The following is a 57,671-nucleotide window of genomic DNA, read 5'->3' on the forward strand; positions in this document are numbered from 1 at the left end:
ATCTTTACTTGAAACATCTATGGCTTTTGCGTATTCATATACTCTTACTTTAGCCATTCGTTCACCTCCAAATAAATTAATCGAGCAAGCTTATGAGCTTCTTAGCGAAGCCTTGGTCAGTGACAGCGACAACTACGCGAGATTCCTTCCCAATAGAACGTCCGAGAACGGAACGGTCTTCTACTTTTCTAACCGGAACATTATAAGATCTGCATTTGTCAGATACCTTTTTCTCTGTGTTCGATGAGGCATCTTCTGCAAGAAGAACCAGCTTTGCACGCGCATGTCTAATTTCTTTGATCACCAGATCTTCTCCTGACACGACTTTACGAGCTCGATTTGCTAGACCAAGCAAAGGATACCACTCAGATTCAGTCATTTGGTTTTTTCACCTTTTCAGCTAGTTCTAGTAATTCTTCAAATATGTGTTCGTCAATCTGTGTCTGAAATTGTTGCTGTAAACTACGTTTGTTCTTTGCCGCAAGAATGGTTTCTTTATCGAGAGAAAGGTAAGCTCCGCGCCCGTTCATTTTTCCGGTTGCGTCGACAGACACTTCACCTTCTTTAGAACGAACAACGCGGATCATCTCTTTCTTTGGTTTCATTTCTCCCGTCACGACGCATTTTCTAAGCGGGATTTTTTTTCGGCTTTTCACCTTTTATATCACCTCTTATTCGTCAGATTCCTCAACTACTGGTTCAGCCTCTAAGAAAAGAGATTCAGAGTCTTCAGTTCTTGGGAAAATACCGAGTTCCCTTGCATCTGTTTCGCTTTTAATGTCAATCTTCCAGCTAGTCAGCTTCGCTGCAAGACGCGCATTTTGTCCTCTTTTACCAATGGCTAATGATAGCTGATAATCAGGGACAATCACTGTTGTCGCCTTATCTTCTTCATTCACAATGACATCAAGTACTTTTGATGGACTCAAGGCATTGGCGACAAATTCTACAGGTTCATTGGACCAATGAACAATGTCAATTTTTTCGCCTTTTAGCTCATTGACAATTGCTTGTACACGCTGACCTTTTGGCCCAACACAAGAACCAACCGGATCCACATCCGGATCATCTGTACGAACAGATATTTTAGAACGATCCCCAGCTTCTCTAGCAACGGATTTAAGCTCTACAGTACCATCATAAATTTCTGGCACCTCAATTTCAAATAAACGCTTTAAAAGACCTGGATGTGTTCTCGACACATAAATTTGTGGTCCTTTTGTTGTTTTTTCTACTTTTGTAATGAACACTTTAATGCGATCATGTGGTTTGTAGTCCTCATTTGGCATTTGTTCGTTGACTGGAAGAAGAGCTTCGACTTTGCCAAGTGACACGTAAATGAATTTACTGTCAATTCGCTGAACAATTCCCGTCATAATGTCTTCCTCGCGATCGATGAACTCAGTGTAAATTACACCTCGCTCTGCTTCTCGCACTCGCTGCGTGACCACTTGTTTCGCTGTTTGAGCCGCAATGCGTCCGAAATCTTTTGGTGTGACTTCAATCTCAACGACGTCACCTACCATGTAATTCGGGTTGATGCTCATCGCATCATCTACAGAGATTTCAAGGCGAGAATCATACACTTCATCTACAACATCTTTTCTTGCAAATACGCGAATTGTTCCAGTTTCACGGTTTAAATCAACACGAACATTTTGCGCTTGGTTAAAATTACGTTTGTATGCAGAAATGAGTGCAGCTTCTATCGCTTCAATAATAATTTCTTTACTAATACCCTTCTCTTTCTCAAGAACAGTCAGGGCATCTAACAACTCACTACTCATTTTTATGGTTCCCCCTTATATCAATGAAAAGGTTAATTGAACGAAACTGCTAATCTTGCGTTCGCTATTTTTTCGTATGGAATATTGATCTTTTTCTTTCTTGTCTTAATCTTCACTGTCACTGTTGCAATCTCACCATCAAAGCTTGTAAGCTCACCTTCAAATGCTTTTTCACCATCAATTGGTTCGTATGTTTTCATGAAAACATTTTTTCCAAGTGCTTTTTCAAAATCAGCTTTTTTCTTTAATGGGCGCTCCGCTCCAGGAGAGGACACTTCAAGAAAGTAGTTTTGACTAATCGGATCTGCCTCATCAAGCTTTTCACTCAAGGCTTCGCTCACTTTGGCACACTCTTCGATATCGACGCCTTTGTCAGAGTCAATAAACACGCGAAGGAACCAGTTTTGACCCTCTTTGACAAATTCAACGTCAACGAGTTCAAGCTGTAAGCCATCTAAAATTGGCTGCACCATTTCGCTTACGACATCCACTACTTTTTTGCTCATTCTCTTCCTCCTTGTGAAATTTCGATAAACGCTCTTATCAATCATTCTGCATAAAAACCCTGCTTTATGTGAGCAGGGGGAGCAGAAAACGGATGAATATGTCGAGACAAAAATTGCCTGTTCAATACAAAAGAGCGGGTTTCCCCACTCTTGTCTCGGTAATCGTTAGCATTTCCATAAAAACTATACCATATCCAATTTTTTAATGCAAATGAAGTTCATCCTTATAATAGGTACTCTTTATCGATTACTTTTGCATGTTCACTACCGATTGATGCCTCTTCCTTCCCTTATATAATTGGATTTTAGATAACTCATTAAAACAAGAATTTGAATTTAATTTATTTGCTATAATTTTTATAACCTTATCCCCTAGCTAGCTTTATATATTTTTTATAGCCAACAAACGAAAGAATAAATCCTAACAGTGTATATCCTATAAGGACTACCGTTACTAAGATCAAATTCTCTCCCCCGGGTAACGTTGATACTGAATGCACTAAGCCTTGATGTGCCCAATACTACGGGAAGAGCATACCAATTATTTTTAAATAACTAGGTAATTGATCAAATGGCGTCCATAAACCACAAGCAACCGCTGTCCCTAAAGCTATCATGTTCGTCATCACTAAGCCTGTATTCTCAGTTTTAGCAAATGCGGCGATGGCTACTCCCCATGAAGTGACTTGCATTGATAATAGGACAACTACTAAGAAATACGAGCTGTATTGTGTTATTTCAATACCATATAAGTAAACACCCAAAATGGTTAACAACAAAACTTGAAATAAAATGATGACAAAAAACGGAACGCACTTTCCAAAAAAAAAAATTATGCGGCTGTAAGGGAGTACTTGCTAGCCTTGCCACAATTCCTTTCTCTCGATCTTTTACAAAGCTAATTACAATTGAAATAATAACAAATGTGGAAAAAAACACGCTCATTCCTGTAACCGATTGAGAAGCAACTAATGTTTTTTGTGCTTGTGAACTACCTGATGTAAATAATTCTATTAAAAGAATAATTGAAACAACTGGCAACAAAATGGTCCAGAACAACAAAGATCGATCTTTCACTTGTTGTAATATTTCTTAATGCTTGGGAAGTTCTATTTTTTACTGACGTTCTCCATTTTCAACATTTTGGAACTATTTCTTGAATAACCCATTATCCAAATAGGCACCAAATGATAAATAAATAATTGTTTGTTTACAATACTCTGTTTTATAGTTTGTAATTGTCTTGATATGAGATAAGTTCTCGAATATTTCTGAATGATCGTATTTTTTATTCGACATAAATAAACTCCTCTTCCACAAAGAACTCTGTAATAAAGAGTAAAGAATGAATTTTCAATTGGTCAATTATTTGGAAATATTTTTTGCGGATTCTCATCAAAAATCTACACATAACCATCTATTTCTTTTCAGGGGAATCAGCAACGAAACACGCCTCAATACTGATAAATGACTTTTGTCTCTTTATCTTTGTTAAAACCTTGATCAATAATCGGCTTCTTGTTAACATAATAAAATTATTGTATTTAAATAAAAAGAACGCCCCTTTGAGAGCGCTCTTCATTTAACACATTAAAATAAAGAAAGTTGGTTTTGATCAGGTAGTGCTTCCAAACATCCTTGACGATCCAAATATTCAAGAATGGTTTTCGACACTTTTCCGCGTTTTTGTAAATCTTCTTTTGAAAGGAACTCACCATCTTGACGTGCGCGTACAATATTTAACGCCACGTTTGTTCCGAGCCCAGGGATGGAGTTAAATGGCGGAATTAATCCGTCTCCATCAATGATAAACTCTGTTGCACTTGAGCGGTATAGATCTACTTTTTTGAAGTGATAGCCTCTTTCGCACATTTCAAGTGCAAGCTCTAGTACAGTTAAAAGGTTCTTTTCTTTCGTTGATGCATCTAAACCTTTTGAATGAATATCATCCATGACCGCTCGTATTGCATTCGATCCTTTTGTCATCGTTTCGATATCAAAGTCATCCGCACGAACGGTAAAGTAAGCCGCATAGTACAGTAGTGCATGATGCACCTTGAAGTAAGCAATCCGAACGGCCATTAATACATAAGCGGCCGCGTGGGCTTTAGGGAACATGTATTTGATCTTTTTACAAGAATCAATATACCAGTTTGGTACGTTATTATTCTTCATTTCTTCTTCCCATTCAGGAGGAAGCCCCTTCCCTTTGCGAACAGATTCCATGATTTTAAAGGCAAGTGACGGTTCTAAGCCTTGATAGATGAGATAGACCATAATATCGTCACGACAGCCAATCACTTCACTTAGTTTACACGTTTTATTATGAATGAGCTCTTGCGCGTTTCCTAGCCATACATCTGTACCATGTGATAAACCAGAGATCTGAACGAGCTCTGAGAAGGTTGTCGGTTTCGTATCCTCTAGCATTTGCCGAACAAATCTTGTCCCAAACTCTGGAATGCCGAGTGTGCCTGTTTTACATCCAATTTGCTCTTCTGTTACACCGAGAGACTCTGTTCCTTGGAAAATTTTCATAACTTCTGGGTCGTCTGTTGGAATGGTTTTTGGATCAATTCCACTTAAGTCCTGAAGCATACGAATGACTGTTGGATCATCGTGCCCAAGAATATCTAGCTTAAGCAGGTTGTCATGGATCGAATGGAAATCAAAATGTGTCGTTTTCCAATCTGCTCCTGTCGCATCTGCTGGATATTGAATCGGTGAGAAATCATAAATGTCCATATAATCCGGCACAACGATAATACCACCTGGATGCTGACCCGTTGTCCGTTTGACTCCTGTACAGCCTTGCACAAGCCGGTCTATTTCTGCGCCTCTCATATGAAGATTAAGATCCCCAGCGTAGCCTTTCACGTAACCATATGCCGTTTTTTCTGCCACGGTACCGATTGTGCCTGCGCGATATACGTATTCTTCACCGAACAGTTCTTTTGTATAGTTGTGCGCATGCGGTTGATATTCCCCTGAGAAGTTCAAATCAATATCAGGTACTTTGTCTCCTTTAAAACCTAAGAAGGTTTCAAACGGAATATCATGTCCATCTTTTTTATACGGCGCACCACATTCAGGACAGTTTTTATCAGGAAGATCAAAACCTGAACCAACAGACCCATCATTAAAGAACTCAGAGTGCTTACAGCTTGGACATACATAATGAGGTGCAAGTGGGTTCACTTCTGTAATCTCTGTTAATGTCGCAACAAGGGATGAACCGACAGATCCCCTTGAGCCAACAAGATACCCGTCATCAAGGGATTTCTTTACGAGCTTATGAGAGATTAAATAAATAACGGCAAAGCCATGGCCTATAATACTTTTTAATTCTTTCTCAATACGGTCTTCTACGATTTTCGGTAATTCATCTCCGTAGATGCTGCGTGCCATTTGATAGCTCATTTCCCGTATTTCTTCATCTGCACCTTCAATTTTTGGTGTATAAAGATCATCTTTGATTGGTTTAATACTTTCGACCATTTCAGATACTTTTTTCGTATTCGTTACGACGATCTCTTTCGCCTTTTCGTCCCCTAAGAAGGAGAACGCTTCTAGCATTTCATCGGTCGTTCTAAAATGAACTTTTGGCAGTTCATGACGGTTAAGCGGATTCGCACCACCCTGTGATGAAATTAAGATTTTACGATAAATTTTATCTTCTGGATGCAGGTAGTGCACATTCCCAGTCGCCACGACTAGTTTATTCAGCTTTTCACCAAGCTCCACAATATTTGTGATAATTTCTTTTAATGCACGTTCATCACGTACAAGCTCTAGCTGTAGTAAATGCTGATACACTTCTGGCGGATGAACCTCTAAATAATCATAAAATGCTGCAATGTCTTCAACCTCATCGGGTGACTTTTGCATCATTCCTTCAAAAACCTCACCCTTGTCACAAGCCGACCCAACGATTAAACCTTCTCTATATTTTTCAAGCTGTGAGCGTGGGATGCGCGGGACACGATAAAAATAATGAATATGAGAAAGTGAAACAAGCTTGAATAAATTCTTTAGGCCCGTCTCATTTTGCGCAATCAATGTCGCATGGTAAGGACGTGAGCGCTGGTAAGCATTGGACTGACCCATGTTTTCATTCAATTGATTATGGTAGGCAATCCCTTTTTCAGCCGCGTCTTTTAGCATCTTCAGCATCAGGTAGCCTGTCGCTTCTGCATCAAAAATCGCACGGTGATGCTGCGTGAGTTCAATATCAAACTTTTTACACAGCGTGTTCAGTCGGTGATTTTTAAATTCCGGGTAAAGGAATCGGCCGAGTTCCAGCGTATCAATCACAGGGTTTGAAGCTTTATCTGTTTTAAGCAGTCGTTTATACGCTGCATTTAAAAAGCCCATATCAAAGCTCGCATTGTGCGCGACTAGGATATCTTGCCCAATCCACTCCTTGAAATCCCGAACGACATCGACGACATCTGGTGCATCTCTGACCATATCATCGGTAATACCAGTTAATTCAATAGTCGTCGCTGATAGCGGATGATGGGGATTTGCAAATGCCTCAAAGCGATCAATGATTTCCCCGCCTTTTATTTTCACTCCTGCAAGCTCAATGATCGTATCATAAACAGCAGAAAGCCCGGTTGTCTCTACGTCAAATACGACAAACGTGGCATCCTCTAACAAGCGGTGCTCTGGGTTATATGCAATCGGAACCCCATCATCGACTAAGTTGATTTCAACCCCGTACATCATTTTGATACCATGCTTTTTACTTGCTGCATACGCATCTGGAAAGGATTGGACAACAGCATGATCAGTAAGGGCAATTGCTTCATGTCCCCATATTTTCGCTTGTTCAACAAGTCTGCCGATACCAGTGACAGCATCCATCTGACTCATTGGGGAATGTAAATGAAGCTCGACACGCTTTTCACCCTCAGGTGCTGTATCTTTTTTCAGCTGAGGCTTCATTTCATTGACGTCATTGGCGATCATGACAAGATCTCTGACAAATGTATCGTTTTGAATGCTTCCTCTTGCTTTGACCCACATGCCTTTTTTCAAGGATTTCATGAGCTGGGCATCTTCTTTTTCTCTTGCAAACATTTTGATCAAAATACTGTTTGTGTAATCCGTGATCTTAAAGATACAAAGCGTTCTACCGCTTTTCAGCTCTCGTGTTTCTGCATCAAACACATAGCCTTGAACGGTAATTCTTCTTTCCTCTTCCATAATACTATCAAGCGTTCGAATTTCTTCATTTTCTTTGATTTGATAGCCAATCATTAGAGGGCCAGACGGGGCTTCCTCTTGATCTTCACTTTCCTTCTTCTCCATCTCAGTGAGGGCTTGCATGGCTCTTTCTTGGTCTTCAGCGAGCTTTTGTTCTCTGAACTTCTGAATCTCTTGATTTGATACAAATATCTCTGTATCAAATTGCAGTTCTGGAAAACCAACTTGTTTAAATGCAGCCTGCAGCATTGGGCTGTACTTCTTCTTGATCGCCAAAGCCTCTGTTTCGCTTTTGGTTTTCATGATGATTTTATGTCCAGACAGCGCTGGTTGTTGCTGCTGAAGCAGACTAATGATTGGGGGAGAAATTCCTTGAAGTTCTTCGACACAATGTGACCAATACGATTGAACGAGATCCTCAGATATGTGCGGATCATGGACTTCAATCGTACAGGTGACTTGTGCAATATGAGAAAATGCATTTGTTAGCCTGCTCAGAAACATTGCATATACCTTATAAGGCAGAAGTGCCTTAAATTTAAAAAGGAAATGCCACGTTTTCGTCGCTTTATGCACCGTCAATTTGACAATCTCACCTTCTTCAAAGTAACGACTGAGGTCATCAGCAGTCATTTGAATCTGATTGAGTAATATATGAAATTGCCGCCGGGTGATCGGTAATTGTTCATCCAAGACAGGACCCTCCTTTTGTAAATCAGAAAGGTACCTCTTTTCTACAGGAGGTACCTTCATTTTTTTGTTCAAGTATGCATGCTGCGTTTTATACTTGGCGTATGAATGAAATCAGTTCATCAACGGATACTTCCTGTGATTCCCCTGATTTTCTAAACTTCACTTCGACAATCCCTTCTTCTGAACGTTTCCCGCAGCTAATGCGAATTGGCAGTCCAATTAAATCACTGTCTGTAAATTTCACTCCTGCACGCTCTCTGCGATCATCGAAAAGTACATCATAGCCCTCTTCTTTTAAGCGCTCGTACAATGTTTCAGCCAGTTCCTTTTGTGCATCGTTTTTCATATTCAATGCAAGTAGATGAAGATCATATGGCGCAACTGTTTCTGGCCAGATAATTCCTTTTTCATCATGATGCTGTTCAACAATAGCAGAAAGGGTTCTAGAGATGCCGATGCCATAGCAGCCCATGATCATTGGCTGCGCGCGTCCATTTTCATCGAGGTACGTTGCATCCATTGCCTCAGAATAACGCATGCCCAGTTTAAAAACTTGTCCTACTTCAATTCCTTTTGCAAACTGGATCGTGCCTTCTCCATCTGGAGAGACGTCCCCTTCTTGAATCAAGCGAAGATCTGTAAATTCTTTCACTGACACGTCACGTGCAGGGTTTACATTAACATAGTGAAAATCCGATTCGTTTGCACCTGCAACTGCATTTGTCATTCCTTTTACAGCGAGGTCTGCATAAATCTCTACTTCTGCCTCTAGCTTAACAGGTCCAACAAATCCAGGTTCTGTTCCAATGATTTCTAGTACTTCCTCGCGTGAAGCAAGCTCTACAAGCTGTGCTCCTACTAAGTTCTTTAATTTCACATCATTTACTTCGTGATCGCCTCTTGTGAGGACAAGAACATACGCATCGTCTACTTTAAATAAAACAGATTTGATACATGCAGAAGGAGCAACTTCTAAGAATGCAGCAACGTCCTGAATCGTTTTTACTTGCGGCGTGTGTACTTTTTCAAGTTCTTTGAAGGTCGCAGAGTTTGCTTCTTCTTGATACACTACCTCTGCCATTTCAATATTGGCTGCATAAGAAGAGGTATTAGAGTAAGCGATGGTATCCTCTCCTACTTCTGACAGCGCCATAAACTCATGTGTATCTTTTCCTCCCATTGCACCAGAATCTGCAATGACTGGTCTAAAATCAAGACCGACTTTTGAGAAAATATTGGAGTAAGCTGTAAACATTTTATTGTATGTGTCATCTAGGCTCTCTAATGAAGAATGGAATGAATAAGCGTCCTTCATAATAAATTCACGTCCACGTAATAACCCAAAGCGTGGTCTTTGTTCATCGCGGAATTTTGATTGAATTTGATAAAGTGTCAAAGGAAGCTTTTTATACGATTTCAATTCGCTGCGTACTAGTGATGTGATCACTTCTTCATGTGTTGGGCCAAGTGCGAACTCGCGGCCATGACGATCTTTCATACGCATAAGTTCTGGACCGTATGTATACCATCTTCCTGACTCTTGCCACATTTCTGCCTGTTGCATCACCGGCATTAACAGCTCAGCTGCCCCTGCCTTTTCCATTTCCTTGCGAACAATGGATTGAATATGCTGGATGACTTTATGAGCTAGCGGCAGATAATGATAGATACCGCTTGTATTTTGTCTAATGAATCCTGCTCTTACTAATAGCTGATGACTTTTTGCCTCTGCATCTGCTGGCACCTCTCGAAGAGTTGGAATGAAAGTCAGGGATTGTCTCATGTCGTTACACCTCATTTATGAAATAGGACTTCTCACAAAAACTCTTGTTTCCCATGATGAGAAACAAGAGACATTGGTTTTTATAAAAATAATCGCTGGATGTCATTCCACGTAACTACTAGCATTAAGAGCATGAGGAAGGCCACACCAATGAAGACAACAAGTGCCTCTTTCTCACGATTAATGGGTTTGCCGCGAATGGCTTCAACGAATAAGAAAAGTAAACGCCCTCCATCTAATGCAGGAATCGGTAATAAATTCACAATTCCTAGGTTGATACTGAGGAACGCAGCAAACTGCATTAATGTTAACACACCTTGCTTTGCTACTTCTCCTGTCATGTCATATATTCCGACAGGACCTGCAAGCATATCTAGTGAAAATTGTCCTGTGACAATCTTTTGCAAGTTCGTTAAGATCAGCCCTGCTGTTGATATGACAGTCGTTCCTGATGATGAAATGACTTTTAGAAATCCATTTTCCGTTGGCGGATAGGAACCAAAGCGGCCAATGGTTTTTCCATCTGCCTTCACAGCTTCTGGTACAACTTGAACAGTGCTTTCTTTACCGTCTCGGTCAATGATGACATTCATTTTTTTATCAGGATTCTTTTGAACCGTTTGGACAACGTCTGTCCAAGAATTCATTTTATCCCCGTTAATTGAAACGATTTGATCTCCCTGCATGAGTCCAGCTTGCGCCGCCCGGCCATCTTGCGTGAGCTTACCGAGTACAGGATCATCCACGGTTACACCTTGAATAAAACCTAAAGCCACTAAAATCACATATGCCAGAATAAAGTTCATAATCGGTCCAGCTGCAATGGCTTTAATACGCTGCCATACCGTTTTTGAACCAAATTGACGATTGTATGGCGCAATTTGAATTTCTTCACCATCTGCAATATAGAAGCTTGTTTGACTCACATTGTAGCCAGTCAGAATATCTTCATTTCCAGCTTCATATCCTGAGATTCTCATCGAATGATCTAAATCAATCTGTTCGACTTCGATCACAAGTGCATCAGGATATTTCTCTTTATCATTTAAAATGATTTTTTCTACTTCATTTTGCTCATTGAATAAGAGCCCCACTGTATGACCTGGTTTAATTTCAATGACCTCAGGGTCCTCTCCAGCCATTTTGACAAATCCACCGATTGGAAGAAGTCTAATGGTATAAACAGTTTCATTTCGTTTAAAGGAGAAAATCTTCGGCCCAAAACCAATTGCGAACTCGCGGCATAAAATGCCTGCGCGCTGCGCCATAATTAAATGGCCAAGCTCGTGGAAAAAAACGAGCGTTCCAAAAATAATAATAAACGCAATCACTGTATTCACGAACATACCACCTTATGCGAGGATTGATTGAACAAAGTCTCGTGTATCTTTGTCCACTTCATGGATATCTTGCAAACTAGGCTTTGAAATCACATGATGTCTGATCAGTGCCTTTTCAATCAATTCTTCAATTTGCAGAAACGTTACTTTGCCTTTTAGAAATGCATCAACGGCTATTTCATTTGCTGCATTAAGTGCAGTAGGCATTGTCCCTCCTATTTTACCTGATTCGTAAGCAAAATGTAAGCAGCGATACCTGTTAAAATCCGCTTTTTGGAAATTCAATTGTCCAATCTCCCAAAGGTTCAATGATTTTGCTTCTTTTAATGGCGCTCTGTCAGGGTAAGTGAGCGCATATTGAATCGGAACCCTCATGTCAGGTGTACCTAACTGAGCCATGACGCTTTTGTCATGGAATTCTACCATGGAATGGATGATGCTCTCTTTATGTAACAGCACATCAATTTGGTCATATGGTATATCAAACAGCCAATGCGCCTCAATCACCTCGAGCCCTTTATTCATCATGGTCGCTGAGTCAATGGTGATTTTCGCTCCCATGGACCAGTTCGGATGATTCAGCGCTTCTTCAACCGTTACACCTTCAAGTTCAGTTCGTCTCTTATCTCGGAAACTACCACCTGAAGCTGTCACGATTAATCGTTCAATGTTTTTAGCTTGTTCACCTTGCAAAGATTGAAAAATAGCGGAGTGTTCACTATCGACAGGAAGTAAAGGCACTTCATATTTTTTGGCGTACTCTTTTACTATATGACCAGCTGTCACAAGTGTTTCCTTATTTGCAAGTGCGATCGTCTTTTTTTGTTCAATAGCCTTTAATGTAGGGACAAGCCCAACACTTCCTACAAGTGCATTAACCACAACGTCCACTGCATCATAGGTCACTGCCTCAATGTTCGCTTCATCACCAGCAGCCATTTTGACATCGTATGCAAAAGAATGACCTTTTAAGATGCGATAAGTCTCTTCGTTTAGGCACCCGACGAATTCAGGTTGAAATTGTTCAATAATGGGAATGGCCTTGTCTACATTTCTGCCAAACGTCATGGCATTCAGCTTAAATTTGTCTGGGTGCTGCCTCATCACATCTAATGTTTGTTCTCCAATTGATCCAGTTGCGCCTAATAGCGAAATATATTTCAAATTGCCACTCCTTCTCTCGTTCAATTAGTTTCTATGAGGTTAGCTAGCAAACATGGCCAGCAGTAAATATAAAAACGGCAGAACGAATAAAAAGCTGTCAAACCTGTCCAAAATCCCGCCATGACCAGGGAGTATTGTTCCTGAATCCTTCACATGGTAATGACGCTTTAAAGCAGATTCCACAAGGTCGCCAAGCTGTCCAAAAATACTTAACAAAAGGGTAATAAACATAACAAGCAGATATGATGGCAAAAATCCTGTAACCGCCTGAAACACAAGTGACAGCACGACCGCTGTGACGATTCCACCGATAAATCCTTCTACTGTTTTGTTTGGGCTGATCTCTGGCCAAAGCTTTCGTTTCCCCATAGACTTCCCAATAAAATAGGCACCTGAGTCAGTGGACCAAATAATCACCGCTGCGAAGAAGATCGCACTCATGCCATATAAGCCTCTAATTTGAATAAAATAATAGAAACTAACGCCAATATATAATGTGGCTAATATAACAAAAGCAACCTCATCGAATGTGAAAGAGTTTTTGCTCAGAACTGTATAAGTTAAAAGGATTAAGACAGCGAATAAAGCAATCTGCATTTTTGATGCGTCTACGTTCGGGAAGAAGCTATTTTCTCCACCCATTAAAAACCAAAGCAATATTAAGCTGACAATACCAGGAAAGCTGAAAATAGAGATCTTTTTCATTCTAAGAAGCTCAAAAAGAGCGACACTTCCCATTAAATAAATCAGCAGGGTAAATGGCATTTGTCCATAAATCACTGCAAGCAAAAACATTGCAGCTGCCAAAACACCCGTCAAAATTCTTTGTTTCATCTGCACCACCCTCTAAATTCCACCGAACCTCCGGCCGCGGCGCTGGTACTCTCCGATAGCGCCTATGAAATGCTCATCAGAAAAGTCAGGCCAAAGCACATCCGTAAAGACAAACTCGCTATACGCAATTTGCCAAAGCATAAAGTTGCTTAATCTAATTTCTCCACTTGTGCGAATAAGCAAATCCGGATCTTGAAGAGATTCTGTCATTAAATAAGCTGAAAACATCTCTTCTGTGATGTCTACTGCCTTAAGCTTACCTTCTTTGACTTTTTCAGATATTTGTCTGCATGCTGAGACGATTTCTGTGCGCCCTCCATAGTTGAGCGCAAAGTTCAGAACGAGTCCGTCGTTATTCTCCGTACTCTTTATTGCGTTCTCTACCGCTTTTTTTGTATGTTGCGGGAGGCCTTCTGGATCACCTGTTAAACGCACACGGACATTTTCCTCTATGAGTTCAGGCAGGTAGATGTTTAAAAATTCTTCAGGAAGCTTCATTAAAAAATCTACTTCTAATTTTGGACGTTTCCAATTTTCCGTAGAGAAAGCATACAAAGTTAGCACTTTGACATTGAGCTCATTTGCAAGCTTTGTCATGCGCTTGACGACTTTCATTCCTTCATGATGTCCTGCTACCCGTGGAAGAGCACGTTTCTTCGCCCATCTTCCGTTCCCGTCCATGATAATGGCGATATGTTCAGGAATTTCTCCATTTATTATGTCTTCTTTTGTCAGGCTTTCTAAGTTGGAAGCTGCTATTTGCTGATTCTTCCAATTTTTGAGTATATTGAGCATGAGATTCCTCCATCACCCAAAAAGGTTGCGTTCCCGCTAATAATATAGTCATCAACAGTATTAACAAAAAAACCCCCTGTAAACATGAAGAGGGGCTTTCACTATTATCTATTGTACATAGTTTTTTCTTAAACTTCCATGATTTCTTTTTCTTTATCTTTCGTCACGTCATCAATTTTAGCGACATATTCATCTGTCAATTTTTGAACATCCTCTGTAGATGATCTTAATTCATCTTCAGTGATCTCCCCATTTTTCTCAAGCTTTTTCAAATCATCGTTTGCATCACGACGAACGTTACGAACAGCTACTTTTGATTCTTCTGAGTACTTTCTCACAACTTTTACAAGCTCTTTACGTCTTTCTTCAGTAAGTGCAGGGATCGCAATGCGGATCACATTTCCGTCACTTGTTGGCGTGATGCCTAGATCTGACTTTTGGATTGCTTTTTCGATATCACCGATCGCTGTTTTATCGTAAGGTGTGATAATAAGCATACGTGCTTCAGGCACTGTGATCGACGCAATTTGGTTGAGTGGTGTTTGTGCACCGTAATAATCAACTGTCACTTTATCTAGTAGTGAAGCATTTGCCCTGCCAGCGCGAACAGTTGCTAGTTCACGTCCGTATGATTGAACGGCTTTTTCCATTTTTTCTTTTGTTTGGTTCAACACTTCTTTTGACACGTTATTTCCCCCTCACGATCGTTCCGATTGATTCGCCACTTACGGCACGTTTAATATTTCCTTCCTCCATTATGGAGAATACGATTAAAGGAATGTCATTGTCCATACATAATGAGGACGCTGTAGAATCCATGACTGCAAGACCTTCTTTTAATACATCAAGATACGATAGCTTATCATATTTTACTGCATCCGCATCTGTACGTGGATCAGCACTATAGACTCCGTCTACATTATTTTTGGCCATTAAAATGACATCTGCTTCAATTTCTGCTGCACGAAGTGCTGCTGTTGTATCTGTAGAGAAATAAGGGTTACCAGTACCTGCAGCAAAAATCACGACTCGTTTCTTCTCCAGATGACGGATCGCTTTTCTTCTTATGTATGGCTCTGCAACCTGTCTCATTTCAATAGAGGTTTGTACTCTAGACTGAATCCCAAGCGTCTCTAGGCTGTCCTGTAATGCCAGCGAGTTCATCACTGTTGCAAGCATACCCATGTAGTCTGCTGTTGCTCTGTCCATTCCTAAGTCACTGCCTGTCTTACCGCGCCAAAGGTTTCCGCCACCTACGACGACTGCAACTTCAACATCAAGTTCTGCAATTTCTTTTACTTGCTTTGCAATGGATTGAATGACAGTTGGGTTAATTCCATTTCCAGCATCACCTGCTAGTGCTTCGCCACTTAGCTTCAGTACAATGCGATTATATTTCGGTTTGCTCATGATAACCTCCAAGTGTAAACTATACCGTCTCTTATTATGCGCAAGAAACGGCCTTTTGTAAATCAATATCCTCTAAAAAATAGGGAACACAGTGCTTGTGCTCCCTAAAAAAGCCCCAGAGAGCTTTTCAAACATTACTTTTTCACTTGGCTCATGACTTCTTCAGCAAAGTTGTCTTGACGCTTTTCGATTCCTTCACCCACTTCATAGCGAACGTAAGTTTGAACAGTTGCGTTTTTCGCACCTACAACTTGTTTCACTTTTTCATCTGGGTTTTTAACGAAAGCTTGGTCAAGTAAGCAAATTTCTTCGAAGAATTTGTTTAGACGGCCTTCCACCATTTTAGCTACGATGTTTTCAGGCTTTCCTTCTTGAAGCGCTTGCTGCGTTAATACTTCGCGCTCACGGTTTGCTTCTTCTTCAGACACTTGGTCACGAGAAATGTATTTAGGATTTACAGCAGCAACGTGCATTGCAATGTCTCTTGCAATCTCTTCATCAGTTGTTCCGTTAAGAACAGTTAATACACCGATGCGTCCGCCCATGTGCAAGTAAGAACCAAATGCAGCGTTATCTTCTTTCGTGATGAGAGAGAAACGACGTAGAGTGATTTTCTCTCCGATTTTCGCAATTGCAGATGTGATATGCTCTTCAACTGTTGAACCATTTTCCATTTTAGAGGCATGAGCTTCTTCAATTGTTGCAGGTTTAGCAGCAAGTAAATGATCAGCAAGTTCGTTAAGAAGTGTTTGGAATCCTTCGTTTTTCGCAACGAAATCAGTCTCAGAGTTCACTTCAAGGATGACGCCTGTGTTGCCGTCAGTTTTGATAAGAGTTAATCCTTCTGCCGCAATACGATCTGCTTTTTTCGCAGCTTTTGCGATTCCTTTTTCTCTTAGAAGATCGATTGCTTTGTCGATGTCACCATCAGTTTCTGTTAACGCTTTTTTACAGTCCATCATACCTGCACCAGTTTTTTGACGCAGTTCTTTTACTAATTGAGCAGTAATTGCCATTTTACATTTCCTCCTTCTATGTTAAAACACGGATTAATAGGTGAAAAAAAGGTGATAAAAGGCATTTCCCTCTTATCACCTTTTGAATAGGTTACGCAGTTGTTGTTTCAGTTTCTGTCGTTTCTCCTACAACAGCTTCTTCTTCGCCTTGTTTAGACTCAAGAATCGCATCTGCCATTTTAGCAGTTAGAAGTTTTACAGCACGGATTGCATCATCGTTTGCAGGGATCACAACATCAATTTCATCTGGATCACAGTTTGTGTCAACGATACCGATGATTGGGATATTTAGTTTACGAGCTTCTGCAACTGCAATGCGCTCTTTACGAGGGTCGATAATGAAAAGTGCATCTGGAAGACTCTTCATGTCTTTGATTCCGCCTAAGAATTTCTCAAGACGCTCTAATTCTTTTTTCAGTTGAACGACTTCTTTCTTAGGGAGAACTTCGAATGTGCCGTTTTCTTGCATTTTTTCAATATCTTTTAAACGCTTGATACGTTTTTGGATTGTTTCAAAGTTTGTTAACGTTCCCCCAAGCCAGCGTTGGTTTACATAGAACATACCAGAACGGATTGCTTCTTCTTTCACTGAATCTTGTGCTTGTTTTTTCGTACCAACGAAAAGGATTTTTCCTCCGTCAGCAGCAAGGTTTTTCGTGAAGTTGTAAGCTTCCTCTACTTTTTTCACCGTTTTTTGAAGATCGATGATGTAGATACCGTTACGCTCTGTAAAGATGTAACGCTTCATTTTTGGGTTCCAACGGCGTGTTTGGTGACCGAAGTGAACACCAGCTTCTAGCAATTGCTTCATAGAAATAACTGACATTTTGTTGCCTCCTAATATAATGGTTTTTTTCCTCCGCTTAAATCATGTCCACATAAAACTGCGCCACGGCAGCACCTTCATATGAATCATCAAGCGTGTGTATTTAACACCAAGAAATAATATAACACATGATGGACTGACAATCAAGAATCCTTTACAGCTTTCCGCTAAATTTCAATAAAAGCTCGATTTCTGTCTTACCAGTTTTTAGTTCTTTCGCTATTTCTTCTAGTGTCATCCCTTGATCATATAAAGCTTTCACTTGTTCTTGAAATGTTTCTTCTATTTCACTTTCACAAGGTGCAGCAGCTTCTGTTTCAAGACTTGGAACGGGTTCATTTACCTTCTCTTCCTGCACCTCAACTTCGCTAAGAAGAGCCGACATCAGCTCTTCATCAAAAAAATCAGGGGAAGCAGCTGCAGCTTTTGATAGTTTGTCATTCTCTTCTTTGACTTCCATTAAAAATGCAGCCAATGTATTTTCCGTTTCTTCAAGTAGCTCTCGCTGTTTTTGTTCGGTTGCCTTCAGCGAATTCATTCTCGTGTATAAAATAATCACAAAATAAATAAGTGCAGCATGAAGCATGAAGCTGATCAGCCATAACATATTTTTTCACTCACTAACTCTTTAAGATTGAATGGCTTTATCAAGCAAATGCTTAAGCTTGAACAATGCCTTTGAATGAATCTGGGAAATGCGGGAGGTGGATAAGTTAAGCACTTGACCGATTTCCGTTAATGTCAATTCCTCTGTATAGAAAAGACTAATCACAAGCTTTTCTTTTTCCGAAAGCTCTGTGATTTTTTCAGCAAGCTGTTTGATCAATTCGTCTTTTAGCATTTTCTCTTCAGGTGTCACAGACTTTTCGTCCCGAATCATGACTTGGACGTTTTCTCCGTCTTCTTGATCATGCAACTTCTCGTCAATTGAGAGCAAATTCGCAAAGAAGCCTTCATTCATGGTTGTAACAACATCCTGTTCACTCATGCCTAGCTCCTTGGCAACCTCCGTTGGCGTCACATTTCGTAAATAACGCTGTTCAAGTTTTTCAATAGCCGCTTCTACTTTTTTTGTTTTTTCTCTTGATGTACGAGGCAGCCAGTCCTCTTTACGAAGACCGTCGATGATGGCCCCGCGAATTCTGAAGGATGCGTATGTATCAAACTTCAGATCTCTTCCGGGGTCAAATTTTTCAAGGGCATCATATAAACCGAGCATCCCTAGACTGATCAAGTCTTCTTTATGCACTGACTTCGGGAGACCGATGGAAATTCTTCCAACATGATATGTGACGAGCGGCATATAGCGGCGCATAAGATCATCTCCAGCAGCTGGGTCCTTCCACTCTTTCCATCTAGCCCATAGCGCCTGATCTTCGTAATTTAAGGATTGCATCTTTCTCCCCCTATACTTCCTTAGTTATATCTTCATAATCCCTTGCTTCACAGTACGGATCTCAAGCTCTGTCGTAAGCGGATCGAATTCAATCGTACGGCCATTGTTACCGCCCATGTCCTCACTAATGATCGGGATATGGTGAAGAGACAAATGTTCTTTCACAGCTGATACGTTTCTAGGTCCAATTCTCATCAGATCATTGGTTGACTTAAACTTAAACATTTCCGCTCCACCAGCGAGTTTCGCCTTTAGCGCATGTTTGCGCGCTCCTTCTTTTAAGAGCAGATCAATTGTATGCTTGACACCTGTATCTCCATATTTGGCCAAGTTCTCCACTGCCCCTTTTGCAAGAGATGAGTCAGGAAGCATGACATGGACAAGACCTGCCAGCTTTTTCTCTTGGTCAAACAGCACAAGTCCTACGCAAGAACCAAGACCGGATGTCCGAATGCGATCTGGTGATTTGACAAGCTGAACATCCGCTATACCAACCTTTACAACTACCGGAATCTGCACGTTCATTATAGGTTACCTAATGCTTTGAACAGTTTGTCAAACGATTCAAAGTCTGGTAATAGAAACATATTTCCTTTCAGCTCTTGCTTATTTTGATCATCAAAAATCGATGTATCAATCACAATCGCCTGATCCCCAAGAGGACTGAACTGCATTAGCCCTTCACTAATCACAGCCCCAAACATGTCAAGAGTGACATCTGGAACACTTGGATAAAGCTGCAATTTTGTCAAATCTGCAAGGGCGGATAAATAAGAGCCTGCTAAAATATTTCCTAATTCATGCAATGCGGACGTCCCAAGTACATGCTCATGAATGGTATCAATATCAAATGCCGGATCCTGTACAAGCTCTCTCACAAATTGCTCTGCTTGCTCAAACGGCATAATAAAAAAGATAGAACCGGATATATCTCCTTCCATTCGCAGAAAAATGCTTGCAACTGGAAGATCTGCACCGCCAAGGAAATCCATTAGATCTTCAAACGAGAGAACCTTAACAAAAGGAACAGCCATATCGATTTTACGATTTAATAGGTTGGCTAGAGCAGACGCTGCGTGGCCTGCCCCTATATTCCCAACCTCTCTCAATACATCTAGCTGTTCATCTTTAATTTCACTGAAAATGCTCATTTCACATCCCCCTTAATGAACAGGCGCAATATTCTTATCGAGGACCGCACCAGCATGAATGATATTAAATAGACGCTGGTCATGCTTAATGATGCCTGTCACCCATGATTGCCCTTCTTTTTCAGAATCAGGAGAAGATTCTACCTCTTCCTGATTTACCGTGATGACATCGTTTGCCTCATCAACAATCCAGCCGACCTCAATGTCACCCACGGAAACAATAATCATTCTTGTTTCATCCGTAATCTCGTTTTCAGTTGATCCAAGTCTGACTCTGAGGTCAATGACAGGAGTTACCACACCGCGCAGATTAATGACACCACATATATAAGGGGCAACGCCAGGAACTCTTGTCGGCTGCTGCCATTTTTCAATGGACTTTACTTCTGATACTGAAATGGCGTATTCTTTTTTGTTTACGATAAACACAATCATCTTTTCACCAGTTTTGATATCTGTACTCATTTCAGACCGCTCCTCTATTGTTTTTTACTTGATCATTGCATTACAGTCAACGATGAGTGCAACCTGACCGTCACCTAGGATTGTTGCGCCTGATATCGCAAATACGTTTGGTAAATAATCTCCTAGTGATTTCAATACAACCTCTTGCTGACCAATAAATGAATCGACCACAAATGCTGTCAGTTTATCTCCTTTACGGACAACGATGATGTGCAGTTCTTCCTCTAATTCATTCGCATTTGGTACGTGGAACTGTTTCTTCAAGTATACAACTGGTACGATAAATCCGCGGAAGTCAATGACTTCACGATCATGCGTTTGAAGGATGTCGCTTTTCTTAATCACAGCCGTCTCAATAATAGAAGAAATCGGAATCGCAAATGTCTCCTCTTCCAGTTTTACAAGAAGAACGGAGATAATCGATAATGTGAGTGGAAGCTGGATAGAGAACAATGAGCCTTGTCCTTCTGTTGAGTTAATGCTCACAGAGCCACCTAATGATTCTAGCTTGTTTTTCACGACATCAAGTCCTACACCACGGCCTGAAATGTCAGAAATCGTATCAGCTGTAGAGAATCCTGCTGCAAAGATCAGTGAATCAATTTGATGATCTTCAAGGGTTTCCACTTCTCTTTCGGTAATAACGCCGCGCTCTAATGCTTTTTCAAGCACCTTTTTACGGTTAATTCCACCACCATCATCTTCTACCTCGATGAAGACGTGGTTTCCGCTATGATAAGCCTTTAATAGGACTGTTCCTTTTTCTGGCTTGCCTTTTTTCACACGTTCTTCTGGCGATTCAATGCCATGATCTAGACTGTTTCTAAGTAAGTGTAAAAGCGGATCTCCAATCTCGTCGATGACTGTTCGATCAAGCTCTGTCTCAGCGCCTTCAATGATGAGTTCAATTTTTTTATTGAGCTCTTTCGTCAATTGACGGATCATACGCGGAAACCGGTTAAACACAGTTTCTACAGGTACCATTCTCATGTTCAGGATGATCGATTGCAGGTCGCCAGAAATACGTGTCATTCTTTCCACTGTATCGGTAAGTTCGTTGTTTTCAAGCTCTTTGGCAATCTGTTCTAAACGCCCTCTATCAATGACGAGTTCTTCAAATAGATTCATGAGAGAGTCCAGACGATCGATGTTGACACGAATTGTTTTTGTCCCGCCGGGAGCTGCACCGTTATTGCCATTTGCTTTTGGTACATCGTTTGCTAGTGCTTTAGCAGCAGGGATGGATGCTTCTTCTTTTTTCTGTTCAGGTTTTGCTTTTTGTTTTTCAGCAGCGGCAGTTTCTTCAAATGCAGAAACTTCAGAGATTTCAACATTTTCAACCTCTGAGATCGCCGTCACGATTTTTTTCACTTCATCCATCGGCTGTTTAGATAGACAAGAAATGCTAAATTCAGATTCAAAATCTTCTGATTCTAAAAGTTCTGCATTCGGGACCGTTTTGACGACCTCGCCTGCTTCATTCAATCTTTCAAAAATCATATAGACACGAACCGCTTTTAATAAGCATGCGTCGCTTAATGTCACTGTCAGCTCATAGCATTTGAAGCCTTGTTCTCTGGCTTCATCAAGAACCGTTCGCTCAAATTCATTATAATTCAAGTCGTTAACAGCATTAGCTGATGCATCAGCTAATGCTGCCTCTGCATGGCTTCCTGTCACATCTAACTTTTTACTAATCTCTGTGACATCACGTTTACCATCTCCGCCTTCTGCAATAGATTGAACCATTGCTTCAAGATGATCGAGTGCTTCAAACATCGTGTCCATTGACTCGGGAGTGACAATCATTTGTTCAGTCCGGATGGCATCAAACATGTTTTCTAAGTGATGCGTTAACTGAGCCATATCATCAAAGCCCATCGTTGCACTCATGCCTTTCAATGTATGAGCCGCTCTGAATATATCATTTACTAGCTGCAAGTCAGTTGGGTTCTTTTCTAATTCAAGAAGTTTTTCATTACAAGTTTGTAAGTGTTCTCTGCTTTCATCTAAAAAGATATCTAAGTATTGGTTTACATCCAACATATTCACGCCCTCTCTTTATTCATGGAGCTTATAATTGCATGTGCGATATCATCCACATGCCTTGTTTCATGTGCAAGGCCTGCTTTAATGACTGATTTAGGCATTCCGAAAACAACACATGATTCTTCTTTTTCTGCAATGACTTTTGTATGACCGCTTGCGACCATTTTTTTGACACCTTCTGTACCGTCACTACCCATCCCTGTCATAATGACAGCAATCTTCTCATAACCTTTTATGTTACTGATGGATTCAAATAAATAGTTAACAGAAGGTTTGTGGCGGCTGTAAGTGTCCTCTGAGGACAGCCTGATCACTAAAGTCATCCCTTGTTCATGAAGTGACATATTCATTCCACCAGGAGCTATGTAAGCCACTCCATTTTTAACGATGTCTCCATCTTGTGCTTCTTTAATCGTAATTTGTGATAAATGGTCCAACCTAGTAGCAAGTGATGCCGTAAATCCTGCCGGCATATGCTGCACAATCAAAATTGGCGCCTTTATGTCCTTTGGAAGCTTCGTTACAACTCTTTGAAGCGCCCTTGGTCCTCCAGTAGATGTTCCGATTGAAATAATCTTTTGGAGTGAGCCGCTTTTGACTTCTTGTAGACGTGTAGCAGCTACTGGACTTGGCGGCTTGATGACTAGCTTAGGAGAAACCTGTTTCTCAGTGCGTTTCCTAGACAGGCCTGCCGCAAGTACCCGCTCTACAATTTGGCCTCTTACTTTGTGTAAATCGAGCGAAATACTTCCTGAAGGCTTTGTGACAAAGTCAAAAGCACCGAGTTCTAAGCAATGGATGGTTAAATCCTTCCCTTGCTTTGTCTGGCTTGACACCATAATCACAGCAAGGTCGTGATCAGCCAGCATTTGCTTTAATGCTTCTGTTCCATTTAAAACAGGCATTTCCACGTCTAATGTGACAACATCTGGATTCAATTCCTTGATCCTCTTTAAGGCATCTTCCCCATTACGCGCCGTTCCTACGACTTCAATTTCTTGCTCGGCACTTAGAAAATCACTAATGAGCTTTCGTATAAAGGCCGAGTCATCTACTACAAGCACTCTAATCATGAGTCCACCTTCCTCCTTTTAAAAAAAGAGGACAACTTATCTATAAACGTATGCTGCTCTCTCCGTGACTCTCTTATCTGCTGATGATAAAGTGTTTCTGCCAGCATCTTAATGGTTTTACTCAGTCTTGAATGAGGCTGCATGATATAAAATGGGATCTGTTCAGCTACGGCCTTAGGAACCGCAGGATCATCGGGTACAGCCCCAGCAAAAATAAGCTTTCTATGAAGAAATGATGTGACTACTCCTGCTAATTTCCGGTAGGTTTCAGACCCTTCCGACGGAGTTTTACACCGGTTGACGATAATGTGCACAGACTGTTCAAACTGATGAATGGCTAAATGTTTAATCGCGCTGTAGGCATCCATGATGGAAGTTGGTTCCGGCGTTGTCACGACCACCACTTCTCCTGCTGATAAAACAAAAGGCAGTTGATCTTTTGACAAGCCTGCACCCATATCAAAGAATATACAATCGAAATCGCACATCATCCTCTCCATCTCCTCTAGAAAGAATGACCATTGATCCTTATCTAAAGAAAACAACTGTTCGAGCCCGCTTCCGCCAGAAATGTAATAAAGGTTGTCAGTTCCTTTTGTTATGGCCGCTTGAAAGGGTGTCTTCCTGACGAGAAGATCGAATATGGAGCTAATCGACGTTTTCCCTAATAAAATATCAATATTCCCCATGCCAAAATCAAGGTCGATAACGAGCACTTGCTTGCCTGTATTTGCGATAGAGAGCGCCATATTCAGCGTCAAATTCGATTTGCCCACCCCGCCTTTACCGCTCATGACTGCAATGGTTTTCGCTTGTCCGCTAGAACGAAGAGGCATCGGCGTTATCGTCTGACTTTGCTGAACAAGTTTTCTTAAACCTTCCGCTTGGTCAGGCTTCATCATTGTAAAACCATCCTTGTTAAATCAAGGGGAGAGCTCTCGAGAATATCCTCAGGCACATTTTGGCCATTTGTTAAAAAGCCAAGCCCAATTTGGGATTCTACCATGATGTGAAAGATCGTCCCCATCGTGTCTGTTTCATCTACTTTTGTAAAAATGAATTGATGAATTGGAATGTGCGCAAAACGTTTAACTATGGCTTTCATGTCCTGATACTTCGAGGTTGCACTCATGACGAGAAAACTTTGAATGGTTTCGTCAAATGGAATAATAGCTGTCAGCTCTTTGATATATGCTTCTTCTTTAAAGTTACGACCTGCTGTGTCGACGAAAATATGATCATAATCTTTAAAGAGCTGCTGCGCTTTGACAAAATCTTCTCTTGAATAACAAACCTCAAGCGGCGCCTTTAGCAATTCAGCATATGTTTTCAGTTGTTCGATCGCGGCAATTCGGTACGTATCCGTTGTAATAAAAGCGATTTTCTTTTGCTGCTGAATGGCCGTTTTAGCAGCCAGCTTTGCAATGGTTGTCGTCTTACCAGCCCCAGTTGATCCAAACAGCACAATGTATCTCGAACGAATTGTCGGCTCATCTGAGGTGTGAGTTGGTAGCATGTCTGTGAGCAGTTTTTCTAGTTCTTTTTTAATTTGGTCTTCCTTGACAGCACCCTTTGTTAAAAGACCTTTTAAGCATTGATCTCGGGTCGCATCATCAAGTCCTTGATCCTTCAGCTTTTGATCAATCGCCATGAGTGAATCAGGCAACATTCCAACATGGCGCTCGTTCCTTGCATAATCTAAATGGTGAGATTTAGAAGGCGCCGCTTTGATTGCCTCAACAGCATAAGATGGCTCTTGTACCGGCTTTTCAATTAGTTCCTTTTTCGGTAAAACTGGTGCAGGAGGCACTGAGCTTAGCCCTTTACCAGCTCTTTCTTCAAAATCTTGATCTAGCACCGCAATGACCTCTACCATTTGTTGTTTCTTTAAACCAAACAGCTTTCGTTTGACAACGGTTTTTGAATTTAAAATGACGGCATTCTTACCGAGCTGCTGCCTGATTTGAATTGTTGCCTCCTGCATAGAATTCGCTGTGATTTTTTTCATTTTCATTAGATATCCACCACTCCGATGCTCTGTACTTCTACATTTGCTTCTAGTTCGTTATAAGATAGTACCGGTAAATCTGGGAAATACCTTTCTAACAACTGCTTGACGTACATTCTAATAGGAGGAGAGCATAATAGAACCGGCGTTTCCTGACGAAGCGAAAGTTGTTCAATTTCTTTAGCCACTGATTGAATCACACTTTCAGAGGATTCTGGATCTAACGATAAGTAGTTTCCATGCTCTGTTTGCTGTACGCTGTCAGCAATGACCTTTTCGACTCGACCTGAGCATGTCACGACTTTCAATAATTCATTCTCCCTTGCATATTGTGCGGTTATCTGTCTTGCTAGCGACTGTCTGACATACTCTGTTAACAAATCTGTATCAGTCGTTAGTTTTCCATAGTCTGCAAGCGTCTCAAAAATGGTGACAAGGTTTCGGATGGAGACCTTTTCTTTGAGCAGCTTTGCAAGCACTTTTTGGATATCACCGACCGCTAGCGGATTTGGTGTTATCTCATCCACTAAGACAGGGTAACTTTCTTTTAGATGATCGATTAATTGCTTTGTTTCTTGTCGTCCGAGCAGTTCGTGTGTATTTTGCCTAATCTTTTCTGTGATGTGAGTAGACACAACAGAAGCTGGGTCCACGACCGTATAGCCAAGCATTTCTGCCTGATCTTTTTCTGCTTCTGATATCCATTTTGCCGGTAGACGAAAGGATGGTTCGATTGTTTCAATTCCTTCAATTGGATCATCATCAGGCGTTGGGGACATGGCTAAGTAATGATCAAGCAATAGCTCACCTTTTGCCACTTCGTTCCCTTTAATTTTCAACCGGTATTCATTTGGATTAAGCGCAATGTTGTCTCGAATCCGTACTACTGGAATGACAAGACCTAATTCGAGGGCCAACTGCCTTCGGATCATGACAATTCGGTCTAAGAGATCACCGCCCTGATTTGCATCAGCGAGTGGGATCAAACCGTAGCCAAATTCAAATTCAATGGCATCCATTTGCAGGAGGTGAATAACACTTTCTGGACTTTTCATCTCCTCTACCTCGGCCTGTTCCTCCAGCACCTCTTCGATTTCTTCTTGATCCTGTTTGTTTTTTGACATCATATATGCACCAAGTGCAAGGAATCCTGCGATTGGTCCAGTCAAAAGCACGCCAATTGGTGTAAATACGCCGAGAAGGAAAATCGTTCCTGCTGTGACGTAAAGCATGGTCGGAAAAGCAAACAACTGTCCAGTAATATCTGAACCAAGGTTTCCGTTAGATGCAGCCCTCGTGACAACAATCCCTGTTGCTGTTGAAATAAGGAGTGCCGGAATTTGTGAAACAATTCCGTCCCCAACCGTTAAAAGGGTAAAGTGGGAAGCTGATTCTTGAATTGACATTCCTTGCTGGAGCATCCCAATAATGATTCCAAAAATAATATTGATTATGACGATGATAATACCTGCGATGGCATCCCCTTTGACGAACTTACTTGCACCATCCATCGCTCCATAAAAGTCTGCCTCTCTCGCTACTTTTTCACGGCGATTTCTTGCTTCACTTTCTGTCAGCATTCCTGCATTTAAATCTGCATCAATACTCATTTGTTTCCCTGGCATCGCGTCAAGCGTAAACCTTGCGGCAACCTCTGATACACGCTCAGCTCCTTTGGTGATAACGATAAACTGAATGATGATCAGAATCAGGAAGACAACTAGACCAACAAGTACATTTCCTCCAACAACAAATGAACCAAACGTTTCCACAACCTTCCCAGCATCTCCTGTTGATAAAATAGAACGTGTTGTAGAGATGTTAAGCCCTAAGCGAAACAAAGTTAAGAGCAAAAGCAATGATGGAAATATGGAAAATTGCAGCGGTTCTTGCATGTTCATTGTGGTGAGAAGCACGATAAGCGCAAGAGAAATATTAATAATGATTAAAATACTTAATAGAATTGGCGGAAACGGTATGACCAGCATCGCCACGATTAAAATAACACTGAATAAAACAGATAAATCTCTTGCTGACATGCCTGTTCTCTCCTTTTAAAACCAAAAATTCATAACATCTTTTGTTTCGTTTTATATACGTAAGCTAAAATTTCAGCGATGGCCTTAAAGTATTCTTCCGGCACCCCCTGATCGATGTCGACTTGATCATAGAGAGCGCGTGCGAGCGGCCGGTTCTCTACAGTCATGACATCGTGCTCTTTCGCAATCGTTCTAATTTTCAAAGCCAAAATATCTGTTCCCTTTGCCACAACAAAGGGGGCGTCCATCTTTTCTTCGTCATATTTCAAAGCAATTGAGTAGTGGGTCGGGTTTGTAATGATGACGTCCGCTTTTGGGACTTCCTGCATCATCCGTCTCATGGCCATTTCCCGCTGGCGCTGTTTAATTTTTGATTTTATGAGCGGGTCACCCTCTGATTTTTTATACTCATCTTTGATGTCTTGCTTGGACATCCGTAAGTTTTTTTCATAATCAAATTTCTGATACATGTAATCAAGCCATGCTAAGATCAGAAGAGCCCCTGCTGCATATAACCCCATAATCAAGGTCATATTTGCAACGAAATGGAGCGTTTCCTCCGCTGTTAATAAAGGAAGCCGCAAGATTTCATCAAAGTGCATCCATAGTGCTATAAATGTCGCAAAACCAACAAAACCAATTTTCAAAATGGATTTCAACAGCTCAACGAGTGCTCGAATACTGTATATACGTTTAAATCCTTTAATTGGATCGAGCTTTTCTAATTTCGGTTTGATCACTTCTGTCGAAAAGAGAAACCCAACTTGTAAATAGTTACTGAGCACCCCTGCCAGCATACCAACACCAAGAATCGGCATAAGGAGGAGTCCTGTTTCTTGAAGCAATTCCAAGAATAGTTGATGAATATTAGATGTGCTAATTTTCATTAGCATTTTTGTTGAATAAAAACGTTCAATGAGCGCAATAATACGCTCTTTCATAAAAGGCCCAATAAAAAAGAATGATAAAAAGATTAATAGAAATGAGATGGCTGTATTGACGTCGGTACTTTTGGCAACCTGCCCTTTTTTTCGTGAATCCTGTCTCTTTTTTGGCGTTGCTTTTTCTGTTTTTTGACCTGCGAAAAATTGCAAGTCAAGTCTAAGCTTTGTCATCATGACGAACCACCGACCAATGCTAGGAAATCCCTCATGGTAAGCACAATCGTTTCAAATGTATTTTGGACGACACCAAAGATCACGCCCATACAGATGATGATCATAATAAAACTCACACCCATTTTAATAGGAAGTCCGACAACAAATACGTTTATTTGTGGAACTGTACGTGCCACAATCCCTAATGCGAGATCGACTAAAAACAAACTTGCTACAACAGGTGCTGAGATTTGAAAGGCAATGATGAACATTTGGTTGAAGCTCTTTGAAATAAAGTAGGCAAAGGATTCACTGCCGAAATTCAGCGCGTACTGATCAACTTCAATATATTGAAAGCTGTAATATATACCATCTAGCAACAGGTGATGTGCATTAGTCGCAAGCATCAGCAGCAGTGTGACCGTATAAAAAAATTGCCCCATCAGAGGTGTTTGCGCCCCTGTTTGCGGATCAATAATATTGGCGATCGCAAAACCCATTTGAAAATCAATGAATGAGCCGGCAATTTGAACAGCTGTCACCATGATATATGCAATCAGCCCAAGAAGGAGCCCGACTATTGCTTCTTTCACCGCAAGCATCATATAAAGACCGTCTATGTCAAGTGCTGGCGGTTCTTTAATTGTGCTAAAACTGATGACAGCCAGAAAAAGTGAGAATCCAATTCGGTGAACAGCAGGTATTGTTCTATGCGCTAAAAGCGGTACTGTCACAAAGAAAGCAGTAATTCGAATAAAAACAAGAAGAAAAGCAGGGAATAATTCTATAATTGACATCATTCTTTAACCTGCAAATCGATCTAAATTCGAGAACAGCTCTGTCGTAAAGGACACAATTGTTGAAAGCATCCAAGGACCAAACACAACAAGGCCAATGAGCACTGCAACAATCTTAGGAATAAACGCAAGCGTCTGTTCTTGAATTTGGGTTGTCGCCTGAAACACACTGACAATCAGCCCCACAATTAGCGCGAGCGCTAGAAGCGGCCCGCTAATAAGCAATACAACATATACTGATCTTTCAGCCATCGTAATGACAAATTCTGAACTCATGTTTTAAGCACCTACTCTAAAAGCTTTGCAGCAAAGATTTAACAATCAAGTACCATCCATCGACTAAAACAAATAACAATATTTTAAAAGGGAGCGATATCATAACCGGTGGAAGCATCATCATCCCCATTGACATCAGGACACTTGCAACCACCATGTCAATAATTAAAAATGGAATAAAGATCATGAAACCAATTTGAAATGCCGTCTTTAATTCTGAAATTGCAAAAGCTGGTACCATTGTCGTTAACGGAATATCCTTAATCGATTCAGGTGTATCCATTTTTGCGTAACTAAGAAATAAAGCCAAGTCTTTCTGCCTCGTATGTTTACTCATAAACTCTTTGATTGGCACTTCAGCTTTTTCATACGCTTGATTTAACGTAATGTCATCATTTAAAAGCGGCGTAAGTGCCTCTTTATTAATCTCTGAGAACGTGGGTGCCATAATAAAGAATGTGAGAAACAAAGCAAGTCCAACAAGCACTTGGTTCGGCGGCATTGAGTTGGTTGCAAGTGATGTTCTGACGAACGAGAGAACAATCACGATCCGAGTAAAACATGTCATTAAAATGAGAATGCCTGGTGCAACCGAAAATACGGTCAAAAGTAAAAGAAGACGGACAGACGTGCTAATATTTCCTGCACCGCTGGAATTAAATAAATCGATAAACTCATTCATTTTGTTTCGGGCCTTTCTTTCTGACTTCTGATTGGGTCTTTTTCAATTCGGCTAGCTGCGCCTTTAAATTAGCTGAAAAAGAAGAAGTGGTTGGTTGTTCATGCTTCTTCACCTGCGATGTGAATTTTTGAACGATCTTTGGTAAATCTGTTTTGCTTTCCATCGCTTCTTCATATTGTTTCACAATCGCTTCACATTCTTGTTCATCATCAATTTCTTTTAGAAGCTGAATCGAGTCTGCTACGCCGACAACCAATACTCGTTTGCCCACTTTGATAAGCTGGACCGAACGGTTTTGGCCGACCGTGGTCCCGCCAATATTTTCAACATAGCGGAATGGTTTGAGTAGGCGGTTTTGTTTACCAACAAATCTCACCAATCCATAAATGAGCAGGATGACAAAAAGTAAGGCACCAATCATTTTGACAAAATCCATAATGGAGACAGAAGAAGAGGGAACTTCTTCTGTCGGATTCGTTTGATTGTCAGTGGTTTTCTTTTCTGTATCCTTTTTGCTTTCTTTCTCTCCTTTTAGCCAGTCATTCACTGTGCCGTTTTCAGGATCGTTCGATTCAGCGAGCAGTGACGCAGGCTGAATCATCAAGAAAAGCATAAAACTGATCATTGCTATACATATCAAACATTTTTTCAACAAGTCTTACACCCTTTTTTAGCCCAACGTTTTATTAATTGCTTCAAGTACGCGGTCTGCCTGGAACGGCTTTACGATAAAGTCTTTTGCACCTGCTTGAATGGCATCAATGACCATTGATTGCTGTCCCATCGCAGAGCACATGATGATCTTTGCAGAAGCATCAATTTGTTTAATTTCTTTTAGCGCTGTAATCCCATCCATTTCTGGCATTGTGATATCCATCGTGACAAGATCTGGAGATGTTTCTTTATATTTTTCAACAGCTTGTGTGCCGTTTTCTGCTTCTCCTACTACATCAAATCCGTTTTTTACAAGAATATCCTTGATCATCATTCTCATGAAAGCAGCATCATCTACGATTAATACCTTAGTAGCCATTTACTTATTCTCTCCCTATATGTTTGTTTATGTTAAATTAGAAAGTCTTTCCGACTGACTTAAAATGTCAGTTACACGAACACCAAAGTTCTCATCAATGACAACGACTTCACCTTTGGCGACGATTCGTTTGTTCACCAAAATGTCTACTGGCTCACCCGCAAGTTTGTCCAGTTCAATGATACTTCCAGCTGAAAGCTCAAGTACTTCTTTCACACTGCGCTGCGTTCTTCCAAGTTCCACCGTAATGGAAAGCGGAATATCCATCAGCATTTCAAGATTTCCTAGCTGACTCGTTGTATGCTGAGGCTCATTGAATGCTTCAAATTCAACTGGCGTCACATTTACAGGTTCTGCTGGATTTGGCTTCGCTTGTCTTTTTGGAGGTGCAGCTTGCTGTGCAGGAGCAGACTGTGTTAACGGAGCTGCCTGCTGAGGTTCAGATGCGCTCTGTGGCGTTTCTTGAACTAGTTCTTCTTCTGGTGTCGGATCTGTTAATTCTGCGATCAAATCCTTCGCAAATGTAATAGTGTAAAGCTGCATAATATTTGAATCTATGAGTTCACCTATTTTTAATCTGAAGGATACTTTGACAAGCATTTTTTCAGCTGGAATGCGCTCTGTGCCTTCTCCTTCTTTGAAATCGAGTAATTCGACGCTTGGAGGAGAAATGTCAACCTTTTTGTTAAAGACTGTAGACATAGATGTCGCTGCAGAACCCATCATTTGGTTCATGGCTTCTTGCACTGCACTTAAGTGAATTTCACTTAAAGAAGGGTCAGCATTTGTTCCATCTCCGCCCATCATTAAGTCTGCAATGACTGCCGCATCTGTTTGTTGGATGACGAGCAGGTTACTTGCACTAAAGCCTTCAGTATAATTCACTTCAATAGCGACATACGGATGAGGAAACTCCTCATTCAACTTGCTTTTTTGAATCACTGAGACAGTTGGAGTTGTAATCTCCACTTTTTGATTTAATAGAGTTGAAAGTGCTGTTGCAGAGCTACCAAATGAAATATTTCCGATTTCTCCAATGGCATCTTGCTCCATTGCAGAAAGGACTGTATCAGGCTCTATATCGTCATTGCTGCCTCCTTTAAGGAGCGCATCGATTTCATCTTGTGATAATTTACTTCCATTTTTATCCATATTATTCACCTCTTATGTCGTGATCTAGAATTTGAATCGCCTGTTTCCGATTCATGCGGCCGGCCTGTCCCAAGAATTTCGGTTTATTTCCGACCATAACAGTAAGAGGCGCGTTTACTGGTTTGTCCAAGGCAATACAATCACCAATTTCCAAATTCAAAAACTCTTCCACCGTCATTTCCGATTGTCCAAGCTCTGCGACTACCGGTATTTTGGCCGTCATAATCTGTTTTTCAATGGCCTTCGTTTCTTCTTGTTTCGGTTCATTTCGTTCAGACTGCATCCAGTAGTGTACAGACAGCTTCGGAATGATTGGCTCTAATACAACGTGAGGAATACATAGGTTGATAACCCCGCTCACCTCACCAATCTGTGTATTAAGCGAAATGACGACAACTGTTTCGTTTGGTGACACCATTTGAACAAACTGGGGATTTACCTCAAAATCTGCCATTTCTGGCTCGATGTCGGTTATGGACTGCCACGCTTCTCTGTAATTTTCCAAAGCTCCCTCAAACATGTTTGAGATTATCTTTGTTTCTATTTCTGTAAGTGATTCTGTCTTATTATGACTAATCCCAATCCCGCCCATCAGCCTGTCCATCATGGCATAACCGATTGTTGGGTTCACTTCAAGCATGATTCTTCCTTCAAGCGGGCTAACGTAAAATAAGTTTAATAACGTCATATTAGGAATCGAACGAATAAATTCTTCGTAAGGTACTTGATCAACCGAGCTGACAGAAATTTGAATATATGATCTTAGCTGCGTTGAAAAGTGAGTAGTGAGTAGTCTAGCGAAGTTATCGTGAATCCTTGTTAAACTTCGAATCTGGTCTTTTGAAAAACGCAGTGCACGTTTGAAGTCATACACCTTCACTTTTTTCATCGTTTCTTCTTTTTTCAGCTCTTCTGCATCCATTTCGCCTGTAGATATGGCTGATAATAATGCATCGATCTCATTCTGAGAAAGCACTTCTCCTGACATTTCTTCACCTCCATCGTGTCAATTAATCGCCTCTATTGCAGATTAAAGGAGGTTATATAAACTTCTTTCACCTTGCCATCTTGCAAATAGTTGTTCACTTTATTTTTGACTTGTGTTTTAAATTGTTCTCTACCTTTTTTACCATCAAGTTCCTCAGCATTCGTCTCTGATAAAATGTCAATCACGGCATCTTTTACTTGGAAACTTCTTTTTTCAAGCTCTTCTTTTGCTTTTTCAGAATCCGTTTCAATATTTAGTACAAGTTTGACAGCATTTCCTTCAGATTTTAAATTTGTGATAATCTCAGGAATTTCAACAGAAGCTTTTACGACTTCATCTGCTGTAGGCTCTTTTTCTGCTTTTGCTTTGTCTGACCCATTCAGCAGAAAAAAGACGCCTCCTCCAATTCCGACAATGGCAATAATCATGATTAGCATTACTACGACTAATTTCTTCTTCATTCAAATTCCTCTATTCCTTGATTCAATGAAATGACTTGGATTTTTCTGTAGAAAGAAATAATCTTTTCTTGGAGCTGCTCTTCATCTTCTTTCACAACGATTTTCTTTCCATTGGCTAATGTAATAGTCGTGTCTGGAAAGCTTTCGATTTGCTCGATATGGAGAGCGTTAATCATAAACCCTTTGCCATTTAATCTTGTCACTTCAATCATAATAAGCAGAGAAGCGATAAACTCTCCCCCTACCTCCTATCGTTTCAGATTCACAAGCTCTTGCAGAATTTCATCAGCGGTTGTAATTGTCTTTGCATTCGCTTGGAATCCACGCTGCCCGATGATCATTTCTGTAAACTCGTCTGTTAAATCAACATTTGACATTTCAAGTCTACCTGTTTGAATCACACCAGTTCCTTGTTCACCAGGTACAATAGGATCGCTTGGTGCACCTGAGCTTAACGTTTGTCGGTAAAGATTGTCACCGGCTTTGTCTAACCCTGCTGCGTTACTGAAAGAAACGAGTGATACCTGTCCAACGATTCTCGCTTCATTGTTCTCAACAACCGAAATCGTCCCGTCTGGCCCAACACTTACACTTGAAACACCTTCTGGAATAGTAATTTTTTGACCATCCATTCCAAGCAGGTAGTTTCCATCAGGTGTGACCAAATTTCCTTCTGAATCAGGCTTGAAGTTCCCTGTTCTTGTATAAAGAATTTCTCCTTGCCTTTCGATACGGAAGAAGCCATCACCATTGATGTAGAAATCATACGGGTCATCAGTATTTTGAGCAGAACCTGGTGACATAATTTTGTCAATAGATGATAGAGATGACCCTAAACCTACCTGTTTTGAGTTGATCGAACCAGAATTGTTTGTTGGTCCACCAGCACTTGCAATCGTTTGACTTACCATATCTTTAAAGGTGATACGGCTCTTTTTGTATCCGTGTGTATTAACGTTTGCCACATTATTGGCCACGATATCTAATTTTGTTTGGAAGTTTTTCATTCCGCTAATTCCTGAGTATAGTGAGCGTAACATTTATTTTCCTCCTCGATTTGTTTACGATTTTTCTCCAACAGTTGTAACGTCCCAAGGGCTGATTTTCGTTCCATCCTCTAGATATAAGAAGTATTCATTATCTATGTTTTTCACAGACTTCACAGTGCCCGATATCTCTTTATCATCTTGTTTGCCCTCTACTTCTTTACCAATCCAGCCTACATACGTATTAAAAGGATCTTGGTGTGCAACAAATGTAGACATGACCATATTCAGCTGGGTGATTGATTCGTTCATATTCATTTGCTGCTCTAAAGAAGCAAATGTTGCAAGCTGCGTGACAAACTCACGGTCATCAATTGGGTTTGTCGGATCTTGGTTTTGTAGTTGAGTAAGCAATATTTTCAAGAACTGATCTCGACCGAGCGTGTCATTTTTATTTGCTGCACTTGGAGAAGTGTCCGCTGCTGTGTTTGGTCTAATTGTAGGATCAACGGTTGCCATTAGATCTCCTCCTCTTCATCATCTGACCCAACAAGAGCATCCAGTACATCTTGGAATTCCGCTTCCTGTTTATCAGGCTGCTGAAAACTCTGTCCTTTTGACTGCTGCTTGTCTTGTTCACTAAACTGTCCAAATAACGGCTGTTCATTTGATTGAAGCGGTATATGGAAACGCTCCACTTGAACCGACATATTCGGAAGTGCCTGTTTCAACTGTGGCAGATGCTGCTCTAACAGCTCTTTTGCTGCCTGCGTCGAGGCTGTAATTTTACTCGCATACACACCGTTTTGTTTCGTTAGTTGAATGGTAATAAATCCAAGATTTTCTGGATTTAATCGAACTGTAAAGCGTCCACTTGATTTGCCGAACGGCGTAAACTTCATTTGCTTCCAAGTGTTTAGAATTTGCTGATCAACCGTACCTGGTTTTTCATCAGTTGTTTGCATATGCTGCACAGGAGCAGCTGATTGCAGTTGAAAAAACTGCTTATCACCTTGGAGAAGCGTATGGGTCATTTTTTTTTCAGAAGCAGGTGCAGCTATACTTTGTCCCTTGACGACTTCTTTTTTTGGGAGCCATTCAAGTAATTCAGCACCTTTTGCTTTAGACGAGAGGGAAGATTGCCTTGGAGAGACTAATTCTTTTAACTCTCCTATGGAAATTTTCCACTCTTTGTCTGACCCTTTCGCATTCGCCATCATATGGTGGATTAACTGGTTAAAGTGTTTCAGTTCACTTTGGGACATAGAGTTCAGCTTTGATGCTGATCCCTGCGAGAAGAACTGCTCTTTTACTTGTTGAATGAGCTTCTCATCTGCCCCGTTTTTCCAAAGAAAACGGATGAATTCTTCACCTTTTTCTTGAATATCCTGCACAAGTTTCGCATCAGAGCTGAGCGGTTGTTGGTTAAGCAATTGATATAACAAAAAGTGGACTTGTATGAGCTGTTCACTATGTTCAGCATCTGGTTTATTAGCTTGATCACCATAAATGGTTAATTCCATTTTTTGAAATAACTCTTCAAGTGACTGTAGTTCAGATGCATCGAGCTTTTGACCTTGAAGCATTTGAAGCGCTCCAAGAAGATCTCCATCGATCCCTTCTTCAGGTGATTGCATCCATTTTTCAATGATTTGCATCGCATCGTTGATAGAAAGAGAGAATTCCGCTGGCTGAGAATTGACTTGGCTGCTTTGAGCCCCTGCACCACTAAGCAATTGTTTAAACAAACCGCGTGCAGAAGATGCGCTGCCTCCCTTCAGTCCAGAAAGACTTTGAGAAGATTGCTGTAAGGCTCCAATATCCAATAGCTTCACTTATTGCCCACCCCCATTTTCACTTTCTTCTTTTTTGGCAAGCTCTTTTGTAAACGTTGCTGCCTTCTGAGGTGTTAGTTTTGATAAAATGTCCGTCAGCTTATTTTTACTAAGCTCCTCAAGAATCTCCAAAGCCTCTTCATCACTTAGTTCTGATAGAATCTTGGAAGATTTTCTAGCATCCATACTTTCATAAATGCTGGCAATCTTCCCTTTTAAAGACGCCGCAGTATAAGAGGATGTGCCCGCTGAATTATTGCTTGACGAACTGTTGGATGAACTGCCATTTGCTGACGTATTATCAGTTTCATTCTCAGATGTTTTTTCAAGTGAACGGATTTTTTGATTCAGTCTTTTAATCTCTTCATCACTTGTTTTCAAGTCTTTTTGTGCAATTTCGAGTTTATTCTTTTGCTCTTTAATGGTCTCTTTCAATTGTTTCAGCTCTTCATCACGTTGATCAATATGTGAAGATGGCATTTTTGAGCTGTTATCTGAACCAACCAAGTTACTAATCACTGGAATGTTTTGGAGTGGTCTCTTTAGATCAAAACCTGCCATATAAAGGATTGTGCCTGTCACAATCACAAACACAACCAATGGGATGATCACAATAAACAAAATCCATTGAAATTTACCGTCGCTTGATTCCTTCGTTTTTTCTTTCTGAGGCATTCATCTCGACTCCTAATGTCCTTGAAACATGAATTGGTTGATAGTGATATCATCCATTTCTTTCATTTCAATTGCCTTATGTTCAAGGGAAAACTTTGCAAATTGCTTTTCTTTCATTTTTTCAAACTTTTTAAACTCAATATTTTTTTCAGTTAAATCAGATTGTTTTTCATTCATTTGATGACGTTTCATGATCACAAGTTGCTGATAATGCTGAATGGTGTTATCTAAGTTGGTCACAAATTGCTGGTAATGACGCATTTCTTGGACACTCATCCCACTTCTCAGCTTTTCTTCTTTACTTTTTTCTATCAGCTCTTTTTTACTCATATTTTCATAGAGTTTTTCAGCGGCTTGTTCAAATGCCGATACGGATTGTTGATACGCTGCGAGTGATTTGTCTTTTTCACTTTCTTTCAGTTCTAAGAGTTTTTGAAATTTGTATTGATATCTCACTGTATTTGTCAATCCTCTCTATTCATCAAACTGAGCAATAAACTCACACTTTCTTCTATAGAGATAGCCTCTTCTACATCCTGCTTCAAAAATGAAATCAGATGAGGATAAGCCTGCATGGCCTCATCAATATCTTTAGAGGAGCCTTTTTTATATGCTCCAATGTTAATGAGGTCTTCAGCGTTTTGATAAGTGGATAAAAGCTGACGGAACCAGTTGGCCGCTTCCTTGTGATCATGACTTGCTATATTGTTCATGACACGGCTAATACTTTTCAGAATATTGACAGCGGGAAATTGTCCTTTGTTGGCTAACGCACGATCAAGTACAATGTGGCCATCTAGGATCCCCCTGACTGTATCAGCGATCGGCTCATTCATATCGTCACCATCAACAAGGACTGTGTAAAACGCAGTGATGGAACCAAGCTGATTTGTTCCAGTTCGTTCAAGCAATTTAGGCAGTATAGCGAACACTGAAGGTGTAAATCCTTTTGTAGTTGGCGGTTCGCCAGTTGCAAGACCTATTTCCCTTTGGGCCATGGCGACCCTTGTGACAGAATCCATCATAAACATGACATTTTTCCCTCTGTCTCTGAAGTATTCGGCAATGGCTGTCGCTGTATAGGCTGCTTTTAGTCTCGTCAGTGCGGGCTGGTCAGAGGTTGCGACGACAACTATCGATCGCTTAAGTCCTTCAGCACCTAAATCCTTTTCGATAAACTCACGAACTTCACGGCCACGCTCTCCAACAAGTGCAATAACATTTAGGTCGGCCTCTGTCTGTTTTGCAATCATTCCCATTAGGGTACTTTTCCCAACACCACTTCCAGCAAAAATCCCGATCCTTTGCCCAGTTCCAACTGTGAGCAGACTGTCGATTACTCTGACACCAACGCCCATCTTTTCTCGAATAGGCGGCCTGTCCATCGGGTTTGGGGGAGATTGATCTGTCGAAACAGGTGCAAGTCCTTTTGGAAGTATACTGCCGTCCAGCGGGTCTCCAAACGCATCAATGACTTCACCAATTAAACCAGTCCCTACTTTGACCTTTAACGACTCACCTGTCGCTTCAACAAGACTGCCTGGCGAAATTTTAGATGCTTCAACATAAGGCATAAGCAGAATGTTTTCTTCTCTAAAACCAACGACCTCTGCTTTAATCGGATGATGTTTACTGCCCTTTTTATGAATGAGGCACACATCTCCGATAGAACTCTCTGGCCCCTTGGACTCGATCATCAGCCCAACAACTCGATTGACTTTACCAAATCGTTTGTAAGGATCGGCTGTTTCAATCGTTTCTTTTAACACATCCAAGTTCATTTGTGATCACCTGAATCAATCACTTCTAATAATTTTTCTTTTAACTGATTCATTTGTGTATCAACACTCGCTTCCACTTTTCCAAAGCTTGTTTCTACGTAACAAGTACCTTTTGGCGCTTTTTCATCCAAATAAAAGGCAAGATGTGTATCCTTTTGAATGATTCTAATCAATTCATCTTTATATGCCATGACATGCTCGTAATGTTCAGGATCGACATAGATGGAAATATCGTCATATTCTTTCACTTCTGAAATAACCTGCTTCACAAGAGTCAAAAATTGATCTTTTGTATCCTCAGCTGCATACCAAACTCGTTTAGCGAGTTCAAAGGCCAGTTCCACAATCTCTTCAGCAGAGCTTTCAATTTTTGCTTCATAGTCCTGCTTCGCAAGGCTGACAATTTCATTCGCTTGATTAAGAATAGATTGGTACTGCACATTCGCATCTGCTTCCCCCTTTTGGAAGCCTTCTTGATAGCCTGTTTGTTTCGCATCTTCAATGAGCTGGATTCTTTCTGCTTCAAAATCGGCTCGTCGCTGATCGATTTCAGCCATTGTTTGTTCTAACTCACTGTTTGCTTGTTCTAAAATACGGATTGCTTGATCTTCTGCATCACTTAGCATAAGCTGTGATGCTTCTGTTTCATTGAACAGCTCTTCTTTATGATGTTCTCTTTTGAACTCTACTTGCTGTAAAGGAATCGTTTGCCGTCCTTGTTCAGGAATAACAGATGTTTCATGTTTGATAATCCTAGACAATAATATCGTCTCCTCCGCCTCGAGCTATGACGATTTCTCCAGCTTCCTCGAGTCGTCTCACGATGCTGACAATACGGGTTTGCGCTTCCTCGACATCTCTAAGCCGGACAGGTCCCATAAACTCCATTTCTTCTTTGAATGTTTCGACCATCCGCTGAGACATATTACGGAAGACAATTTCTTTGACCTCTTCGCTAGCCACTTTGAGAGCGAGCAATAAGTCATCATTTTCAACATCTCTGATCACGCGCTGAATCGCTCTGCTATCAAGAGTAACAATATCCTCAAAGACAAACATACGTTTCTTAATTTCATCAGCTAGCTCAGGGTCTTGAATTTCAAGTGTGTCTAAAATGGTCTTCTCCGTCGCACGGTCTACACCATTTAACACTTCCACCACCGCTTCGATCCCACCCGTTTGGGTATAGTCTTGCGTAAACGTTGAAGAAAGCTTTTGTTCAAGAATGCGTTCCACCTCATTGATGATCTCTGGAGATGTGCGGTCCATTAAAGCAATTCGTCTCGCAACCTCTGTTTGGACTTCCTCACTCAACTCAGATAAGATTTGACCAGCCTGTACTGGATCTAAGTAGGAAAGAATGAGCGCAATGGTTTGTGGATGCTCATGCTGAATAAAGTTTAAAATTTGCTCTGAATCAGCTTTTCTTGCAAAATCAAATGGTTTTACTTGCAGCGAGGATGTCAATCGGTTTAAGATGCTTTCCGCTTTGTCCTCACCGAGTGCTTTTTCAAGTACTTGTCTTGCGTACATAAGACCGCCTTGTGATATGTAGTCCTGCGCGATGGCAATATTGTGAAACTCTTCGATGATTTCATCTTTTTTAGCAGTATCTACACTTCTTACATTGGAAATTTCTAATGTTAATTTTTCTATTTCGTCTTCAGACAGATGTTTGTATACAGAAGCTGACACGTCTAGTCCTAAGGAAATCATTAGGATTGCTGCTTTTTGTCTGCCTGTTAGTCGATTTGGATCTTTTCTCGACATGTGTATTCCTCCTAATCCTCGGACAGCCAGCTGCGTAGCAATTTAGCAAAGTCTTCTGGTTTTTCTTTTGCCATTTTTTCAAGCTGATTTTTTCTCACCATTTCTTCTGTTTCTGGCTCAGTATCGATATCAGGAACATGGATTGGTGTACGTTCATCAAGCTCAAACTCTTCTTCCTCTTCTTCCTCTTCTTTTCTGCGATTACGCACAAGAAGAATAATGAGAGCGATAATTGCAAGTAGTAGCCCACCGCCTACAATATAAACCCAGATCGGAATATTGTTCGAAGGGTTTTCTGTTGTAGTTTGCTGTTTACCATCTAATTTTGATACAGATAGAACGATTTTGTTATCTAAGTCAGCTTGAGTGAGTGCTTGACCATTTGTGTACTCTTTGTCAATTGATGTGCTAATAATTGTTGAAAGAATCTTTTTGATATCATCTTGCCTTTCAGCTGTTAGAGAATTCACATCGTTTGCAGTTGGTGGTTCAACCAATGCCTGAATGCCAATGTCTCTCACTTTATAAGGACTTTCTTTGATATCTTTATGGATGCGGTTTACCTCATAATTGATGCGATCTTCGCTCTTTTCGTAATCTCCGCTTTCATTGGCTCCATCTGCGCCTTGATAATTTGTCACATCATCGGCGCCTGTTCCAGCTGTGCCTCCAGCTGCTGCACCATTCCCTGAATAGGTTTCAGCAATTTTTTCAGCACTGACAGCGATGCCTTGCATGTTTTCTTTATCAACTGGTTCTACAAGGTCTTCTTTTCTTTTTTCTTCAGTAAAATCAATGTCTGTTGTGACCGATACGGCGACCTTATCTTGACCCATCATGGTTCCAAGCAGCTGTTGAATTTTTCTTTGAAGGTTCTTTTCAATTTCTTCTTTTTTCTGCTGCTGTGCATCCATTCCACTTGCATAGGTATCAGAGCTACTGTTTAAGTCGTAGTAGTTGGAATCTTGGTCCATAATGACGATGTTTTCTGTTTTTAAATTTGGCACACTTTTTGAAATAAGATGATAAAGGCCTTTTACTTGTTGCTGAGTAAGCGTGTAGCCAGGCTGAACTTGCAACACAATTGATGTTGATGCATTACTTTGCTCTTCCCCAACAAAAACGGAATCTTTTGGCAGGTTAATCATAACCTTTGAATCTTTAATCCCGTCAATCGTGTTGATCAGATTAGATAGTTCTGTCTGAGTTGCGTCTACTTTCAGAACATCAAATTCATTATCTGTTAAACCGAAGCCGGAATTATTCGCAAAGAAGGAATAATCAATATTTCCTGTCTTAGGGAGTCCCTCTGATGCGAGTTGTACTTTTAAAGAGTCTGCTTGCTTTTCCGGAACTAAAATAGTCGTTCCATTATTTGCAAGTTCGGATTTAACGTTTTTGCCATCCAGTTCCTGTTTAATTTGCCCTGCTTCTGCCTCAGACAAATCTCTAAACAACGGAACCATTTTTTCAGAAGAAGCAAAGATGCTAACAACCGTAATAATGATTGCTAGGGCAGCAACGCCGCCAATCATGAGTATTTTTTGTAATTTTGATCGATTTCGCCAAAACTCAACTGTTTTTGTTCTTAATTGCATTAAAGTACGATTCATCTTAACCCCCGGTCATTCCATTCAGTCTTTTTTTGTCCGCCAGCACCTCCTACATCTGCATTCTCATAATCTCTTGGTACGCTTCGACTGCTTTATTTCGAAACTCCGTCGCAGCTGTGAGTGTCACACTCGCTTTTTGTGAAGCAATCATGACTTCCTCCAGATTGACATCTTTTCCTTGTGCAAGAGCATTAGTATACTGGTCTGATTTCAGCTGTGATTGATTTAATGCCTCAATGGAATTCTTCAGCACATCAGAGAAATCCGTTTGACTTTTAGGTGCAGCCGCCTGCAGTGGCGATGCATTCGTCAATTCATTTGCTTGCTGTGTGGTTTGAAGCTGGAAAGGAGATATTGCGTTAACCAATTCTTTTCACCTTACTTTCCTATTTCTAAAGCTTTCATCAGTATGCTTTTATTCGCATTTAGTGCCGTCACGTTTGCTTCATATGACCTTGAGCTGCTGATGAGATCAACCATTTCCTTTAATGGATCAACATTTGGTGTTTGAACAAATCCATTTTCATTGGCATCGGGATTTGTAGGATCATATTGAAGGTTGAATGGAGTTTCGTCTTCTGTAATTTTCGTTACTTTGACACCGTTTCCTAATTTGCCGCTCGAATTCATGCTTGATTTCAATATAGATGAAAATGATTCACCTGACGGCTGTAATGTGACGAGCTTACGTCTATAAGGTTCCCAGTTGCCATCAACCTGTTTAGCTCTTGTTGTATCCATATTAGCAAGATTCGAGGATACAACGTCCATTCTGAGCCTCTGTGCTGTTAATGCTGAGGCCGAAGCGTTAACGCCTGAAAAAATCGACATCACTTACCTCCTGTCAAAACTGTTTTAAGAGAATTGAACTTTCCGCTCATTCTTTCCACCAACGCATTATACTGAATTTGGTTTTTAGCGAGTTCACTCATCTCTTGATCAATATCGACATTATTTCCGTTTTCTTGATAAGAAGTGCGGTTACTCGAAATAACTGAATAATTAGACCTTGTTTTCGAAAAATCAATGTGACCTTGGTATGTTTTTTTAGCATCTAATTTGCTTGATGCATCATTTAGCATCTCATGAAATGCTACGTTTTTTGCCTTGTAGTTCGGTGTGTCTATATTGGCGATATTATTGCTTATGACTTTTTGCTTAACATTCGCTCTGCCCAAGGCATTCTCAAGGTTGTTTATCGTTCCAGAAAATATATCCAATACCATATACCTCCAATCATATGTATTTCATTCCATTTAATCATGTCGAGATTTGTAAAACCATATGTTCATTGTAAGAAATAATAGGATTAAAGTCTATGATGTATATGTAAAAAAAACTCGTAATATATATCTATTTTATGAGTAGGCTTAAAGACCTAGATTCAAAGCACTACAGAATTGTAAGGTGTTTCTTAAAAAAAGAGTGTCATTTTTCGGACAAATCCCCTTTTTTTAGATAAAAAACCCCTTTTCAGCATTTTTTAGCCGAAAAGGGGTTTTTGCTTAATGAGACTTTAAGTTTTCAAGTTCAATTAAAAATTTGTTGTTTAACACTTTGATATACGTTCCCTTCATTCCAAGAGAACGAGATTCGATCACACCTGCGCTTTCTAGTTTACGCAAGGCGTTTACGATCACTGAACGGGTGATGCCTACACGGTCAGCAATTTTACTTGCCACAAGCAGCCCTTCGTTTCCATCAAGTTCTTCAAAGATGTGCTCAATCGCTTCAAGCTCACTATATGAAAGAGAACTAATGGCCATTTGGACAACCGCTTTACTTCTTGCTTCTTCTTCGATTTCTTCCGCTTTCTCGCGAAGGATCTCCATTCCAACAACTGTTGCTCCGTACTCAGCAAGAATTAAATCATCATCTGTGAATGTATCCTCCAAACGAGACAGGATTAACGTTCCTAAACGATCCCCGCCTCCGATGATTGGAACAATCGTTGTTAAACCTGATTGGAATAAATCACGATTCTCAATCGGGAAAGCTGTATATTCACTGTTGATGTCAAGGTTTGAAGAAGTTTCAGGGACATTGAATAGACTCTTTGTATATTCTTCAGGGAATTGACGATCTTCAAGCATTTTTTTCATACGTGCATTTTCAATATGTTGATTAATGGAGTAGCCAAGAAGTTTACCTCTTCTACTTAATACGAAAATGTTTGAGTCAATGACATCTCTCAGTGTTTCTGCCATTTCTTTAAAATTAACCGGTTTCCCCGCTGCATCTTGCAGCATTGAGTTAATAATCCTTGTTTTTTGTAGTAAAGCCATAATAATGATCCTCCTAGATTACTTTATTCATTTGTTAAAGTATAAATTGACTTAAGTCTTTGTTATTTGCAATCTTTCCTAGCTTCTCTTCTACATACTGAGGGGTAATGGTCACTGTTTCCATTGTAATATCGGACGCCTCAAATGAAAGCTCTTCAAGCAGCTTTTCAAGTATGGTATGAAGCCTTCTTGCACCGATGTTATCCGTCTCCTGATTGACATGATATGCCACTTCGGCAATCTTATGAATAGCATCGTCAGAAAATTCAAGAGATATACCTTCCGTTTCAAGTAAAGCCTTATATTGCTTTAATAACGCATTATCTGGTTCCGTTAAGATTTTCACAAAGTCTTCTATACTTAATTTATCTAATTCTACACGGATTGGGAAGCGCCCCTGAAGCTCCGGAATCAAATCTGAGGGTTTCGCCATATGAAATGCACCTGCTGCTACAAAAAGCACATGATCCGTTTTCACTGACCCATATTTCGTCATCACAGTTGAACCTTCTACAATCGGTAAAATATCGCGCTGTACCCCTTCACGAGAAACATCTGCGGATGATGCTCCACCACTTTTGGCAATTTTATCGATTTCATCGATAAAAATAATCCCTTGCTGCTCTGCTTTTTGGACAGCTTCCTGACTGACTTCATCCATATCAATCAGTTTTGACGCTTCCTCAGCAGTTAACGCCTTTCTTGCTTCTCTGACGGTCAGCTTTCTGCGTTTTTTCTTTTTAGGCATGAGATTGCTGAGCGCATCCTGCATGTTTATACCCATTTGCTCCATACCCGAGCCTTGAAGCATATCAAACATGGAAGGTTGCTGCTCTTCCACTTCTATCGTGACGTCATGGTCTTCAAGTTCGCCCATAGCCAGCTGGTGTGCAATACGTTTTCTTGTCGATTCAAGCTCTACTTCTTCATTTGAGTCATCTTGATCACGGTCATCTGCATCAGAACTGCCAAACAGCATCTCAAATGGATTTTTCACAGACTGGCTTTTTTTCCTACCAGGGACCAGTAAATGAACAAGACGTTTGTTCGCTTGTCTCTCTGCTTCTTCTTGAACATCTTTCATCTTTTCTTCTTTGACAAGTCTGATCGCTGTCTCAACTAAATCTCTGACCATCGATTCTACGTCACGACCGACATATCCGACTTCAGTAAACTTCGTCGCTTCCACCTTAATAAAAGGCGCTCCAGAAAGTCGTGCAATTCTGCGGGCAATTTCTGTTTTTCCCACACCTGTTGGGCCAATCATTAAAATGTTTTTAGGAACGACTTCATCCTTTAGCTTATCATGTAAAAGACTTCTTCTGTAACGGTTTCGTAAAGCCACCGCCACTGCTTTTTTCGCATCAAGCTGACCAATGATGTATTGATCAAGCTTTTCAACTATCTCTCTTGGGGTGAACGGCTTTTTCTCCATACGTCTCATGTCCTTTCTATTCAAGCTCTTCTAAAGTGATTTGATCGTTCGTGTAGACACAGATTTCTCCGGCCGTTTCAAGAGCAGCCTTTGCAATCTCTCTAGCTGAGAGGTGATCACCTGCATGTTTCTTGAGTGCTCTCCCGGCGCTAAGTGCATAGTTTCCGCCTGAACCGATGGCCAAAATGCCATCATCTGGCTCGATGACCTCTCCTGTTCCAGATACGAGCAAGATGCTTTCTTTGTTCATGACAATGAGCATTGCCTCAAGCTGTCTGAGCATTTTGTCACTTCGCCATTCTTTCGCCAGTTCTACAGCTGCTCGCTTTAAATTACCACCATATTCTTCAAGCTTTGTTTCAAACTTTTCAAAGAGTGTAAATGCATCTGCTACGGATCCTGCAAACCCTGCCAGTACCTTGCCTCCGAAAAGACGACGTACTTTTTTTGCTGTGTGTTTCATCACGACTGCCTGCCCGAAAGTGACTTGACCGTCGCCAGCCATTGCACTTTTTCCTTTATGTTGAACGGAAAAGATGGTTGTTGCATGAAATGATGACATTAAAAAACCTCCTTTTAGGATCGTTTAAAAGCCCTTGGGTGATGAGACATGTACGTTTTTCTTAAAGAATCTTTTGATACATGTGTATACACCTGTGTTGATGATAAATTTGAATGCCCCAGAAGTTCTTGAACACTTCTCAAATCCGCCCCCTCGTTTAAGAGGTGTGTGGCAAAGGTGTGCCTTAACATGTGAGGATGGATATGTAATGTGACTGACGTCTTTTTCATTAATTCAGTTAGAATGAATCGAACGCCTCGATCTGTAAGAGGAGCTCCTCGCTGATTTAAAAACACATGCGTCTCAGCACGGTTTTTCCCCTTAGCTATCAGCTTCTGCCTTCCATCGTCTAAATAAGGGGCCAGTGCTTCATGTGCGTAAGACCCGAAAGGAACATACCGCTGTTTGCTACCTTTCCCATGAACAAGCACTGTATCCATCGATAAATCAAGATCAGATTCTTTTAATGAACATAACTCACTGACCCTCATACCTGTTGCATAAAGAAGTTCTAAAATGGCTTGATTTCTTTGTCCAAGCGTTGTGCTTAAATCAGAAACTGTAAAAAGCTCTTTTAGTTCCTCTTCATACAAAAATGAAGGAATTCGCTTATCTTGCTTTGGTAAGCTAACGAGTAAAAAAGGATTTTCTTTCACAAGCTGTTCTCTTAATAAAAATTTATAAAAGCTGCGAAGCGCAGAGATTTTCTTACTAATCGTTCTTCTTGTAAGGCCTTTTTCATAAGCTTCTGTTAAATAAATTCTCGTATCTTGATAGGATACCTCTTTAAAACCGTTTATTCCTTGAATGTTCATAAATCTGACAAACTCTTCAATGGCTTCTGTATATCCGGAGATGGTTAAAGCTGAATAGTTTTTTTCAATTTGTAAATATTCAATGAATAAGTGGACAAGACGCTGTTTATTCGTCATTTTTACACCTCTTTAAGGCTTTTAAATGGTATCACACATCTTGCTTTTCGTGCAATGTTTTACTACAGAGGTTTCTTAATAGTTTGAATAGTTTCGATTGCGCGCTTAGCGTACTCTGCATACCGTTCTTGTTTGTTTTTTATTCGAACGCCAAGATCTTTCAGCAAACCAAAGTTTGCATTCATCGGCTGGAAGCTTTTCTTGTTTGTTGACGTGATGTAGTGAGCCATACTGCCTATCACCGTTTCCACAGGAAGTGTGACAAGCTCTTCTTCTTTAACAAAACGAGCCGCATTAATCCCTGCCACTAATCCTGAAGCAGCAGATTCAACATAGCCTTCAACGCCTGTCATTTGTCCGGCAAAGAATAGATCATCTCTGTTTTTAAACTGATAAGTAGGTTTTAACAGGCTTGGCGAGTTGATAAATGTATTACGGTGCATCACACCATAACGAACAATCTCTGCTTGCTCAAGACCTGGAATCAGACGGAACACTTCTTTTTGATCGCCCCACTTCAGATGTGTTTGGAAACCAACGATGTTATATAAAGTACCCGCTGCATCATCCTGTCTTAATTGGACAACAGCGTAAGGTCTTTTCCCTGTCTTCGGATCTTCAAGCCCTACTGGTTTCATCGGGCCAAACAGCATGGTTTTCTTTCCTCTTTTCGCCATGACTTCAATTGGCATACAGCCTTCAAAGAAGATTTCTTTTTCGAACTCTTTTAATGGTACAGTTTCAGCAGAAATTAACGCATCGTAAAAACGATCGAATTCCTCTTCTGTCATTGGGCAGTTTAAATAAGCAGCTTCCCCTTTATCATAGCGTGATTTCAAGTACACTTTATTCATATCTATGCTATCTTTCTCTAATATTGGTGCCGCTGCATCGTAGAAATAAAGATACTCTTCACCTGTTAAAGATTTTAATTCTTTTGAAAGAGCTTCTGAAGTCAGTGGACCAGTTGCGATGATTGTTGGTCCTTCTGGAATGCTCTGTACTTCCTCTTGAAAGACGGTGACATTCGAGTGATTTTTCACGCAGTCTGTGACGTTTGCTGCAAATTCATGACGATCTACTGCAAGCGCTCCGCCAGCAGGAACTGAGCTTTCATCCGCTGCTGCAATAATTGCCGAATCTAAATGACGCATTTCTTCCTTTAATACACCTACTGCATTTGTCAAAGCGTTCGCGCGCAATGAATTACTGCAAACGAGCTCTGCAAATTTATCTGTGTGATGAGCTGGCGTTTGTTTGACAGGTCTCATTTCATACAGATTGACTTTAATCCCGCGCTTGGCAATTTGCCATGCAGCTTCACTTCCTGCTAACCCTGCTCCGATCACATTTACAAATTGACTCATTGTACAACTCTCCTATTTCGTCAGTTCTGTTTGATGACATAAAAAAGCAGGTGAACAAGGCTGCTCACCGCTATTTTTGTTGTTCCTCTTTATAATCACAATTCACACATTGAACTTGAACGCCTTTTTTCAGTTTTTTCTCTACAAGCATATTTTCGCATTTTGGACACTTTCTTTCAATTGGTTTGTCCCAAGAAACGAATTCACACTCTGGAAAACGATCACAGCCATAAAAAATCCGGCGTTTCTTTGATTTTCTTTCAACAATGTTTCCTTCGTGACATGTTGGGCATTTGACACCGATATCTTTAACGATTGGTTTTGTATTCCGACAATCTGGAAAATTAGAGCAAGCCATGAACTTACCGTATCTCCCCATTTTGTAAACCATCGGATGACCACATTCTTCACAATCAACCCCGGCGTATTCGGGTTCAATTTCTACTTCTTGCATCTCTGCTTCAGCTTTTTCTACCCGTTTTGCAAAGTCTTGATAGAAGCTGTCGATAATACGAACCCATTCAATCGTACCTTCTTCAACGCTATCAAGTTCTTTTTCCATTTTCGCCGTGAATTCCACGTTAATGATTTCAGGAAAGAATTCAATAATTAAGTTGAGTACAATTTCCCCAAGCTCTGTTGGGGTAAATCGTTTGTTATCAAGTGCGACATAGCCGCGTTTTTGAATGGTATCTAAAGTCGGTGCATACGTAGATGGACGGCCTATACCGAGCTCTTCAAGTGTTTTGACAAGCCTTGCCTCTGTGTAGCGCGGAGGTGGCTGCGTGAAGTGCTGTTCAGGCTCGATATCTTTTGAAAGAACTGTGTCACCCTCTTTTAGATCAGGAAGCATTTTGTCCTTTTCTTCTAGCTGATCGTCCTTTCCTTCCACATATACCTTCATAAACCCAGGGAATTTCACCTTACTCCCATTTGCACGGAAAGTAAGGTCGTTATTTTCAAGATCCAGACTCATTGTATCAAGAACAGCTGGCGCCATTTGGCTTGCCACAAATCGTTCCCAAATCAATTTATAAAGACGAAGCTGATCTCTACTTAGCACGTGTTTGACATCTGCTGGTTTTCTAAGCGTAGAAGTCGGTCGAATGGCTTCGTGAGCATCTTGTGCATTCTCGTTCTTTTTGGCAGTACGCTTGGTTGTACTTAAGAAATTCTTGCCGTACGTTTGATCAATGAAAGCAGATACTTCTTCAATTGCGGTATTTGAAATACGCGTTGAGTCCGTTCTCATATATGTAATGAGTCCTACTGTACCCTCTTTACCAAGATCAATTCCTTCATATAATTGCTGCGCAATCATCATGGTTTTTTTCGCACGGAAGTTTAGTTTTCTTGCAGCCTCTTGCTGCAAGGTGGATGTCGTAAATGGAACAGCCGGATTGCGTTTACGCTCTTTCTTCGTGACTTTTTCTACAGAGAACTTGCTTCCCTTTAGTTTCGAAAGGATTTCTTTTACATCTTCTTTTGTTTTCAGTGGGTGTTTTTTGCCATTGACACCAAAGAAACTAGCCTCGAAGGATTCTTTTCCTTTTAAGAACGTACCATCAATTGTCCAGTATTCCTCTGGTTTGAATTCATTAATTTCTTTCTCGCGATCAATTATCAAGCGGAGTGCAACAGATTGAACACGCCCAGCACTTAATCCCTTTTTGACTTTTTTCCATAAAATTGGGCTGATTTTATACCCAACAAGACGATCTAAAATCCGTCTTGCCTGCTGCGCATCAACCAAGTCCATATTGATCATACGTGGATGCTTAAAAGAATCTTTAATCGCATCTTTTGTAATCTCGTTAAAAACAACCCGGCAATCTGAAGAGAGATCAAGGTCAAGGCTGTGTGCTAAATGCCAAGCAATCGCTTCTCCCTCTCTATCAGGGTCAGCTGCGAGATAAACCTTCTTTGCTTTTTTCGCCGCTGTTTTTAATTCCTTTAAAACTGGACCTTTCCCGCGAATCGTAATATATCTCGGTTCGAAGTCATGCTCAGTGTCAACACCTAGCTGACTTTTCGGTAAATCCCTTACATGCCCCATTGAAGCCTTTACTTTATACTTTTTTCCTAAATAACGCTCTATCGTTTTCGCCTTTGCTGGCGACTCAACGATGACTAAATAATCAGCCATACTCAAAATCCCCCTTAAGAGGTGTTCTCTCTTTATCCATTTCAAAATTCATGTTTATGTTAATTGCACGTATCTAACAGGCAATCGTTAAAAAATTCTTTATGATGAACATCATTATAAACACGAAAAACAAAGTGTAAACTTAAATCCTCACTATTATTAAATATTCCTATGTCTTTTGTCAAACGATATTTTTATGAGAGTTCAGTATATTGAACGCCATGAAAGGAGAATTCCTCTAAAATATCCTTTGTCGAATGCACAAGCTTTGCCCCCTCCTGAATGAGTCTTGCAGGACCTGTGGAATTAGAGTCAAAGATTGATCCTGCAACAGCAAACACTTCTTTTCCCTGCTCAAGTGCTTGGTATGCTGTAATCAAAGAACCGCTCTTTTCTTTGCACTGGATCACGATGGTTCCTTTTGTTAGTGCACTAATCAAACGATTTCTCATGGGAAAGTGCCACTTTTCTGGTTTGATATAAGGCGGGTGTTCTGACAAAAGCAAATGATGCTCTCCCATGTATTGAGCCATTTGCACATGTTCCTTTGGATATACATGCTGAAAGCCACCAGCCACAACACCAATGGTTTTCCCTTGTTTTCTGATGCACTCCTTGTGTGCAAGTCCATCGATTCCTTTTGCCAAGCCACTGACAATTATCCAGTTTTCCTTTACAAGTTCACCAACAAATTTTTTCACACATGCTTCTCCGTAAGACGATGGCACACGCGTACCTACTACACCTAAACTTTTTTCTTCATTTAAATATGATATGTTTCCTTTTAGAAATAACACGGGGGGAGGATCATAAATGTTTTTAAGTGTGCTGGGATATAAGGGTGATGTGATGGGAATCATGTGAATGTTTTGCTTTAAATAGGCTTGAACGATGTGTTGAAAAATGGGGAATTCATTTTCTTCAGCTTGTTTTAAGCGGATAAAGTCAATCGTTTGTAAGGATCGATCCTGTGTGAAATGTTGTGTTTCTTCATTTATATATAATTCAGGATCGACTTTCCACCATTTTGTTAACAAAGAGGGTGAGATGAGGCCTTTTAAGCGGTGAAAAATCATTCTTTCAGACACGTTGTACATACCATTCCTCCAATTTAAGATAGAAAGAAGAAGACTTGTCACAGAACAAGTCTTCTTGTGTCATTAATGCGTTTTACAAGCTTCGAAGAGATTTTTCTCCTTTAACACTTTAATTAAGGTTTCTCCCATGACAGATGGTGTCTCTGCCACTTCAATTCCACATTCACGCATTGTTTTCACTTTTTCATCAGCTGTTCCTTTACCACCAGAAATAATGGCACCAGCATGTCCCATACGTTTTCCTGGAGGCGCCGTCTTACCGCCAATAAAGCCAACAACTGGTTTGGTCATATTTGCTTTCACCCATTCAGCTGCTTCTTCTTCAGCCGTACCGCCAATTTCACCGATCATAATGACAGCATGCGTATCAGGATCTTCATTAAAGGCCTTTAATACATCAATAAAGTTCGTCCCGTTTACTGGGTCTCCACCGATTCCTACAGCTGTCGATTGTCCAACGCCAGCCTCTGAAAGCTGATGTACCGCTTCATATGTAAGCGTTCCAGAGCGTGAAACAACACCAACATGGCCTTTTTTATGAATGTAGCCAGGCATAATGCCAATCTTACATTCTTCAGGTGTAATCACACCTGGGCAATTTGGCCCAACAAGTCTTGTTTTCTTGCCTTCCATATACCGTTTTACTTTAACCATATCAAGAACTGGAATATGTTCAGTAATACAAATGACAAGATCCACTTCTGCATCCACTGCCTCTAAAATGGCATCTGCTGCAAATGGTGCAGGTACATAGATAACAGAAGCGTTTGCTCCCGTTGTCTGTACTGCTTCAGATACAGTATTAAATACAGGAACTCCTTCTACTTCAGTTCCACCTTTTCCAGGTGTGACACCGCCAACAATATTTGTTCCGTACTCAATCATTTGTTTTGTATGGAACAATGCGGTTGAACCGGTAATTCCCTGAACAATTACTCTCGTATTTTTATTAATAAATACACTCATTTAGGTCCCCTGCCTTTCTGCTCTACTTGACTAAAGATACAATCTTTTCTGCCCCGTCAGCCATAGACTCAGCAGAAGTGATATTTAAGCCTGAATCACTCAGGATTTTCTTCCCTAATTCAACGTTAGTTCCTTCAAGACGTACAACGAGCGGTAATGTTAAGCCGACTTGTTTCGTGGCTTCAACAACACCTTCTGCAATAACATCACATTTCATGATGCCGCCAAAAATGTTTACGAAAATCCCTTTAACATTTTGATCTGATAAAATGATTTTAAATGCTTCCGTTACTTTTTCAGCAGTTGCGCCGCCGCCAACATCTAAGAAGTTCGCAGGGTCTCCCCCGTAATGTTTGATGATATCCATCGTAGACATCGCAAGACCTGCTCCATTGACCATACAGCCAATATTGCCATCTAGAGAAATGTAGCTTAGATCATATTTAGTTGCTTCAATTTCCTTCGGATCCTCTTCATCAAGATCACGGTATTCTAGAATATCTTTTTGTCTATATAAGGCGTTGCTATCAAAGTTTAATTTTGCATCAAGTGCCATGACTTTACCATCGCCTGTTACAACAAGTGGATTGATCTCAGCAATTGAACAGTCTTTTTCAATAAACGCATTGTAAAGACTTGTCATAAACTTAACAGCTTGGCCAACTAATTTTGTTGGAATATTAATCTTAAACGCGACTTCTCTTGCCTGATAGGCTTGAAGACCAATCGCTGGGTCGATAACCACTTTCACGATTTTTTCTGGCGTTTTTTCTGCTACTTCTTCAATTTCTGTACCGCCTTCTTCAGAAGCCATTAAGACAATTCTTGATGTCGCTCTATCCAAAACAAGTCCAACATAGTACTCCTTTTGAATATCACAGCCTTCTTCAATAAGTAAGCGTTTTATTTCACGCCCTTCAGGCCCTGTTTGATGTGTGACAAGTGTCTTGCCGAGTAATTCCTCTGCAAACCCTTTCACCTCATCTTTTGTTTTTGCAATTTTCACCCCACCTGCTTTACCACGGCCTCCTGCATGAATCTGTGCTTTTACGACATAAACAGAGCTTCCTAGCTCTTCTGATGCTTTGACTGCTTCATCAGATGTAAATGCTACTTTACCATTTGGAACTGAAACCCCATATTTTCTTAGGATTTCTTTTCCTTGGTACTCATGGATATTCATTTTCCATCCTCCCAACATAAGTAGAAACAAAAATTATAAAATAGACTGCGCTTTCATTTTAAAGAATAAAAAAGAGAATGTCTAGGGTTCTATGTAAAATCGTAAAATCCTTCTAAACATCCAAACTTTTATTTTATTAAAAATATAAAATTTTTCAGCAAAACTCTTATTTTTTCATATTTTGATCTAACTTATAGATAAACGAAAATATTTCTGCTACAGTATCGTATAACGCTTCTGGTATTTCCTCATCAAGTGTTAAGTACCGCATAAGCTCTACTAAATTAGGGTCTTCTTGGATGGGAACTCCTGATTTTTTTGCTTCTTCAATAATATGATCAGCCACATAACCGCTTCCTGTTGCGATGACTTTTGGCGCCTTTTGTTTTTCTTCATCGTAATGTAGAGCCACCGCTCTTCTAAGCGGTTTTGAATCCTTCATACTCGTAAGTCCAGCCCTTTCTCGCTGATTTTATGAAAGTGTTCATCTAGAAATTGAGACAGATCTATTGGCTCTTGTCTCTTCTTTGCTGTAATACCCGTTAAACTGTATCCTAGGGCATTTAAGTTCTCTCGAACAGCTGGAATCATTGGATTAATCGCCCCTTGCAGTTCATAGGCGGTCTCGACTGTAATCGCCATGACCTTTTGCTGAATGGTACATTCTATTAATGTTTCTTCAAGATTTTCCATGTTTAAGTAAAACATTAAACGACACTGAGAAATATCAATGGAACCATCTTTTTTCTTGTGTCCTTTTAGAATAAAGGTTAAATCTTGAACACTATGTTTTGAGAAAAGAGGATAAGAGACCATCATTTGACTAACGGTTTGGTTTTCTTGCTGCACAAATAACTGTCCATTTAATCTATGAAACAATTGATCCACTTCTTTTTTTACGTGCTCTGGTAAATCAGCCTGCCTCACATCATTTAAGACGTGCTTTAATTGGTGAAGCTCCTGACTCTTCACATCTTTGCTCGCTTTTTCCAGTAGTTTGAGCATACCGATTTCATCGCGTACACCTATCGCCTTTTTCATCGTCATGAGTAAATCAAGCACGTCTGTTTTATTGCTTAATGTTGGTTCAGTCTGCTGAATGACCTGAGCGAATGCGTTTGCCTCTGTTTTTGAGAGGAACGGAAATTCTTTTTGAAGCACGGATGCCTTTGCATCAGACTGAGATCCTACCTGCTGGAGCCCTTGAATAAGTGATGTCATCTGCTTTACATCTGGCTGCTGATGTTCATCTGGACCTTGCTTTGTCATGCTTGTCAATATTCGTTCTATCTGCTGAAGGGGGACACTCAGCTGCTTTGGACTTAGTGACTGCTGGTTGGCTGGATCTGTCTGCCGCCCTTGGAAAATTGAGGATTCGTTATTCCCTGTTTGCTGAGACGAATTGAGATTAGGCGGTGCTGGCACACTGCCTCCTTGCTTCACTTGGCCTTCTTTCGCTGCTAGAAGCACCGATAAGAGCTTTTCTGCATGGACGTTAGCCTCTGCGTCTATTACAGACAGAATAGCTTGTGTAAGGGCTTGTGTGGCACCTGAGTGCTTCGGGAGTTGTGTTAATCGATCTAGCAGCGTTGTCATATCCTGATGAAGAGCAGAAGATGATTTTACTGCTAATATTGACTGGAGCACCCCTTGCTGAATCGGCAAATCTTTTTTTAAGGCAAATAGGAGTGCCTGCAGTCCTTTTTTGACATCAACTCCTTGAAGCTGTTCGATCCATTTCACTGCAGTTTTCAACTCTGTTTCGTTGATGACCGATTTTTCTTTTAAGAAGGCTGTAGCTGTTAGCATTATTTCAAGCCCATTTTTAAGTGACAGACCTTCTAATAATTTGGCTGCTGCATCCTTTAGCGTCTTGGGGTCTTGATCAAATTGTTGAACGGGCCTAAGTTTATTGAGGCTGCCTCCACCTACTTGTTCAAATTGGAACCAATAGAATGCATCTGCCTTTAGCTGAGCCGCTATCTGGGCTTTTATTTTAGTCGAGCCTATTTGAACAAGCGCTGTATCATCTCCAAGCATTTTGAGTACTTTGCCGAGAATTAACCGGTGCACATTTTCCTTACCTTCAGTATTTAGCGGAACAGATTCTGCTGTATTTAATCGGCTGTTCAGTGCTGTATGTATGTCTTCAACTCTTGTCATCCCAGGTAGCCTCCTTGTATCAAAAATTTATGAAATAACGGATTTAACTGGTGCAAACGATAATCGATGAATGGGGGTAGCACCATGTTTTTGAATAGCTGTCAGGTGATCTTTGGTCCCGTATCCTTTATGCTTTTCAAATTGATACTTAGGATACTGGCGTCCGTATTCTTCCATCATCTGATCTCTTGTCACCTTTGCAATACATGCACCAGCTGCAATGGATGCACTTTTTGCATCTCCTTTGATGATATTCTTCTGGTGAGTAGGAAGCGGGAGCGTCATCGCATCTATGAGTAGATAATCAGGTATATGAGTTAACTGCTCCACTGCTCTCAACATTGCCAATCTTGAAGCTTCGTAAATATTGATTTCATCAATCGTGGCCGCATCAACAATACCGATTCCGACATCAAGTGCTTCCTGTTGAATCAGATCATAATAGGCCAACCTTTTTTTCTCAGATAATTGCTTTGAATCGTTTAAACCGAGCAGAACAGTCTCTTCTTTTAATATGACAGCTGCTGCGACAACTGGACCTGCCAGCGGTCCTCTTCCTGCTTCATCTATACCAGCAATACACGTGTATCCCTGCGCCTTTGCTTGGTTTTCAAATTGCAGCATTTGATTCCATGCTGCATGTAGTTCTTGCTGCTTTTCTCTCTCTTTTCTCCACTTTTCGATGAGCTTTTGGACACTTTTTCTTGTATCATCTTTCACAAGCTCACGAATGTATGACTCGTCCTGGGCGTGCTCTTCCATGAGTTCTTTCATTCGTTTTACGGTGTACATCGACTTTTCGGCAGCCTCCTTTTTTATATCGGCAGTTTTTCACAAAAAATA

61 protein-coding genes (1 of these 61 only partly in view) are annotated in these 57,671 nt (G+C 40.6%); all 61 read right to left on the reverse strand.

Annotated features, from left to right (window positions below; translation table 11 throughout):
* A protein-coding gene (infB, locus tag LC033_RS00640) for a translation initiation factor IF-2 (RefSeq protein ID WP_226566374.1) crosses the window boundary here: on the reverse strand, positions 1–57 show its start. 2,064 nt of this gene lie to the left of the window's left edge; only the first 57 of its 2,121 coding nucleotides appear in the window; the start codon lies at positions 55–57; its stop codon lies beyond the left edge, outside the window.
* 19 nt (positions 58–76) lie between these two features.
* The gene (locus tag LC033_RS00645) at positions 77–379 is read right to left on the reverse strand and encodes a YlxQ family RNA-binding protein (RefSeq protein ID WP_226566375.1); all 303 of its coding nucleotides are present in this window, start codon (positions 377–379) and stop codon (positions 77–79) included.
* The gene (gene rnpM, locus LC033_RS00650; protein ID WP_226566376.1) at positions 372–656 is read right to left on the reverse strand and encodes an RNase P modulator RnpM; all 285 of its coding nucleotides are present in this window, start codon (positions 654–656) and stop codon (positions 372–374) included. Before rnpM ends, LC033_RS00645 begins: the two co-directional genes overlap by 8 nt.
* A 15-nt stretch (positions 657–671) precedes the next feature.
* Positions 672–1,787 (reverse strand): transcription termination factor NusA, encoded by a 1,116-nt coding sequence (nusA, locus tag LC033_RS00655; protein ID WP_226566377.1) that lies wholly within the window; start codon positions 1,785–1,787, stop codon positions 672–674.
* A 32-nt stretch (positions 1,788–1,819) separates the two neighbouring features.
* Complete coding sequence (rimP, locus tag LC033_RS00660) at positions 1,820–2,293, reverse strand: ribosome maturation factor RimP (RefSeq protein WP_226566378.1); 474 nt, start codon at positions 2,291–2,293, stop codon at positions 1,820–1,822.
* Between the two features lie 521 nt (positions 2,294–2,814).
* Positions 2,815–3,129 (reverse strand): ABC transporter permease, encoded by a 315-nt coding sequence (locus LC033_RS16755; protein WP_312887851.1) that lies wholly within the window; start codon positions 3,127–3,129, stop codon positions 2,815–2,817.
* The gene (locus LC033_RS16760) at positions 3,032–3,370 is read right to left on the reverse strand and encodes a hypothetical protein (RefSeq protein ID WP_312887850.1); all 339 of its coding nucleotides are present in this window, start codon (positions 3,368–3,370) and stop codon (positions 3,032–3,034) included. The genes LC033_RS16755 and LC033_RS16760 overlap by 98 nt, the downstream gene beginning before the upstream one ends.
* A 513-nt stretch (positions 3,371–3,883) precedes the next feature.
* Positions 3,884–8,197 (reverse strand): PolC-type DNA polymerase III, encoded by a 4,314-nt coding sequence (locus tag LC033_RS00670; protein ID WP_226566379.1) that lies wholly within the window; start codon positions 8,195–8,197, stop codon positions 3,884–3,886.
* An 88-nt stretch (positions 8,198–8,285) separates the two neighbouring features.
* Positions 8,286–9,980 carry a proline--tRNA ligase gene (locus tag LC033_RS00675; RefSeq protein WP_226566380.1) on the reverse strand — a complete coding sequence of 565 codons (1,695 nt, stop codon included), beginning with the start codon at positions 9,978–9,980 and terminating at the stop codon, positions 8,286–8,288.
* Between the two features lie 80 nt (positions 9,981–10,060).
* Complete coding sequence (rseP, locus tag LC033_RS00680; protein WP_226566381.1) at positions 10,061–11,326, reverse strand: RIP metalloprotease RseP; 1,266 nt, start codon at positions 11,324–11,326, stop codon at positions 10,061–10,063.
* A gap of 6 nt (positions 11,327–11,332) precedes the next feature.
* Positions 11,333–12,484 (reverse strand): 1-deoxy-D-xylulose-5-phosphate reductoisomerase, encoded by a 1,152-nt coding sequence (gene dxr, locus LC033_RS00685; RefSeq protein WP_226566382.1) that lies wholly within the window; start codon positions 12,482–12,484, stop codon positions 11,333–11,335.
* A gap of 39 nt (positions 12,485–12,523) precedes the next feature.
* A complete protein-coding gene (locus LC033_RS00690; protein ID WP_226566383.1) occupies positions 12,524–13,318 on the reverse strand; it encodes a phosphatidate cytidylyltransferase in 795 nt (264 codons plus the stop codon).
* 12 nt (positions 13,319–13,330) lie between these two features.
* Positions 13,331–14,113, reverse strand: a complete 783-nt coding sequence (uppS, locus tag LC033_RS00695) for an undecaprenyl pyrophosphate synthase (RefSeq protein ID WP_226566384.1) — start codon at positions 14,111–14,113, stop codon at positions 13,331–13,333.
* 128 nt (positions 14,114–14,241) lie between these two features.
* Positions 14,242–14,799, reverse strand: a complete 558-nt coding sequence (gene frr / locus LC033_RS00700) for a ribosome recycling factor (RefSeq protein WP_226566385.1) — start codon at positions 14,797–14,799, stop codon at positions 14,242–14,244.
* 1 nt (position 14,800) lies between these two features.
* Positions 14,801–15,523 carry a UMP kinase gene (pyrH, locus tag LC033_RS00705; protein ID WP_008354464.1) on the reverse strand — a complete coding sequence of 241 codons (723 nt, stop codon included), beginning with the start codon at positions 15,521–15,523 and terminating at the stop codon, positions 14,801–14,803.
* Between the two features lie 134 nt (positions 15,524–15,657).
* Positions 15,658–16,539: a translation elongation factor Ts gene (gene tsf, locus LC033_RS00710; protein ID WP_226566386.1), complete on the reverse strand. Its 882-nt coding sequence runs from the start codon at positions 16,537–16,539 to the stop codon at positions 15,658–15,660.
* 91 nt (positions 16,540–16,630) lie between these two features.
* Positions 16,631–17,365, reverse strand: a complete 735-nt coding sequence (gene rpsB / locus LC033_RS00715) for a 30S ribosomal protein S2 (protein ID WP_226566387.1) — start codon at positions 17,363–17,365, stop codon at positions 16,631–16,633.
* A gap of 154 nt (positions 17,366–17,519) precedes the next feature.
* Positions 17,520–17,972, reverse strand: a complete 453-nt coding sequence (locus LC033_RS00720; RefSeq protein ID WP_226566388.1) for a helix-turn-helix domain-containing protein — start codon at positions 17,970–17,972, stop codon at positions 17,520–17,522.
* 21 nt (positions 17,973–17,993) lie between these two features.
* Entirely contained in the window at positions 17,994–18,761 is a 768-nt protein-coding gene (locus LC033_RS00725; RefSeq protein WP_226566389.1) for a FliA/WhiG family RNA polymerase sigma factor, read from the reverse strand.
* Between the two features lie 24 nt (positions 18,762–18,785).
* On the reverse strand, positions 18,786–19,286 hold the full coding sequence (locus LC033_RS00730; protein ID WP_226566390.1) for a chemotaxis protein CheD: 501 nt from the start codon (positions 19,284–19,286) through the stop codon (positions 18,786–18,788).
* The gene (locus LC033_RS00735) at positions 19,286–19,912 is read right to left on the reverse strand and encodes a chemotaxis protein CheC (protein ID WP_226566391.1); all 627 of its coding nucleotides are present in this window, start codon (positions 19,910–19,912) and stop codon (positions 19,286–19,288) included. Before LC033_RS00735 ends, LC033_RS00730 begins: the two co-directional genes overlap by 1 nt.
* 12 nt (positions 19,913–19,924) lie before the next feature.
* The gene (locus LC033_RS00740) at positions 19,925–20,377 is read right to left on the reverse strand and encodes a chemotaxis protein CheW (protein ID WP_226566392.1); all 453 of its coding nucleotides are present in this window, start codon (positions 20,375–20,377) and stop codon (positions 19,925–19,927) included.
* A gap of 24 nt (positions 20,378–20,401) precedes the next feature.
* A complete protein-coding gene (locus LC033_RS00745) occupies positions 20,402–22,420 on the reverse strand; it encodes a chemotaxis protein CheA (protein ID WP_226566440.1) in 2,019 nt (672 codons plus the stop codon).
* Positions 22,421–22,425: 5 nt separating this feature from the next.
* On the reverse strand, positions 22,426–23,499 hold the full coding sequence (locus LC033_RS00750) for a protein-glutamate methylesterase/protein-glutamine glutaminase (protein WP_226566393.1): 1,074 nt from the start codon (positions 23,497–23,499) through the stop codon (positions 22,426–22,428).
* Positions 23,496–24,401: a MinD/ParA family protein gene (locus LC033_RS00755; protein ID WP_226566394.1), complete on the reverse strand. Its 906-nt coding sequence runs from the start codon at positions 24,399–24,401 to the stop codon at positions 23,496–23,498. Before LC033_RS00755 ends, LC033_RS00750 begins: the two co-directional genes overlap by 4 nt.
* On the reverse strand, positions 24,398–25,513 hold the full coding sequence (gene flhF, locus LC033_RS00760) for a flagellar biosynthesis GTPase FlhF (protein WP_226566395.1): 1,116 nt from the start codon (positions 25,511–25,513) through the stop codon (positions 24,398–24,400). Before flhF ends, LC033_RS00755 begins: the two co-directional genes overlap by 4 nt.
* Positions 25,513–27,546, reverse strand: coding sequence for a flagellar biosynthesis protein FlhA (flhA, locus tag LC033_RS00765; RefSeq protein WP_226566396.1), 2,034 nt, complete (start codon positions 27,544–27,546; stop codon positions 25,513–25,515). Before flhA ends, flhF begins: the two co-directional genes overlap by 1 nt.
* 29 nt (positions 27,547–27,575) lie before the next feature.
* On the reverse strand, positions 27,576–28,664 hold the full coding sequence (flhB, locus tag LC033_RS00770) for a flagellar biosynthesis protein FlhB (protein WP_226566397.1): 1,089 nt from the start codon (positions 28,662–28,664) through the stop codon (positions 27,576–27,578).
* On the reverse strand, positions 28,661–29,443 hold the full coding sequence (fliR, locus tag LC033_RS00775; protein WP_226566398.1) for a flagellar biosynthetic protein FliR: 783 nt from the start codon (positions 29,441–29,443) through the stop codon (positions 28,661–28,663). The genes flhB and fliR overlap by 4 nt, the downstream gene beginning before the upstream one ends.
* Positions 29,444–29,446: 3 nt before the next feature.
* Complete coding sequence (gene fliQ, locus LC033_RS00780) at positions 29,447–29,716, reverse strand: flagellar biosynthesis protein FliQ (protein ID WP_099680563.1); 270 nt, start codon at positions 29,714–29,716, stop codon at positions 29,447–29,449.
* Between the two features lie 16 nt (positions 29,717–29,732).
* The gene (gene fliP, locus LC033_RS00785; RefSeq protein WP_226566399.1) at positions 29,733–30,398 is read right to left on the reverse strand and encodes a flagellar type III secretion system pore protein FliP; all 666 of its coding nucleotides are present in this window, start codon (positions 30,396–30,398) and stop codon (positions 29,733–29,735) included.
* On the reverse strand, positions 30,391–31,050 hold the full coding sequence (gene fliZ / locus LC033_RS00790) for a flagella biosynthesis regulatory protein FliZ (RefSeq protein ID WP_226566400.1): 660 nt from the start codon (positions 31,048–31,050) through the stop codon (positions 30,391–30,393). Before fliZ ends, fliP begins: the two co-directional genes overlap by 8 nt.
* An 18-nt stretch (positions 31,051–31,068) precedes the next feature.
* Positions 31,069–31,431, reverse strand: coding sequence for a chemotaxis protein CheY (cheY, locus tag LC033_RS00795; RefSeq protein WP_226566401.1), 363 nt, complete (start codon positions 31,429–31,431; stop codon positions 31,069–31,071).
* Between the two features lie 27 nt (positions 31,432–31,458).
* Positions 31,459–32,583: a flagellar motor switch phosphatase FliY gene (gene fliY, locus LC033_RS00800; protein ID WP_226566402.1), complete on the reverse strand. Its 1,125-nt coding sequence runs from the start codon at positions 32,581–32,583 to the stop codon at positions 31,459–31,461.
* A gap of 1 nt (position 32,584) precedes the next feature.
* Positions 32,585–33,571: a flagellar motor switch protein FliM gene (gene fliM / locus LC033_RS00805; protein WP_226566403.1), complete on the reverse strand. Its 987-nt coding sequence runs from the start codon at positions 33,569–33,571 to the stop codon at positions 32,585–32,587.
* Between the two features lie 32 nt (positions 33,572–33,603).
* On the reverse strand, positions 33,604–34,032 hold the full coding sequence (fliL, locus tag LC033_RS00810; protein WP_226566404.1) for a flagellar basal body-associated protein FliL: 429 nt from the start codon (positions 34,030–34,032) through the stop codon (positions 33,604–33,606).
* A complete protein-coding gene (swrD, locus tag LC033_RS00815; RefSeq protein ID WP_226566405.1) occupies positions 34,029–34,244 on the reverse strand; it encodes a swarming motility protein SwrD in 216 nt (71 codons plus the stop codon). Before swrD ends, fliL begins: the two co-directional genes overlap by 4 nt.
* 36 nt (positions 34,245–34,280) lie before the next feature.
* Positions 34,281–35,072, reverse strand: coding sequence for a flagellar basal body rod protein FlgG (gene flgG, locus LC033_RS00820; protein WP_226566406.1), 792 nt, complete (start codon positions 35,070–35,072; stop codon positions 34,281–34,283).
* Between the two features lie 21 nt (positions 35,073–35,093).
* The gene (gene flgD, locus LC033_RS00825) at positions 35,094–35,537 is read right to left on the reverse strand and encodes a flagellar hook assembly protein FlgD (protein ID WP_226566407.1); all 444 of its coding nucleotides are present in this window, start codon (positions 35,535–35,537) and stop codon (positions 35,094–35,096) included.
* A complete protein-coding gene (locus LC033_RS00830) occupies positions 35,537–36,853 on the reverse strand; it encodes a flagellar hook-length control protein FliK (RefSeq protein ID WP_226566408.1) in 1,317 nt (438 codons plus the stop codon). The genes flgD and LC033_RS00830 overlap by 1 nt, the downstream gene beginning before the upstream one ends.
* The gene (locus LC033_RS00835) at positions 36,854–37,528 is read right to left on the reverse strand and encodes a MotE family protein (protein WP_226566409.1); all 675 of its coding nucleotides are present in this window, start codon (positions 37,526–37,528) and stop codon (positions 36,854–36,856) included. It abuts the gene before it with no gap.
* Positions 37,529–37,540: 12 nt separating this feature from the next.
* Positions 37,541–37,984, reverse strand: a complete 444-nt coding sequence (fliJ, locus tag LC033_RS00840) for a flagellar export protein FliJ (RefSeq protein ID WP_226566441.1) — start codon at positions 37,982–37,984, stop codon at positions 37,541–37,543.
* An 8-nt stretch (positions 37,985–37,992) separates the two neighbouring features.
* Positions 37,993–39,309 (reverse strand): flagellar protein export ATPase FliI, encoded by a 1,317-nt coding sequence (gene fliI / locus LC033_RS00845; protein WP_226566410.1) that lies wholly within the window; start codon positions 39,307–39,309, stop codon positions 37,993–37,995.
* Positions 39,306–40,070, reverse strand: coding sequence for a flagellar assembly protein FliH (gene fliH, locus LC033_RS00850; protein WP_226566411.1), 765 nt, complete (start codon positions 40,068–40,070; stop codon positions 39,306–39,308). The genes fliI and fliH overlap by 4 nt, the downstream gene beginning before the upstream one ends.
* A complete protein-coding gene (gene fliG, locus LC033_RS00855) occupies positions 40,063–41,079 on the reverse strand; it encodes a flagellar motor switch protein FliG (RefSeq protein WP_226566412.1) in 1,017 nt (338 codons plus the stop codon). Before fliG ends, fliH begins: the two co-directional genes overlap by 8 nt.
* Positions 41,080–41,090: 11 nt before the next feature.
* Positions 41,091–42,692 (reverse strand): flagellar basal-body MS-ring/collar protein FliF, encoded by a 1,602-nt coding sequence (fliF, locus tag LC033_RS00860; RefSeq protein WP_226566413.1) that lies wholly within the window; start codon positions 42,690–42,692, stop codon positions 41,091–41,093.
* A 49-nt stretch (positions 42,693–42,741) separates the two neighbouring features.
* Complete coding sequence (fliE, locus tag LC033_RS00865; protein WP_226566414.1) at positions 42,742–43,059, reverse strand: flagellar hook-basal body complex protein FliE; 318 nt, start codon at positions 43,057–43,059, stop codon at positions 42,742–42,744.
* An 11-nt stretch (positions 43,060–43,070) separates the two neighbouring features.
* Positions 43,071–43,523 (reverse strand): flagellar basal body rod protein FlgC, encoded by a 453-nt coding sequence (gene flgC, locus LC033_RS00870; RefSeq protein WP_226566415.1) that lies wholly within the window; start codon positions 43,521–43,523, stop codon positions 43,071–43,073.
* Positions 43,523–43,912: a flagellar basal body rod protein FlgB gene (gene flgB, locus LC033_RS00875; RefSeq protein WP_226566416.1), complete on the reverse strand. Its 390-nt coding sequence runs from the start codon at positions 43,910–43,912 to the stop codon at positions 43,523–43,525. The genes flgC and flgB overlap by 1 nt, the downstream gene beginning before the upstream one ends.
* A gap of 285 nt (positions 43,913–44,197) precedes the next feature.
* Positions 44,198–44,977, reverse strand: a complete 780-nt coding sequence (gene codY / locus LC033_RS00880; protein WP_226566417.1) for a GTP-sensing pleiotropic transcriptional regulator CodY — start codon at positions 44,975–44,977, stop codon at positions 44,198–44,200.
* Positions 44,978–45,011: 34 nt separating this feature from the next.
* Positions 45,012–46,412 (reverse strand): ATP-dependent protease ATPase subunit HslU, encoded by a 1,401-nt coding sequence (gene hslU / locus LC033_RS00885; protein WP_226566418.1) that lies wholly within the window; start codon positions 46,410–46,412, stop codon positions 45,012–45,014.
* Between the two features lie 16 nt (positions 46,413–46,428).
* Positions 46,429–46,974: an ATP-dependent protease subunit HslV gene (hslV, locus tag LC033_RS00890; RefSeq protein ID WP_226566419.1), complete on the reverse strand. Its 546-nt coding sequence runs from the start codon at positions 46,972–46,974 to the stop codon at positions 46,429–46,431.
* A gap of 14 nt (positions 46,975–46,988) precedes the next feature.
* On the reverse strand, positions 46,989–47,906 hold the full coding sequence (gene xerC, locus LC033_RS00895) for a tyrosine recombinase XerC (RefSeq protein WP_226566420.1): 918 nt from the start codon (positions 47,904–47,906) through the stop codon (positions 46,989–46,991).
* Positions 47,907–47,968: 62 nt separating this feature from the next.
* On the reverse strand, positions 47,969–49,273 hold the full coding sequence (trmFO, locus tag LC033_RS00900) for an FADH(2)-oxidizing methylenetetrahydrofolate--tRNA-(uracil(54)-C(5))-methyltransferase TrmFO (RefSeq protein WP_226566421.1): 1,305 nt from the start codon (positions 49,271–49,273) through the stop codon (positions 47,969–47,971).
* Positions 49,274–49,343: 70 nt separating this feature from the next.
* The gene (topA, locus tag LC033_RS00905) at positions 49,344–51,419 is read right to left on the reverse strand and encodes a type I DNA topoisomerase (protein WP_226566422.1); all 2,076 of its coding nucleotides are present in this window, start codon (positions 51,417–51,419) and stop codon (positions 49,344–49,346) included.
* Between the two features lie 194 nt (positions 51,420–51,613).
* Positions 51,614–52,516: a DNA-processing protein DprA gene (gene dprA, locus LC033_RS00910; RefSeq protein ID WP_226566423.1), complete on the reverse strand. Its 903-nt coding sequence runs from the start codon at positions 52,514–52,516 to the stop codon at positions 51,614–51,616.
* Between the two features lie 63 nt (positions 52,517–52,579).
* Positions 52,580–53,482, reverse strand: coding sequence for a succinate--CoA ligase subunit alpha (gene sucD / locus LC033_RS00915; RefSeq protein WP_003212080.1), 903 nt, complete (start codon positions 53,480–53,482; stop codon positions 52,580–52,582).
* A 22-nt stretch (positions 53,483–53,504) separates the two neighbouring features.
* Complete coding sequence (gene sucC / locus LC033_RS00920) at positions 53,505–54,665, reverse strand: ADP-forming succinate--CoA ligase subunit beta (RefSeq protein WP_226566424.1); 1,161 nt, start codon at positions 54,663–54,665, stop codon at positions 53,505–53,507.
* 166 nt (positions 54,666–54,831) lie between these two features.
* On the reverse strand, positions 54,832–55,107 hold the full coding sequence (locus tag LC033_RS00925) for a FlhB-like flagellar biosynthesis protein (protein ID WP_226566425.1): 276 nt from the start codon (positions 55,105–55,107) through the stop codon (positions 54,832–54,834).
* Positions 55,104–56,828: a glycosyltransferase gene (locus tag LC033_RS00930; protein ID WP_226566426.1), complete on the reverse strand. Its 1,725-nt coding sequence runs from the start codon at positions 56,826–56,828 to the stop codon at positions 55,104–55,106. Before LC033_RS00930 ends, LC033_RS00925 begins: the two co-directional genes overlap by 4 nt.
* Positions 56,829–56,855: 27 nt before the next feature.
* Positions 56,856–57,620, reverse strand: a complete 765-nt coding sequence (gene rnhB / locus LC033_RS00935; RefSeq protein ID WP_281430304.1) for a ribonuclease HII — start codon at positions 57,618–57,620, stop codon at positions 56,856–56,858.
* Between the last annotated feature and the right edge of the window lie 51 nt (positions 57,621–57,671).

Source organism: Bacillus stratosphericus (assembly GCF_020524495.1).
Lineage (GTDB): Bacteria > Bacillota > Bacilli > Bacillales > Bacillaceae > Bacillus > Bacillus stratosphericus_B.

Excerpts from the sequence above, each read along its gene's own strand:
- LC033_RS00645 (WP_226566375.1), bottom strand. The coding sequence starts at position 379 with ATGACTGAATCTGAGTGGTATCCTTTGCTTGGTCTAGCAAATCGAGCT.
- nusA (WP_226566377.1), bottom strand. The coding sequence starts at position 1,787 with ATGAGTAGTGAGTTGTTAGATGCCCTGACTGTTCTTGAGAAAGAGAAG.
- rimP (WP_226566378.1), bottom strand. The coding sequence starts at position 2,293 with ATGAGCAAAAAAGTAGTGGATGTCGTAAGCGAAATGGTGCAGCCAATT.
- LC033_RS00675 (WP_226566380.1), bottom strand. The coding sequence starts at position 9,980 with ATGAGACAATCCCTGACTTTCATTCCAACTCTTCGAGAGGTGCCAGCA.
- rseP (WP_226566381.1), bottom strand. The coding sequence starts at position 11,326 with ATGTTCGTGAATACAGTGATTGCGTTTATTATTATTTTTGGAACGCTC.
- LC033_RS00690 (WP_226566383.1), bottom strand. The coding sequence starts at position 13,318 with ATGAAACAAAGAATTTTGACGGGTGTTTTGGCAGCTGCAATGTTTTTG.
- uppS (WP_226566384.1), bottom strand. The coding sequence starts at position 14,113 with ATGCTCAATATACTCAAAAATTGGAAGAATCAGCAAATAGCAGCTTCC.
- pyrH (WP_008354464.1), bottom strand. The coding sequence starts at position 15,523 with ATGAGCAAACCGAAATATAATCGCATTGTACTGAAGCTAAGTGGCGAA.
- tsf (WP_226566386.1), bottom strand. The coding sequence starts at position 16,539 with ATGGCAATTACTGCTCAATTAGTAAAAGAACTGCGTCAAAAAACTGGT.
- rpsB (WP_226566387.1), bottom strand. The coding sequence starts at position 17,365 with ATGTCAGTTATTTCTATGAAGCAATTGCTAGAAGCTGGTGTTCACTTC.
- LC033_RS00720 (WP_226566388.1), bottom strand. The coding sequence starts at position 17,972 with ATGTTATGGCTGATCAGCTTCATGCTTCATGCTGCACTTATTTATTTT.
- LC033_RS00725 (WP_226566389.1), bottom strand. The coding sequence starts at position 18,761 with ATGCAATCCTTAAATTACGAAGATCAGGCGCTATGGGCTAGATGGAAA.
- LC033_RS00730 (WP_226566390.1), bottom strand. The coding sequence starts at position 19,286 with ATGAACGTGCAGATTCCGGTAGTTGTAAAGGTTGGTATAGCGGATGTT.
- LC033_RS00735 (WP_226566391.1), bottom strand. The coding sequence starts at position 19,912 with ATGAGCATTTTCAGTGAAATTAAAGATGAACAGCTAGATGTATTGAGA.
- LC033_RS00740 (WP_226566392.1), bottom strand. The coding sequence starts at position 20,377 with ATGAGTACAGATATCAAAACTGGTGAAAAGATGATTGTGTTTATCGTA.
- LC033_RS00750 (WP_226566393.1), bottom strand. The coding sequence starts at position 23,499 with ATGATTAGAGTGCTTGTAGTAGATGACTCGGCCTTTATACGAAAGCTC.
- LC033_RS00755 (WP_226566394.1), bottom strand. The coding sequence starts at position 24,401 with ATGATGAAGCCTGACCAAGCGGAAGGTTTAAGAAAACTTGTTCAGCAA.
- flhF (WP_226566395.1), bottom strand. The coding sequence starts at position 25,513 with ATGAAAATGAAAAAAATCACAGCGAATTCTATGCAGGAGGCAACAATT.
- flhA (WP_226566396.1), bottom strand. The coding sequence starts at position 27,546 with ATGTCAGCAAGAGATTTATCTGTTTTATTCAGTGTTATTTTAATCGTG.
- flhB (WP_226566397.1), bottom strand. The coding sequence starts at position 28,664 with ATGATGACAAAGCTTAGACTTGACTTGCAATTTTTCGCAGGTCAAAAA.
- fliR (WP_226566398.1), bottom strand. The coding sequence starts at position 29,443 with ATGATGTCAATTATAGAATTATTCCCTGCTTTTCTTCTTGTTTTTATT.
- fliQ (WP_099680563.1), bottom strand. The coding sequence starts at position 29,716 with ATGAGTTCAGAATTTGTCATTACGATGGCTGAAAGATCAGTATATGTT.
- fliP (WP_226566399.1), bottom strand. The coding sequence starts at position 30,398 with ATGAATGAGTTTATCGATTTATTTAATTCCAGCGGTGCAGGAAATATT.
- cheY (WP_226566401.1), bottom strand. The coding sequence starts at position 31,431 with ATGGCTACTAAGGTATTAATCGTAGATGATGCTGCTTTCATGAGAATG.
- fliY (WP_226566402.1), bottom strand. The coding sequence starts at position 32,583 with ATGGATAAAAATGGAAGTAAATTATCACAAGATGAAATCGATGCGCTC.
- fliM (WP_226566403.1), bottom strand. The coding sequence starts at position 33,571 with ATGTCAGGAGAAGTGCTTTCTCAGAATGAGATCGATGCATTATTATCA.
- fliL (WP_226566404.1), bottom strand. The coding sequence starts at position 34,032 with ATGAAGAAGAAATTAGTCGTAGTAATGCTAATCATGATTATTGCCATT.
- swrD (WP_226566405.1), bottom strand. The coding sequence starts at position 34,244 with ATGATTGAAGTGACAAGATTAAATGGCAAAGGGTTTATGATTAACGCT.
- flgG (WP_226566406.1), bottom strand. The coding sequence starts at position 35,072 with ATGTTACGCTCACTATACTCAGGAATTAGCGGAATGAAAAACTTCCAA.
- flgD (WP_226566407.1), bottom strand. The coding sequence starts at position 35,537 with ATGGCAACCGTTGATCCTACAATTAGACCAAACACAGCAGCGGACACT.
- LC033_RS00835 (WP_226566409.1), bottom strand. The coding sequence starts at position 37,528 with ATGCCTCAGAAAGAAAAAACGAAGGAATCAAGCGACGGTAAATTTCAA.
- fliI (WP_226566410.1), bottom strand. The coding sequence starts at position 39,309 with ATGAACTTGGATGTGTTAAAAGAAACGATTGAAACAGCCGATCCTTAC.
- fliG (WP_226566412.1), bottom strand. The coding sequence starts at position 41,079 with ATGTCGAGAAAAGATCCAAATCGACTAACAGGCAGACAAAAAGCAGCA.
- fliF (WP_226566413.1), bottom strand. The coding sequence starts at position 42,692 with ATGAATCGTACTTTAATGCAATTAAGAACAAAAACAGTTGAGTTTTGG.
- flgC (WP_226566415.1), bottom strand. The coding sequence starts at position 43,523 with ATGTCGATTTTTTCAGGCGTTAACGCTTCGGCCTCAGCATTAACAGCA.
- codY (WP_226566417.1), bottom strand. The coding sequence starts at position 44,977 with ATGGCTTTACTACAAAAAACAAGGATTATTAACTCAATGCTGCAAGAT.
- hslU (WP_226566418.1), bottom strand. The coding sequence starts at position 46,412 with ATGGAGAAAAAGCCGTTCACCCCAAGAGAGATAGTTGAAAAGCTTGAT.
- hslV (WP_226566419.1), bottom strand. The coding sequence starts at position 46,974 with ATGTCATCATTTCATGCAACAACCATCTTTTCCGTTCAACATAAAGGA.
- xerC (WP_226566420.1), bottom strand. The coding sequence starts at position 47,906 with ATGACGAATAAACAGCGTCTTGTCCACTTATTCATTGAATATTTACAA.
- trmFO (WP_226566421.1), bottom strand. The coding sequence starts at position 49,273 with ATGAGTCAATTTGTAAATGTGATCGGAGCAGGGTTAGCAGGAAGTGAA.
- topA (WP_226566422.1), bottom strand. The coding sequence starts at position 51,419 with ATGGCTGATTATTTAGTCATCGTTGAGTCGCCAGCAAAGGCGAAAACG.
- dprA (WP_226566423.1), bottom strand. The coding sequence starts at position 52,516 with ATGTACAACGTGTCTGAAAGAATGATTTTTCACCGCTTAAAAGGCCTC.
- sucD (WP_003212080.1), bottom strand. The coding sequence starts at position 53,482 with ATGAGTGTATTTATTAATAAAAATACGAGAGTAATTGTTCAGGGAATT.
- sucC (WP_226566424.1), bottom strand. The coding sequence starts at position 54,665 with ATGAATATCCATGAGTACCAAGGAAAAGAAATCCTAAGAAAATATGGG.
- LC033_RS00925 (WP_226566425.1), bottom strand. The coding sequence starts at position 55,107 with ATGAAGGATTCAAAACCGCTTAGAAGAGCGGTGGCTCTACATTACGAT.
- LC033_RS00930 (WP_226566426.1), bottom strand. The coding sequence starts at position 56,828 with ATGACAAGAGTTGAAGACATACATACAGCACTGAACAGCCGATTAAAT.
- rnhB (WP_281430304.1), bottom strand. The coding sequence starts at position 57,620 with ATGTACACCGTAAAACGAATGAAAGAACTCATGGAAGAGCACGCCCAG.